The following is a 57,671-nucleotide window of genomic DNA, read 5'->3' on the forward strand; positions in this document are numbered from 1 at the left end:
GTGCCTGTGCCTTGCGGGTATTTTCGTCCGCTTCGGCAATCTTGGCCTTGAGGTTTTCTACCATGGTGCGCAGCGCGTCGGCCAGCTTGCCGATTTCATTCTTCAGACGCAGATCCAGCCGGGCGTTGAGGTCGCCGTCGGCCACCGTGCCGGCGTAGGCCTGCAACTGGCGCAAAGGCCGGATGGCGACCTTCTCCAGAGCCAGCAGAGAAACCAGCAGCAACAAGACAATGGCGACAGCGCCCAACCCCAGCATGACGTTGCGCTGTTGCACCGCCGGGGCCTGAATTTCGGCCGTATCCATAGCCAGGGCTACCTTCCATTGCCAGTGGGGTACCGTAGCCCAGGCCAGCATCCTTTCCTTGCCGTTCCACTGGTAGGCTACGCCCTGCCCTGAGGCCGCACCCAGCATGGCGCGTATGCCGCTGTTGGCGCTTTGGTCCTGCAGCACCAGCCTGCTGTCGGGATGGGCCACCATGACGCCGTTGGACGTGGTGATAAAGGGATAACCGGACTGCCCCATTTTGATGGTTTTGATATACTTTTCTTCCAGTCCGTCAATGGCGTAGGACATGCCCACCCCGCCCAATATCTTGCCGCCGGCGCCCAGTACCGGCGCAGTCACGCTGACGATAACCTTGCCCGTGGCATTGCTTTTGGTTGGCGTACTGCTGAAGCCTGGTTTGCCGGTCAGGGCCGTCTGCACATACTCCCGGCCAGTCAGGTCGCTCAACTGGGTGGCCTTGCCCTGCACCTGAATGGCCCGCATCTGTCCTGTGGCGTCAAATATGTACAAAGAATTGATGGCGGGCGAAGACTGGGACATGGCGGCAATAAAAAATTCGGCGCCCTCCAGCCCGTCGCCGGTTTCAAGAAAATGCTGAATTTTGTATGCCTTGGACATGCCATTGACCAGCATGGACAACTGCTCACCAAAATCGCCCAGAGATTTGGCGACGGTTTCCACCATGAGCCCCATCTCACCGGTGCGGGCCTGCATGGTATCTTTATAGGACAGATTGGCCACCACGCCGATCAGCGCAGACTGGACAATAATGATGACCAGCCCGATGAGCGACAACAATACGATCCTGATACTTCGTGACATGGAGCCCCTCCTTGCAGCAACCTTCTCCCACACCTCCGGCGCAACATCTGCAAGCCGCCGCCCTACCGTGCGACAACAGATTTTACCCATCCAGGCCCGCAATGCCGCCAGAGTACACATCCACACGACACCAATATTTCTTCCGGCAGCTTCCTCTGCCGCACAAAACAAATTTTCAAAAATCTTTCCTTCAAAAGAAGGATGTTATATAGTACTTTTCGGAAAAATTTGTTTTTTATTTATACTTCTGTAAAAATTTTTATAGAGCATATCATTTAGATTCTTTATAGAGCAAAAGAATAGCGCATACCTCCTATAACTATTAAAAATATTGGTCTATCCAATTCAATGCGTCTGAATTGCGATAAATAGATATGCAGTTCATCTTATTCCACTATGCAAACAATTTTTACGACAAAAAACGCCCCGGGGATCCGGGGCGTTGCGGCGCAGGAACGCCGTAAAGGACAAGCGCTCATGGGCGGGGTGGCCCGCCGCAGAGCGATTTTGTCTGTATTTCAGGTGGACGGGCGGCGTCAGGCCGCAGCGGCTTTGGCCAGGGCTTCCGCCAGGCGGGCCTGGATGTAGTCGCGCATACGGGGGTCGTCTTCGTCCAGATTAAAGCAATGGGCGTCTTCGCCCATGAGCCCCCCGGGCACAAAATCTCCTTTGCCTTCGGGGTCTGTGACCATATCGTCATAAAAACAAACGGAAAGCCAGCGGCTCTCCGGCTCATCGTCCACCACGTCCACCAGCACAAAAAGTTTACGGTTTTGCTGCGCCGCATGGGCCGCGCGCACAGAATAGCTGATGCCGGGCCGAGCCTTGAAATCCAGGGTCACGCCCGGCTGCGCAGCCAGAAAATCCCTGTACGCCACAAAGGCCGCCTTGACGTTGCAGGGGTCCGCTTTCCACCCGTCCAGAAATTCCTGCTGGGCGGCGCTGAGACTGCTGTTCATAGACGCTCCGTTGGCAAAAGTATGTTGGCAAAAAAGCCGGGCTCGCAGCAACGGCCGGCCAAACTCAACGCCCCCACTGCCAGGGAGGCGTGCCGATGTTGAGGCCCCAGATGCCGCGCCGGGCCTGCACGGCCTGGTGCTCCTGGATATACCAGCGCCGACAGAAAACCGCTCTGCAGCGTTTGCGGTCCACCCAGGCGAGCCCCTCCACGACCAATTGATAATTGATGGAGGTGCCCCCCACCTGCACAATAGAAACCAGGGGGCCGTCATCGGCTTCGCCCACGGGATCAATGGCTACTCTGGTGCCGCGCGGCAAAAGTTCGGCCAGGCGCACACGCGCTTCGGGCCCCAGGGGCTGCTGCAGGGTGGGGGCCTCTATGCCGTAAAACCGCACCACTGCCTCAGGCTGTCTGCCTTCGGGCGTATGCGCTATGGTAAAGGTATTGCCGTCCTCCACGGTAAGCACATAGCCTTCCAACGGTCCGGCCAGCGCACCCGAAGCCGTCAGCACGGCCAGGACCAGAACGCAACAGATTTTCCCTGCGGACATGTTTCCCCCACAGACACAAGAATGCCCGTGCCGCCAAGCCTTTGTCAAGGCGGCGGCACGGGCGTCAGGATCAGGGGCTGTCAGAAAGAATGCTTACAATACGCTCTTGCCTACCTGGTAGGCGATTACCGCCACGCCGTACGCCAGAGCCGTGGTGAACAGGATGCTGAAGGCCAGCCAGCCCCAGCTGCCGGCCTCCTGCTTGATGACCACCAGGGCCACGAAGCAGGGGGAGTACATGAGCACAAAGAGCATCAGAGCCAGAGCCGAGGCGGGCGACCAGTTGGAGTCGGCCTTAAGGCGTTCGGCCAGCGGGGCGGCGTCTTCGGGGTCTTGTTCGCCCAGAGCGTAGGCCGTGCCCAGAGTGGCCACAATGGATTCCTTGGCGGCCACGCCGGCCAGCAGAGCGATGTCCGTGCGCCAGTCAAAGCCGGCGGGGCGGGTGAAGGGTTCCACGGCCTTACCCAGGCGTCCGGCCACGGAATAGGAGAGCTCTTCTTCCGAAAGGTCGTTCTTTACCTCGCCGAGTTGGTCTTCCAGGGCGGCACGGCCTTCGGCGCCTTCGGGCATGGCGGAGATCTGCTCTTCGATCTGGGCGATCTGCTGTTCAAAGGGGGCAGCCTTGTCTTCGGGCAGGCTGGGGAAAGTCATGCCGGCCCAGATGAGTACGGCCACGGCCACCAGGATGGTGCCCGCCTTCTTGATGTACATCCAGGCGCGCTCCCAGCAATGCAGCAGCAGGCCAAAGGGCGTGGGCATACGGTAGGGGGGCAGTTCCATGACAAAAGGCGTGGCCTCGCCCTTGACGATGGTGGAGCGCAGGAAGCGCGCCACAACCAAGGCGACAACCCAGCCGGAAAGGGTCAGCAAAAACATGACGGTGGCCGCGTTGTCCGGGAAAAAAGCCCCGGCCAGCAGCAAAAATACCGGCAGTTTGGCGCCGCAGGCCATGTACGGCAGGGTAAGCAGGGTGGCCAGCTTTTCCTTGGGGCTGCGCAGGGTGCGGGTGGCCATGGCGCCGGGGATGGCGCAGCCGCCGGCAATGCCGCCGGCAATGATGTAGGGCATGACCGAGGCCCCGTGCAGGCCGAAGAAGCGGAAGATGCGGTCCATCATATAAGCCACGCGGGCCATATAGCCGCTGTCTTCCATAAAGGAAATGAGCACGAACATGATCAGGATGAGCGGCACAAAGCTGAGCACACCGCCCACGCCGGCGATGATGCCGTCCACAATAAGCGACTGGGCCAGCCCTTCAGGCAGGGCTGCTGTAATGGCGTCGCCCAGCCAGGTAAAGCCGTCTTCCACCCAACCCTGGGGGTAGGCCCCCAGCTCAAAGGTGACCTGAAACATGAGGTAGAGCACGCCGATCATGATCAGCGGCCCGAAAAAGGCGTTGGTGAGCACCTTATCCAACTTGTCCGAAAGAGCCAGGCGATCCTTGCCGGCGTCCTGGCGTACTATGCCGTCGCGCAGCAGACTGCGGATATAGCCGTAGCGGTAGTCGGTAATGATGGATTCCAGGTTGGCATTGAGAGTGTCACGCACATGGGCGGCGGTTTTTTTGCAGATATCCTCCAGCTCCGCCGTGATGTGGGCGTCGGACAGACGGGCTTCATGCCAGATCTCGCTGTCGCCTTCCAGCATCTTGAGGGCTACCCAGCTGGGCAAGTGGCGGTTTGTCAAGAGACCGCTTTCAGCGATGCGCTTTTCCATATCCGCAATAACGGGGTCAAGATCGCTGCCGTAGGAAAAACGCAGGGGCTCGCGTTTGCCTTCACGGGCCAGGGCGATGGCCGTCTTCATGGCCGCCTGCAGTCCTTCGCCGCTGCGGGCTACCATGGGCAGCACGGGAATGCCCAGCAGCTTGCCCAGGTGCTCCATATCAATATGGATGCCGGCGGCACGGGCCTCGTCCATCATGTTGCAGCAGAGCACTACGGGGATGCCCATTTCCAGCATCTGAACGGTGAGCAGCAGGTTGCGTTCCAGCGCCGAGGCGTCCACCACGTCGATGACGGCCTGCACATGCCCGGCGCTCAGCTCCCGTCGGGCCACCAGTTCTTCCTGTGAATAGGCCGTAAGAGAATACGTGCCGGGAAGGTCCACCACGGTGACGGGCGTGCCCTCCACAGTAATGTGCCCTTCTTTTCTGTCTACAGTGACGCCGGGATAATTGCCCACATGCTGGCGCGCACCTGTATACCCGTTGAACACCGTGGTCTTGCCGGAGTTGGGATTGCCCGCCAGGGCAATACGCACCACTCCGGCTTTTTTCCCGGGTCCATCTTCATGATTTTCAAACTGACGAACAGCACTCATGCACGCACCTCCCGCGCACGCCGGGACCAGTGGCCTCCGGTCGCCCCAAAATTCAGATTTCGTCCACGCTGTGGCCGGATCTCGCGACGGACGCGCCGTAACGCGTCGCCCATCCCGTGGGGTCGCGACGGCCCCGGGGACTTCCCTAATACTCGCCTTACAAATTGAAATTCAATTCCTTGGCATTGGTGATGTAGACGCCTCAGACTGAAAAGTCAAGCCCGCGCCACAAAATTCCGGGCAGTTTCAGAAAAAAGCATAGAAAATAATAAGGTGTGGAAAGATTTTTTTGTATGGCGCAACGCCGGGTACGCGCAGAGCGGCTTTTGCCCTCAAGAGCCCGCCGGCCTTCCCGCCCGCAGGATAAAACCCACGGCGGCCGTCCCTGCCGACCCGGAACCGCAGGGTTCAGGCCAGCACAGCGCGGGCCTCCGCCACGCGGGCCTCATCTTCCCGGCCCAATGCGCGCAGGGCCCTGGCCAGGGTCTGCCAGGCTTCGGGCCTGTCCTGCAGGCCGGCGCTTTTGCGGGCGAGCATTTCGGCGATGGCCGGGTCTTCCTCTCCGTCCAGATAAATTTTGGCCAGCAGCAGCATGGCGGCGGCGTCCTGGGGGTTGCGCACCAGAGCCTCGTGCAGCAGTTCGCGGGCCTCGCCGCCCCGCCGCTGGCGCACGGCCACCCGTGCCAGATAACGCCGGGCCAGGCTGGGCGCGCCGGGGTGCGCGTCCTCAATGGCCGCGGCCCGCTCGTAACAGCGCCGGGCCTCGGCGCGGCGACCGCCCTGCTCGCAGAGCTGCCCCAGACGGATATGGGCGTAAAGGTGCTCCGGAGCCAGCTTGACGCACTGCCGGTAATACCGCGTAGCGGCCCGGCGTTCGCCCAAACCCTGGCAGACCGTGCCCAGATTGTAATAGATCTGCTCAGCGGCGGCGGGCTCCGGCTTGTGGCGCAGAGCCTCCAGAAAATGCCGCCGCGCTTCGTGCCGTCGGCCCAGAGCGGCCATGCACACGCCCAGAGAATTCCAGGCCATAACGTTGCCCGCGTCTGCCAGCAAGGCCAGCTTGTATTCCTCCACCGCGCCGAAGACATCGCCCAGGCTGTACCGCCGGTCGGCACTGATGTTCAGAGCCAGAGAATTGCAGACCCCCACGCGCGGTTCCGGCAGCAGCAGGGCATATTCCAGGGCCTTGAGCGCGCAGTCGGGCATTTCCGCCTTACGGAACTGAAGAAAAGGATAGCCGGCCAGCCCTGCGGCCACAGCCAGGCCGCGCCGACACAAGGCCGCGCAGAGATCCTGATAGGCAGGCAAAAGATCGGCAGCCGGCTGCGCCGGGTGGAAAAAGATCAGGCTGTTGCTGCCGTAAAGCCCGGCCAGAGGCGCATCCGCAGCTTTGCCGTCTGCAGTCGACGCGCCCACTGTGGCGCGCCAGAGCTCCAGGGCGCTACTCAGAGGCTCCGCCGCCCGCCCCGCCCCGCGGGAGGGCGCAGCGCCCTCGCCTTCGCCGTTGCGCGCCGTTTCCAGGCGCAGCAGGGCCAGAGTAAAGCAGGGGCAGGGCTCCGCCGCCAGAGCGAAGCGCCGCAGAAAATCGCCGTGCCCGCACAACCCGCGCCGCACGGCCCCCGAAGCCGCTGCCGTCGCCGCCTCTGCGGGCGGCGTTGCGGCCGGGCCTGACACCGACTGGCGGAGGACGCGCTTCTGCCCCGCTGTCGCCGGGGCCACGTTTCCCCGGCCGGCATTCTGAACAGCACCCTGGGCAGCATTCTGGTCCGCATCTTCCTGGCCGGGGACGTCGGCACGCGGGCGCGCCACAAGGGCCGTCTCCGCCGATAACGCAAGAACGCCGCCCTCTTCCAGATCCGGGCTCAGGCCCGGCCCCTCGCCCAGCAGACTCAGACCGTCGCCGGGGGCTGGCTGGTCCGTGGCGTCGGCCAGGTGCACAATCTCCCCTACCGCGTCCGTATCCCCCGTGCGCAGCAACACGATTTCGCCCTTGTGGCGCGGTTCGCCCCCGGCATCCCGCCCCCAGAGGGCAAAGCGCATGCCCTCCCTGGCCTTGGCCTGCCGCCCCAGGCTCACCCGCACCCGGCCCAGGGGCAGATTTTCCAGCACCAGGCCGCCTTCCTGCAGGATGCGGGCAAAGGGCATGATGCGGCAGGCCCCGCCCGGCGCGGCGCACACGGCCTGGGCTGCCACATCAGCGGCCAGACGGGCGCGGTCCAGACAACGCCGGGCCTGCTCGCTCATGGGCATCTTCATTTCCTGGCCCTGCATATCCTGCGGATAGAGGGCGTGCCCGGCGCAAAACTCCAGACGCGCCCGCCTGTGGGTCAGGGGCAGGGTCAGACCCGCGTCCTGCATGCGCTGCAGCACGGACGCAGCCAGCTTGTGGCAGACCCCGCGGCCGCTGGCCGCCAGCAAAAAGGCAAATTCATACCGCCCTGCCCTGGCCGCCAGCACATCTGAAGGCAGGTCCGTGCGGCAGGCCGCGGCCAGAGACTGCAGAGCCTTCTGCACAAAACCGTGTCCTTCCCGCTGTACCAGCTCCGGCCCATTGTGCAGACGCACCAGCACAAGGCCCATGCACAGGCGGTGCAAGGGCGCATCGTGCCCGTCGGTTACGGACGGATCCTCCAGATGGGCGCGCACGCGCGCGGCCGCTTCTTCCATGCGTGAAAACAGCGCCTCTTCCGTGGCCAGGCCGGTGAGGGAGTCCGTGCGGGCGGCCCGCACCCAGGCCAGGTTGTCCAGACAAAGGGCGGCCGCGGCCGGCAGCACGGGCAACAGCGCGCGCGCCTCGCGCGCACGCACGCCGTGCAGCATGAGCACGCCCAGCACCTCTCCCTCCCGTCGCAGGGGCAGCAACAGCCGCCGTTCGCGCGTGAGCAGCTGCGGCTCCGCCGGGGCATGCTCCGTGGGGAAATACAAGGCGTGACCGCTGAAGGAAAAAAACGCCTCCAGCTGCCCGCACAGCAGCCCTTCCATTTCAATGATGTCTTCACGTTCCAGCCGGGGAGGAGACAAAAGTTGCTTCATTCTCAAAGTGTAGGACGGCCGGGGCGAATTGTCTAGAAAAATTCGTGACTCCTGCGGCCTCCGCCCTTGCCCGGCGCGGGCTTCCGGGCTAGACTGAATGCAATCATATTTCAGACAAGGCGCATTGCAGCCGAAGGACCATTATGCCCGTTGCAACCTTTCCCCTGGGCCCGCTGGAAACCAACAGTTACCTTTTGCATAACGCGGACCAGGCCGTGGCCGTGGACGTGGGGGGAGACCCCGCGCCCATGCTGGACTATCTGCGGAAACACAAACTTGCCCTGGCGGCCATCTGCATCACCCACCGCCATTTCGACCACCTTTATGGCGTAGCCACGCTGGAGCAGGCCACGGACGCGCCCGTATATGTGCCCAAGGGCGACGACAGCCTGGCCGGGACGGAATCGAGCCAGGGCGGACTGTGGGGCTTCCCGCCGGTGCCGCCTTTCAGCTGTCGGCCCATGCCCGAGGGAGAAGTCAGCTTCGGCGGTATGGACTGTCGGGTTCTGAACACGCCCGGGCACACGCCGGGCGGCGTTTCCCTCTATTTTCCCGGCGAAGGCGTCGTCTTTACGGGTGACGCCCTATTCTACCGCTCCGTGGGCCGCACGGATTTTCCCGGCGGCGACCACGCCACACTGCTGCATTCCGTGCGGGAGGTGCTCTTCAAACTGCCCGACGCCACGCGCGTCTTTCCCGGTCACGGCCCGGCCACCAGCATCGGCGACGAAAAGCTGAACAACCCCTTCTGCGGCGACTTCCCCTCATGAACCGCCCGCTGGTCCTGCTCTGCAGCCCCCACCCCAACGGGGTATCGGACACGGTGGCGGCCCTGTTCGCCCAGGGCATGGCCGACGCCGGACAACAGCCGCGCCTGCTGCCCTTGAGGGATTATGCCTTTGCCCCCTGCACCAACTGCGGGGGCTGCACCGCGCCGCCCCACCGCTGTACTCAGGACAAAGACGGCGACCATGCTGAAGCGATTCTGCAGCATATTCTGGCGGCTCCTCTGGTGCTGCTGGCCTCCCCCATCTACTTCTATTCCCTGCCCGCGCACTTCAAGGCGCTGATCGACCGCTCACAACGCTTCTGGGCCGGGCAAACCCACGGCGCCGGGCACCCCGGACGCCCCCACACCCAAATCAAACCCGTGCTGGCGGCCCTCTGCGCCGGACGCTCCCACGGCGACAAGCTGTTTGCCGGAGCACTGCTCACCCTGAAGTATTTTCTGGCTCCGCTCAATGCCTGCATCCGCGAAAACCGCCTGCTGCGCGGCCTGGAAACCACACAGGATCTGCTGGAACGCCCGGCGGTCTGCGGCGCGCTGCGCTCCTGGGGGCACGACTGGGGCAGCCGCCTGGCCGCACGGCAACAGGCGGGGGCGGCCGCCGACCAGACAGCCCCCAACACATCCCGGCCCGACGCGACGCATCAGGCGCCTCTTCTCCCAGACGCAACCACAGGGCAGACGCGCCCGCCCTTCCGGTGAACCGCCCTCGGCATCCGCCCTTTTTACCGCCCTTGCGCTGCAAGGCTTGCCGGGCCACAACCTGGGGCGCCTTCTGGACCGCACTGCGGTCCGCATGCCGCCAGACATGGCTGGGCCTGCGCCAACAGCGCTGCCTCCACTGCCTGGCCCCCTTTACCCCCACGCCGCACCTCCCCGATTCCATGGCGGAAGCCCTGCTCTGCCCCGCCTGTCTCCCCCTGCTCCGGCCTTACAACGGCCCCCGCTGCCCCGTCTGCGGCTTGCCCCCGGCAGATTATCCCCAACACAGGGAGGCCGCCGGCCTGTGCGGCCGTTGCCTCACGGATCCGCCCCCCTGGAGCGGCCTGGCCTTCCACGGTCTGTACGCCGGAGTGCTGCGGCACTTGCTGCTGCGGCTCAAATTTGACGCCCACCTCTACCTGACCCCTTTGCTGGCGGACCTGCTGTACAGGGCCGCGCAAGGCCTGCCGCAGCCCGACGCCCTGCTGGCCGTGCCGCAGCACCCTGCACACCTGCGGCAACGGGGCTACAACCAGGCCCACGAACTGGCCAAGGCCCTGGCCCGGCGCACGGGCTTGCCCCTGCGACCCCAGTTGCTGCGCCGCGTTCTGCCGGGCCCGGCCCAATCCGGCCTGACCGCAACGCAACGCCGGGCCAATGTCCGGCACAGTTTTATCGCAGCGGCAGAAGCGCAAGGCCTGCGCCTCTGGCTGCTGGACGACGTCATGACCACAGGCAGCACCCTCAGGGCTGCGGCCTGCGCCCTGCGGGCCGCCGGCGCTTGTGCCGTGGACGTGCTGGTGGTGGCCCGCACCCCGCAGCACGGCCCCCTGCCCTGAAAAACTGCATGCCGCCAACAACGACGGCTGCAGACGCAAGCCCCGCGTCGGGCCTTAAAACCTCAGCAGATCACCTTTTCGAATTGTGTTCTCAAAGGTTCCGGCCACTCGTTCCGGGCGCTGCCCCGCAACAACCCGCACGCAGCCAGGGGTGGAGAGAAGACATGACAAGACCAGACGCTTTCGCTATACTGCCAGAAGGAATTCTTTTGAATTTTTATAGAGTTGGCACAGACGCGGCACTCTCTCCACAGCAAGGAGTCCAAAAGCCGCGCCGGGAGCAGATTACCTTTAAAAATATGCATTCTCAAAGGTTACGGCACGTTCGTCCCGGCACTTACCCACGCAAAGACATAGCGGTGCTGTCTTCATCCGTAGCTGGCGCTGCTGTCTTTGTCCGTAACTTCCTTCGTCGTAACGGGCCAAGCTACGCTTGCGCCTCCACGGCGGGCGTCTGCTTACGCAACCTTCAGGGCATTGCAACGTTACCTGCCCTAAAATATGATGCACCTGTTCTGCAGCGCACTCCGCGCCGTTCGTCCCGCCCCCGATGCTGTGGACGGGCCCACATCCGTGAGGGATAGTATGCCGCACACGCTTCTTGTTTTTTCCGCTTTGCGCCGTGCACGCGCCGGTTGTCGCCCCTGGGGCAAGCCCAGGCCGGACGGCGCAGGCCTATTTTGTACGCTGGGCTGCATGGCCTTGGTCAGCCTGCTGCTGGCCGCCCCTTTGCCGGTACGAGCCCAGGTGACCCTGCTGGTGCCCAGCGAACCCAGTGTGGAGGCTCCCCCGCTAAAAGCAGGCAAGGCCGAGGTGGACAAAGGCGAAGCAGGCAAGGTCGAGGCCGCCAAAAATGAGGCCAAGGCCGAGGTCGCACCCCGGGAAGACAAAAAGGGCAAAGAGCAGAAAGGCACGCCGCCGGAAAACATGCCCGCGGGCGTCCCTGCCTCCCCCGCGGCCGCCAACGCCACCAAGCCCGCCGCGGCTGCCGCAACCGAGGCAGCGCCACAGCCGGACATTGGCGCAGAAGTGGACGTGCTTATCACCATGCTGCGCCCTTTCCGCTATGAGGGCCTGGTCATGGACATGCCCCAGCTTTTCGCCGTGCTGCGTTATGACGATGCCACGCCGCTGAAAGAAGGCGTGCTGCAGCCCGAACGTCGCGACCTGCTGGGCGACGTGGAAGAAATCCGCTATCTGGATCAGAAGGCCTGGGGGGCCAACGTGGCCCTGAACAAGCCCGGGCTCTACCAATTCCTTATTGAGGCCCGACCCTGGTGGGACGCGGCCCGCCAACGCTTTGCCCAGCACTATGTCAAAACCATCCTGCCCGTCTACGGCGTTGAACGCGGCTGGGACGCGCCCGCAGGCCTGCGTTTCGAAATCGTACCCCGCACGCGGCCGTTCGGGCTTATGGCCCCGACGTTGTTCAGCGGCCAGGCTCTGCTGGAAGGCAAACCCCTGCCCAAGGCTCTGGTGCGCATGCACCGCATCAATGTGGAAAAAACGCCCGTGCCCACCCCCTGGCATGAAGAACTGGCAACCCGTGCTGACAGCCAGGGCAATTTTGCCTTTGTGCTCGCCCAGCCCGGCTGGTGGTGCTGCCAGGCGGAAGCCGAAGGCGCGCCCCTCAAAGGACCGGACGGCCAGCCCAAGCCCCTGGAGATGGGCGCGCTGCTCTGGCTTTATGTGGACGCCCCGGCCGCGCCGCCGCGCCGCCGCTGAAGACCGGATTTTGGGGGCACAGCTAACTGCAGCGTTTTGCCCGTTTTTTATAAGGAGTGTGCATAAACCGTGCTGGCTTGGCCTTTTGGGGCCGGAGCGTATACCATAACGCATACATTACCGCAGACCCCCGGAGCGGACCTTGCACCCGCCACGGCGGCGGGCAGCCCCGGGCGCGCGGCAAGGCTTATGGAAACAACTGCGGCCGCACCGGCCGCACCAACGCTCCAAGGAGAACAGCATGCACACCAGCGCAAGAAACGTGTTTCACGGCAAAATTACGGCCGTCCATTCCGGCGCGGTCAACGATGAAGTGGAACTGGCCGTAGAGGGCGGCCCCAGTATCGTGGCCTCCATCACCCAGGTGAGCACCAGGAAGCTGGGCCTCAAACCCGGCGTGGAAGCCCTGGCCCTGATCAAAGCCAGCTTTGTGCTGCTGGTGGAAGAGGCGGAAAACTACCTGCTTTCCACCCGCAACCAGTTTCCCGGCGTCATCGGCAAGGTGATTCCCGGCGCGGTCAATGCCGAAGTGCTGGTGGACCTGCCCGGCGGCGCCTCCATCGCCGCCATCGTGACCATGGGCAGCGTGGAAAAAATGGGCCTCAAACCCGGCAAAAAAATCACGGCCATCGCCAAGGCCTCACAAGTCATCCTGGCCGTGCCCCAATAGGGTAAACTCTGTTGGGATGGGGCGCTCAGAGGCGCAGCCGCTTCTGTAGCGGGTAACCGCAACACAGCTTTTGTCCTGATTGACAAAAACCCCCGGCTCCTTGTGGAACCGGGGGTTTTTGCGTCAGGCGAAAAAAATGCTATTTGAAGGCCTTTTCAAAGTTGGGCACCACTTGCTTTTTGCGGCTCATGACGCCGGGCAGCCACACTTTGTCGCCATCGGGCTTGACGCCGAAGGCCTTTTCCACCACGGCCGGGTCGTCGGAAACGATGAGCATCTCCGAACCCTCTTTCATGATGTCGGTCAGCAGCAAGAAGACACTGTGGCGGCCTTCGCCCTTCACCTTGGCGATTTCAGCCTGAAGGCCGGCCTTGACGGGCTCAAGGATGGAGAGGTCCACCACTTCCAACTGGCCAATGCCCACCTTGTTGCCGTTCATGTCAAAATCTTTGTAGTCGCGGAAGACCAAGTCGTGCATGGAGGTGCCTTCAACGGCACTCTTGACCTTGAACATTTCCATGCCCAGCTTGACCACATCGCTCACGCCGGCGATCTTGGCCAGTTCTTCCACGGCTTTCTTGTCGGCGGGGGTACAGGTCGGGGACTTGAAGATGACCGTGTCGGAAAGGATGGCGCAGAGCATGCCGCCCGCGATGTTCTTGGGAATTTCCACGCCGTAAAAATCGTACATGTTCTTGAGCACGGTGTTGGAGCAGCCCACGGGCCAGATCCAGGCTTCCAGCGGGGTGGAAGTGGTCACATCGCCCAGCTTGTGGTGGTCCACAATGCCCAGCACAGTGGCGGAGTCCATGCCCTTGGGGGCCTGGGCCAGGTCGGAATAGTCCACCAGATACACTTCCTTGCCGGCCACGTCGGACACCACCTGGGGCGCCGTGAGGCCGAACTTCTGCAGCACAAAGGCGGTTTCAGGGGTGGGCGCGCCCTGGGCCACGGGGGTAACGTCCAGGCCGCGCTTGTTGTACAGATCGGCGGCGGCAATGGCGGCAATAATGCTGTCGGTATCGGGATTCATGTGACCAAGAACTAATGCGGACATGGCAGTCTCTCCTTCCGTTGGTTCGGGTATGGCGGCACCGTGGCACCGCTTTGTTCTCTTTAGCACAAAGTCAGGTTCATGCCAAGGGCTTTTAACAAAAATTCCCGTACAGGACGCAAAGGCATTCTCCTATTAACCTGTAAATACTTATTTTTATAACAAGGCACCCCCTTCTCGTGATTTTTTTATTTTTTCCCGGCCCGAGGATGGGCCGCATCATAGGTTTCCATCAGCCGCTCCAGGCTGACCTGGGTATAGCGCTGGGTGGTGGTCAGCCGCTTGTGCCCCAAAAGTTCCTGTACGCTGCGCAGGTCCGCTCCCGCCGCCAGCAGATGGGTGGCGAAGGAATGGCGCAGACTGTGCGGCGAAACCGTCACCGCCAGCCCGGCCCGCCGGCAGAGCCGGGCCACAATGCGCGCGGCCTCTCGCCGCTGCAGCCGAGCCCCCCGCGCGCCTACAAACAGGGCCACCTCTTCCGGCGCGGCCAGCAAAGGTCGCTCGCAGAGCCAGGCCCGCAGGCGCTCGCACGAGGTATCGGAAAGGGGGGCAAGGCGCTCCCGCGCACCCTTGCCCATAACCCGCAGCACCTGTGAAGAAAGCTGCACGTCGTCCAGGTCCAGCTGCAGCGCCTCGGAAATGCGCAGGCCGGAACCGTAGAGCAACTCCGCCAGAGCCAGGTCGCGACAGAGCAGGCGTTCCGCCTCGGCCGTGGCCGGGGGCGATGCCGTGGGCGCGTCCAGCAGGGCAAAGGTTTCGTCCACATTGAGGGCCCGGGGCTGGCGTTTGTCCTGTCGGGGATTGCGCACCTGGGCGGCCACGTTTTCCTCCACCCGGCCGTTGCGCATCTGCAGACGAAAAAAAGAACGCGCGGCCGCCAGCTTGCGCGCCATGGAGCTTTTGGCCTCCCCCTGATGAAAAAGCCAGGCCAGAAAAGCCTGCATATGCCGCTTGGTCACGGTTTCCGGACGGCCCAGATCCACGCCCTGACTGCGCAAAAAATCCTGCAATTGGGCCAGATCCACGCCATAAGCCCGCTGGGTGGCCGTGGCCGCGCCGCGCTGCACGGCCATCCAGGCCAGAAAGGCCTCAATAAGCACCCTGCCCTCGTCCGGGACCGCCGTATTGGGGCCCGTCGCATTGAGGGCGGGCCGGCCCGTCCGCCCGGCAAGGGCCGCAGCCTGTGCCGCGGGGCGCTTTATGACCGCCAAATCCCGTTCCGTCCGCTTCATGCCCGCACCTCATACCGCGCGCCGGGCAGTCGGCGCACCTTGCCCTGCATTTCCAGCCCAATCAAAAGAGCGTTCAAGGCTGCCGGGGCCAGGCCCACAGCCAGGCCCAGGGCGTCCACCTGCAGGGGGCCGTGCCCCCGCAAGTGCGCCAGCAGCCGCTCCGCCTGCGTTGCGGGCGTCAGCACCGCCGCTTCCGGGGGCGGCGGGGCAGCAGGCGCGTTGTCCACAGCGCCGCCGGGCACGCTTACGGCCCGCGCTCCCGTATCTGACGCAAGCCCTGCAGACGCAGTTTTATCTTGCGCGGCCCCGTCAGACGGCTTGTCCCGGCCGGAGGCGACAGCGCCAGGGTCCGTGTCCGAAACGACGCCACCCGCGACATCGGCGGCGGCAAAACCGGCAGCCGTAAGCCCCGGCAAGGCTTCCCGTTCCCCGTCGGGCAGAGTTTCCGGCCCGATGCCGTAAGGCCGCAGCCGATCCGCCAGGTCGCGCAGCACGTCCTCGGCGTTGAACACGGGCCGCGCGCCTTGCCGCACCAGATCCTGACTGCCCAGGCAGTGGGCGTCCAACGCCGGGCCGGGCACGGCGTAGACTTCACGGTTCTGCTCCAGGGCCAGCCGGGCCGTGACCAGGCTACCGGAACGACTGGCGGCCTCCGCCACCAGAACACCCAGCGCCAACCCGCTGATAATGCGGTTGCRCACGGGGAAATTGGTCGGCAGGGGCGGCGCGCCGGGCGGAAATTCCGAAACCAGCAGCCCTTCGCGCTCCATAGCCGCAAACACGCCCGCATTGCACGCAGGATAGCGCACGTCAATGCCCGTGCCCAGCACGCCTATGCTGCGTCCCACCCGACCGAGGGCCGCCTCGTGGGCCACGCAGTCAATGCCCTGCGCCATGCCCGAAACGATGGTCACCCCGCAGGCGGAAAGGCAACGCGCCATATAGGCCGCCACAGCCTTGCCCTGGGCCGTGGCCCGACGCGACCCCACCACGGCAAAGGCGGGCGCGCGCAGCAGGCTGCCGTCGCCCCGGCAGTAGAGCAGCGCGGGCGCGTCCGGAAGCTGCCGCAACAGAGACGGATAGGCGGGATCCGCCCAGAGCAGGATGCGCGCCGCCAGGTTACGGGCGCTGTCCCATTCTTTCCTGGCTTCCGTCCGCCACGCGCCGGCGGCAAAGTCCCGGCCTGCGGGCCCCAGCCCCGCTGCACCCCAGCGCGACCGGGCCTCCACCGCGCCGTAGGCGCTGCCAAAGGTCCGCAACAGTTTAACCAGCGACCGCGCGCCCAGCCCTTTGCTGTGGCGCAGGGCCAGGGTAGCCCAGTATTCCTTGCGGGCGGCCTCGTCCATATCCCGCCAGGAACAGCCCGCGTGCGTCGTCACGGCCATGCGTCACTGCCCTCAGCGGGCCAGCCCCCGCGCGCGCACCAAGCCCGCCGCCTCGGAATGCGGAAACCGCCGCAGCACCTCCCCGTAAACTTTGGCCGCGCCCTGACGGTCGCCCATACGGCTCAAGCTCATGCCGGTTTTGAGCAGGGCGTCGGCATTTTTGTGGTGTCGGGGCCAACCAGCCTCCACCTTACGAAACTGTTCCAGGGCTTCGGCGTAGCGGCCCTGGGCGTACAGCCCCTCCCCGATCCAGTAGACGGCGTTGGGGGCATAACGGCCCTGCGGGTAGGACTGCAAAAAAGCCTGAAAGCGTGCAATGCTCTCGGCGCTTTTGCCGGACATGGCCAGGCGCAGCGCGGCCTTGTAGGCGGCGTCTTCCCCCTGGGGCGCGGCCTGTCCGGCCGCGGCGGCAGGGGACGGTGCGGCAGGCGAAGGCGGCACGGCGGATGTCGCCGGAGCCCGCCCGGCGCGCTGGTCGTGGGCGGCCAACCGAGGACTGCCCGCCGTGGATGCGGTTTCGGCCGCGCCTTCCAGAGGCGGCAGCCCCAGACCGGCGGGTTCCGGCGGCAAGGAAAGTTCCGTGCGCGGCAGAGCGGGCACGGGTACGGCAGGGTTGCCCCCCGCACCAGCGGCCGCCCGGCTTACAGCGCCCGCGCCGACGGCGGTCGCGCCGCCCTGGACCGGGTTGCCGGCAACAGACGCCTGCGGCAGAGGTTGTGACGGCAGGCTTTCGGGCGGCAGACCAAGAACGCCCGGCGTTGTTCCGGAGTTTGCCGGGAGCGCGTCCGTCGCAGGTGCGGCGGGCCTGACGGGTGCGCGGGAAGCGGCGGCAGACGCCCCCGCGGGGGGCTGCGGCGCCGTCGTGTCCGCCTTTTGCGCGGGGAAAGGACGGGGCGGGGCGGCAGGATCAATGCGCACCCCTTGCGGCCCGGAGGCTGGCGGCGTTTTGCCGGCTGAAGCAGACGCGGACGCCGCCCCCCCGGCAGACCTGACCACAGGGACCGCTGCGGACGGCGCGGCAGGCGCGGCCGTTACCGCCGGGGAGGCCTGGGGCGTCACGGCCTGGGCAGACTGCGGGGCTGGCGGCGTTGCGGCGGCGGACAGCGACTGCGCCGACTGGGGGGGCAGGATGGGCACCACACGGTAGCCGGTTTTGCGGCCGCCCGCCGTGCGGACTTCATACACCCTGTTGTTGAGCCGGGCCGTCTGACTGTTCAGCGCGCCCACGCTCTGCTCCAGGGCTGTCAGCCGCCTGTCCATGGTCTGGAGGCGTTTTTCCTGCTCGTCCTGCGCCGCTGTACGCGCCTTTCCGGCGCAGCCGACCAAGGCAAGCAAGCCGACCAGGACCGCGGCCAAAGAAAAATATTTCATACCCGAAAGTCTCCGCAAAAAGTTGCGCCGCCCGCGTGACCACGCCAGTACGCCCGCCAGGCGGCCCCGTATGGCGCTTCCGCGCGCCCGGCCCTTGCGGCCAGGGCAATTTTCAGGCAAAAACAGGCGTGTCCCTTTTTTTGAACATAGCGCACCAGCACTGACCAACGCAAGACCGTAAGGAGGAGGCATGAGCATTTCCATCCCGGCGCGGGAACCTTCGGGCGGTGCCCGATGAACGTCTTTCAGGACATTCTGGCGGCGGGCGAAGTCTGGATGCAGGCCCTGCGCCAATTGCTGGCGGGGCATCCCCTGGTGCAGTCCGGCCTGGATGCCGTTGCCCTGGCGGCGGCCCTGACGGCCCTGGCGGCCTTTGCGGGCCTGGGTGTGATTTCCGGCACGGCGCGCCTGCTGGCGGTTACGCGGCGGCGCGCGTCCTATGAAAAATGCGCCCGGCAGCTGGCCCTGCTGGCCCTGGCGCTGGGCTGGCCCCTGCTGGTGGGCGGCCGCATCTGGCTTTTTTTTGCCCACGATTCCTACACGCCCGACTCCCTGCCCGCCTTTATGGCGGAAATGGCCTGGATTCTGCTGGGGCTGTCCGTACTGGTAAGCAGCCTCTACTTCTCGCTCTGGAAGTTTCTGCCCAAGCTGCCCGTGCTCCACGCGGCCCTGGGCATTATCAGCGGTCTGCAGGGTTGGTTCGCCCTGGCAGCCACCCTGGCGGCCGCACGCCTGCAGGCGGCTTTTGTGCGGCCCGACGCGGCCAGCCTTACCCTGGGCGATATTTTTCTGCCGGGCTGGTTCTCCCCCTTCTGGTGCGCCTTGTATGCCAGCCTGCCCCTGATCCTGGGCCTGGCCGGCGGGGCGGGCGCGCTTTGGCTCGCCCTGCGCCGCCGGCGCGATGACTTTGGCCGGGACCACTACAATGTCATGATCCCCTGGTGCGCCGTGTGGGCCCGCCACGCCTGGGCGCTGTTCTGGCTTTTCCTGCTTTTTGCCGCCGGACTGACCATACAGGCGCACCGGCAGACCGGGGCCTTCACCACCCTGGACGCCCTGTGGGAAAGCGGCCGTCTGCTGCTCTGGCTCGCGCCCGCGGCGCTCTGGACCGTGGTCAGCCGCAGCGCCGCGCCCCTGCGCCACAAGCCCACGCTGATCCTGGCCCTGCTGCTGGCCATGACCTGCCTGCCCTTCTACTTTTTTACGGGCATCACCGCCATCACTCTGGTCCGGCCCTGATCCGGAAACGTCGGGCCCCCGGCCGAAGGGATAGGGAAGCGCCGCGCCCACGGCATTGACAGCCCCCTGCCCCGCGCCTACAGTGACCACGGTTACGGTAGCCGGGTTTTGCCCGGCTTGAAAAGGGAATCCCGTGCAAAACGGGAGCGGACCCGCCGCCGTAAGGCCCGTATACCGCGCTTCTTCATGTGCCACTGGCAACGGGAAGGCCGAAGCGCGGGGGCCAAGCCGGAAGACCTGCCGTAGCCCGGACCGTGCCGTACGTCACGGCCCGGTGGGCGGCGCAGGCCGCCGCGGCAACGGGTTTTTGCCGGCAGGAAAGAGGAAATACGGGCCTCTTCCCTCTGCGTGCGCGCGGACGGAAGAGGCTTTTTTTATGACCGCACGGGCGGCCTTCAGAGCAGCGCCATGACCGCACGGCACACATCCTCCGTACCTTCCGCCAAACACCGCCTCCGCTGGACGGCCTTTGCCCTCCTGACGGGCCTCTGGCTTTGTTCCCTGCCCTTGGCCTGCCTGCCGGGGCCCGCCCCCTATGCGGCGCGGGAAGTGCTGTCCGCCTTGGCGGGCGCGCTGGGGCTCGGCCCCTTGCCCCCCGACAGCGCCCTCAACCTGGTGGTGGGCGACATCCGCCTGGCGCGGGTGGTGCTGGCAGCCCTCTGCGGCGGGGCTCTGGCTGTGGCCGGCGTGGCCCTGCAGGGAGTGTTGCGCAATCCCCTGGCCGACCCCTTTACCCTGGGGGTTTCCGCCGGGGCGGCCTTCGGGGCCAGCCTGGCCATCGCCCTGGGCGGCCGACTGACGGATTTTTTCCCCGCCCTGGGGCCACACCCGGCGGCCCTGGTGGCTCCGGCGGCCTTGGCCGGCGCGCTTCTGGCCCTGGCCGGAGCGCTCTGGCTGGGACGTGGACGCGGGGGCTGGCGCAAAGAAAGCGTAGTGCTGGCGGGCATTGCCGTGGCCGCCTTTCTGGGCGCGCTGGTGGCCCTGGTCAAGGCCCTTAATGAGGAATCCGTCACCAGCATCGTCTTCTGGATTATGGGTTCCCTGCAAGGTCGGGGCTGGGACAGCCTGCCCTTGCTGCTCGCCACCCTGCTGCCGGGCCTGCTGGCCGTCGGCCTGGGCTGGAGGGCGCTGGACGTGCTGGCGCTCGGCGACGAGCAGGCCGCGCAGCTGGGTCTGGCCGTGGCCCGCGCGCGCTTCTGGCTTTTGGCCGGAGCCAGCTGCATGACGGCGGGCTGCGTGGCCGTGGCCGGAGTTATCGGTTTTGTGGGCCTGGTGGTGCCGCATGTGCTGCGGCTTTTGCTGGGCGGCGGGCACGGCCCGCTGCTGGTCGGAGCCTTTCTGGGCGGCGGCGTGCTGCTGGTCTGGGCCGACGTGCTGGCCCGCTGCGTGCTGGACGGCGGGCAGGAACTGCCCGTGGGCGTGGTCACGGCCCTGCTGGGCGGGCCCTTTTTCGCCCTGCTGGTGCGGGGGCGCTGATGTACGGCCCCACTGCCCCCGCGCGGGACGCCGCCGGAGACGCCCTGCGCCGTGACGCCCAGGACGCCCCCCTGCTGGCCGTGACGGATCTTGTGGCGGGCTACGGCCGCCGTCCTGTGCTGCAGGGCCTGACCTTTTGCCTGCGGGCCGGAGAATGCGCGGCCCTGCTGGGTCCCAACGGCAGCGGCAAGACCACGCTGCTGCGCGCGCTTTCAGGCGTGCTGGCCCCCTGGAGCGGGGAGGTGCGTCTGGCCGACCGGCCCCTGGCAAGCCTGCGGCCCCGGGAACGGGCCCGGCGGGTGGCCGTGGTGCCGCAGCGCGGCCCTTGCCCGGAGGATCTGACGGCACGGGAAATGGTCCTCCTGGGGCGCTACGCCCATCTTTCCCCCTGGGGCTGGTATGGCCCCGGGGACCACAGGGCTGCGGACTGCGCCCTGGCCGCCACGGACACGACAGGGCTGGCCCACCGCCGGCTGCATGAGCTTTCTGGCGGCGAACTGCAAAGGGTGCTGTTGGCCAGAGCCCTGGCGCAGGAAAGCCCTCTGCTGCTGCTGGACGAGCTGGCCGCCGGTCTGGACCTGGCCCGCATGACCGGACTGTTTGACTTGCTGGAACGCCGCCGCGCCGCCGGAGCCTGCGTGCTCATGGCCGTGCACGACTGCAACCTGGCCGCCCTGTACGCCACGCGGCTGCTGGGCCTGCGGGAAGGCCGCCTAGCCTTTGACGGCCCCGTGCGGCAGGTTTTTACCGAGGAGAACCTCAGTGCGCTGTACCAAACGCCCGTTACCGTGCTGCCCCACCCCCTGTGGGGCCTGCCCCAGGCCCTGTCCGCCCGCGCACGCGGGCCGTGGGCCGCGCCCCACGCCGCCGCCCCTGCTGCGGCCGCATCTGTTGACACTGCTCCTGCCGGCAGCGCTGCTGACGCTTCTGCTCTGCGCTCCCACCGGCCCGGCCCTGGCGGCGGACGCGACCCCCACGCCACAAACGTCCCCGGCAACAACACCCGCTTCGCCAAAAACTGAAGTCGGCACAACGGCCGCCGCGCCCATTGAGATTACGGACCACACGGGCCATGTGCTGCGCCTGGAGCATCCGGCCCGGCGCATCATCGCCCTGTACGGGGCGTACAACGAACTGCTGCTGGCCCTGGGCGCGGGCGACCGCATTGTGGCCCGCACCGCGGCCGACGCCGCCCTGCCGGAGCTGGCGGCCCTGCCGGCCATCGGCACACACATGCGCCCCAATGCCGAACTTGTTCTGACGCAGAAGCCGGATCTGGTGCTGCAGATGTCCGGGCGGGAAGAGGCGCAGGTCTTTACGGAAAACCTCCGCAGCCTGGGCCTGCCCGTGCTTACCTTTCAGATGGATTCCTTTGCAGACATGCTTGCGGTGACGCAGGCCCTGGGCCGCCTTACGGGCCTGGAAGACCGGGCCGCCGCCCTGGTGCGCGGCTGGCGGGCGCGGCTGGAGGCCTTGCGCCGGTCCACGGCCGGGCGTGCGCCGCTGCGGGTGTTCTACGAGGTGCGCTATCCCAACCTGCTGGGCGCGGGGCAAAAGGGCATTACCAACGAAATCATCGCCTGCGCGGGAGGCGAAAACGTCCTGCACGAGGCCAAAAAACTGGTCCGCTGCAATGAAGAAACCCTCATCGCGGCAGATCCGGACGTCTATCTTGTACAGCGCGGCCCCATGAATCCGGACCCGGAACCTCCGGCTCGTCGACCGCACTTCGCGGGCCTGCGCGCCGTGCGTGAAGGCCGGGTGCTGCTGGTGGACGAAGCCCGCTACGCCAGGCCCGGCCCCCGCGCCGTGGACGCGGCGGAAGAACTGGCGCACTGGCTGCACGCCGCCCCCCGGCCCTGAAGGCCGCAACATTTCTACCATACATGACGGAATATTACATGACCGGAACCCTTTACGGCCTGGGCGTGGGCCCCGGCGCACCGGATTTGCTAACCCTGCGGGCCGTTAACGTGCTGCGCAACGTGGACGTTATTCTGGCCGCGGCCTCGCCGCGCAACGACTATTCCGCCGCGCTGGAAACCGCCCGCCCCCATCTGCGGCCCGACGTGCGCCTGCTGCGGCTGGAATTTCCCATGACCCGCGACGCGGCCGCGTTGCGCACAGCCTGGGAAACCGCCGCCCGCACCACCAGAGACGTGCTGGAAAGCGGCGCGGACGCGGCCTTTCTGACCATCGGCGACCCCCTGGTTTACAGCACTTTCGGCTATCTGCTGCGCACCCTGCGGACGCTGGCCCCGCACCTGCCCGTGGAGATTGTGCCCGGCGTCACCTCCATCCAGGCCGCCGCCGCCCGCGCGCAAGTGGTGCTCTGCGAAAATGGCGAAACCCTGCGCCTCATCCCCGGCATCAACCGCCAGGACGACCTGACGGCGGCCCTCAAGGACGCGGACACGGCGGTGATCCTCAAGGCCTACCGCAACCTGCCAGCCATCCGCGAGGCCCTGCGCCGCACAGGCCGCCTGAAGGACTGTGTGCTGGCCAGCCTGGTGGAACGGCCGGGCGAACACATCCGCACCGGCCTGCCGGAAAATGACGCCACCCCGCCCTACATGTCCCTGATCCTGAGCCGCAAACCCACGGATGCAGAGGGCTGATGGCCCGGAGCAGCGCCCCGACTTTAGAGCAGTTAGCGAATGAAATGAGCTAACTGCTCTGCAAGGATTTTCTTGAAAATCCTTGCCACGAAATGCGAGAAGGCAGGTTTTTGCCTGCCGTAAGCGAGCATTTCAAGTGTTAAATGCTCTAAAGCGCTGCGGAACAGCGTCGGCAAGGGCGCAGCCTGAGGCATTACGGCCAGGGCATGCAACTTTGCAATGCCCTGGCCGTTGTGCAAACAGCCGCCCGCCGTGGAGGCCAAGCGCAGGTTATTTGCACGGGTAAGCGCCGGAACAGGCAGGTCGTAAACGTTGAAGATGCAGAGCCGCAAAAGTACGTTGCTCAGGGGGTAGGGACGCGATCTGCGCGCAGCCCTGCCCCCTGCGCGGGCGACGCAAGGCGCTGCCTTACGTCAACCTGCCAACACCCTTAAACTTTTCAACAAAATCGACGATTTTTTGAAAAACTCCCTGCTTTTTTTTCAGGTACTGCGGGTTTAGCGGGCTCATCCGTGGCAGAACGTCATTGAGTTCCGTACCGTTTTCACTGGCGAATTCCCGCTTCAGTGAGGCGCTGAGATAGCGCCTGGCTTCCTCCGCATTCAGATTTTCGCTACGGATAAGTTCTTGCGCCTCACGTTGCTGTTCCGCCCTGGCAAAGGTGAAGAAAGCCTCTATCACGCCGGCCTTGTCGCCAAGCTGGTCCAGGTCTGTCTGATTAATAAAATCGACCAGCAAGCTCTCCTTGGCGCGGTTGCCGAGGCTGGCGCGGATCAGGCGGCGCACGTCTTCCACCAGTGCGGTTTTGTCCTTAGTTTTTTTGTTGTTCTCAAAGATCAATTCAAGAATGTAGTCCAGATTGATTTCCTGCGATTTCAGCAAGTCCACTTCAAAGACCACGTCATCCCAGTCAATGGCCGATTTTTCTTTAGCAGCATCCGTTTGTTGCCGACGCTGCCATTCTCTGATGTCATTGTACGCCGAACGATAGTCCTGCAATTTACGTTCAGGCACCACTTTGACGGCCCGTAAGGCGTGCAACTGCGCATCACTTAAATAGTACTTTGCTTTAAATGCCTCCACAGCCGCCGCATTGTTCATATCAACGTATTGCAGGGCCTGCAGAACGGCAAATTCATCGTAGTTTTGCAGGATGTTTTCAACCCGCAGATACTCGCCGAACAGTTTGACAAAAGCCTTTTTGTCTGCCTCTTTTTCAATGGCGTCGGGGTGGGGAAAGTGCTGCTCCAATTCCCGCACCACAGCCACAAAACCACGTCGCGCCTCACCAGTGAGCGCATCGGTAAAGCCCTCCATATATTCCTTGTAGCTTTTTTCCAGCACCACATTTCTGGTGTTGCTGTCGCCGAACAGGGTGATGGCGTCAATGGTGGCCTGCTCCAGATTGCGGAAGGTGACGATATTGCCAAAGGTTTTGGTGGCGTCAAAAATGCGGTTGGTGCGCGAATAGGCTTGCAGCAGGCCGTGGTATCGCAGATTTTTGTCGACAAACAAAGTATTCAGCGTGGGGGCGTCAAAGCCGGTCAGAAACATGCCCACAACAATCAGCAAATCTACTTCCTGATTCTTCACCCGCAAGGCAAGGTCGCGGTAGTAGTTTTGGAAGGCATTGCTCTCCACACTGAAACTCGTTTTGAACAGCGCGTTATAGTCCGCAATGGCCGCACTCAAAAATTCTTTGGCGCTACTGTTCATGGCTGTAACGTCAAAACTTTCATCCGCAATATCACCAATGGCGTCCTGCGCTCCATTGGCTGCGAACGAAAAGATAGTGACCACCTTGAGCGGCTTGTCGCTGTCTTTTTGCAAAACTTTGAAGGAGTTATAATACAGCTTGGCGGCGTCCACGCTGCTTACGGCAAACAGGGCGTTAAAGCCCTTGGCGCCCGGCTGCAGCCGCCGGGTCTTTTGCCGGAAATTGTTCAGAATGTACTGGGTAATTTCACAAATGCGCTCGGGGTGCAGCAGGGCCTGCGCGGTTTCCGCCGCGCCAAGTTTTTTTTCATCCTGTTCGCATTCAATATTCTTGAAGCGCGGGCGCACATCGTTGTAGTCCACCTTGAACTTCAACACCTTTTCATCACGAATAGCGTCGGTGATGACATAAGAATGCAGCTCATGGCCAAAGACGCTGGCGGTGGTTGCCGCGCCCAAAGCATTTTGCGGGAAAATCGGCGTACCCGTAAAGCCAAACTGCATATAAAGTTTAAATTTCTTTTTCAGGTTCTTTTGCGCTTCACCAAACTGACTGCGGTGGCATTCGTCAAAAATGAACACCACCCGCTTGTTATAGACCGGCAGGTCCGCTTCGCATTTCATCAGTTTGTTCAGCTTTTGGATGGTGGTGACGATAATTTTATTGTCGTCTTTATCCAAATTGCGCTTGAGTCCGGCGGTGCTTTCCGAACCATTGACGCTGTCTGGCGAAAAGCGCTGGTATTCCCGCATGGTCTGATAATCAAGGTCCTTGCGGTCCACCACAAAAAAAACCTTGTCGATGAAGTCCAGCTCGGTCGCCAGGCGGGCCGCCTTGAAGCTGGTCAGGGTTTTGCCCGAGCCCGTGGTGTGCCAAATATAGCCGCCCCCCTCGGGTTTACGCCACTGCTTCATCTGGCAGGTGCTGTTGATTTTCCACAAAATGCGTTCTGTGGCCGCGATTTGGTAGGGGCGCATAACCAGCAGGGTGTTGTTCACGTCAAACACGGAATAGCGCAGCAGCACGCTGAGCAAGGTATTTTTTTGGAAAAAAGTGGCGGTAAAGTCCTTCAGGTCTTTGATCAGACTGTTGTCGGCCTTTGCCCAGTTCATGGTAAAGTCAAAGCTGTTTTTGTCGCGCCTGGTGGTATTGGCGAAGTAGCGGGTATCCGTGCCGTTGGAGATGACAAAGATCTGCAGATATTTGAACAGGGAATGCTCGCTGTTGAAGCTCTCCTTGCTGTAACGATGCACCTGATTGAAGGCCTCGCGGATGGCCACGCCGCGTTTTTTGAGCTCTACCTGCACCAGGGGCAGGCCGTTGACCAGGATGGTCACGTCATAACGGTTGGCGTGCGACCCGGTTTGTTCAAACTGGTTGATGACCTGTACCGAGTTGCGGGCAACGTTCTTTTTGTCAAAGAGGCAGATATTCTGGATGTGGCCGTCGTCAAAAACAAAGTCATAGATGTAATCGTCATGAACCTTGCGGGCTTTGTCCACAAGACCGTCGCCGGGCTTGTCCAGCCAGGTTTCCACAAAGCGTTCCCACTCGCCATCCGAAAATTGCACGGTGTTCAAGATTTGCAGCTGCGTGCGCACGTTGGCCAGCAGTTTTTCCGGCGAGTTGAAGCCCGCAGCGTACTCGTAGCCCTGATTTTGCAGATCCTGAACAAGCTCCCGCTCCAGGTCGCTTTCAGTCTGGTAGCTTTCAACAGCCTGCCAGTCGCTTACGTACGTATCGAGAACGATGAAGTTGTTGGATTCGGCTATGGCCTTGAAGTCGTGCATTGCAACCTCGTGGAGATTTGGCCTTTCGAGATGTGTTATCCTGCTGCCTTTTTTGACTTGGGAAAATTGAACAGCATGTCACGATAATATGCGTACTGCTTTTGGCGCAGCTCGATTTCGCGCGGCAGCCCTTCGCTGATGGAGTTGGTGAGGGCGTCGAATTTGTCCAGAATGGCGACGATACGGGCTTGATCGGGGAGTGATGGGAATGGCAAACGCATATTTTCAAAGGTTCCCATGTTGATATTGTCTTGCGCACTGCCAGTACTTTGTGATTGCAACTTATGTTTGAAAGAAGACAAAATATATTCAACATAACTCGAACTGGTTTGCTTCGTATCAGCAATAAATCCTATAACGCTGTCTGGAAAACACGCATCAAAACCAAGAATAGCAGTTTCTGCAATGTTTGCGGCTATTGTTATGCAAAGCGTACCTGTTGGCCATAATTTGCTTTGCTCCAATCCAAAATTGCTATATGTTTGTGTATACTTTGTAATAATATGCGGAGCATTTTTGATATCACCTGTTTGAATAAAAGGGATATTTCCACCATATAGTTTAGGATCGTTTCGTGGACGATGTCTTGATTTCCCACGCCCAAACTCAAGAGCCACCTCCCCCAACGTCTTCCACTCCACTTCTCCTTTTTCAAAACGCAGCAACCGGTCGCGGTAGTAGTTGTACTGCTTTTGGCGGGCGGCCAGCTCGGCGGTCAACTTGGCGGTCAACTCGGCAAAGGTGTCCAGAATACGAACTAGTTCAGACTGGATCGCAAGTGATTTTTGGGGGTTGTCTGGGCAGGGGATGGGAATTTTTTTATTGGAAAAACTGCCTATCCATTGCCGTTTGTGGTCTTTGTCAAGTAATTCGCAGGGGATTGTATTGAGCCAATAGTAGACATATTTAAGCAAAACTTTGCTGTCATCCTTTGATGTAATCATCTTCATGGCAGAAGATTTTGCTTTGAAGTCAAAGTCAACCCATTTGTTCGCAGTCGTAAAATCATCAAATATTATTACTGGTCTTTCAGATGCTTTATAGATGCCACTTTTTTCATCAGTGTAGCCGAGAATAAACGTCTTCCCTGCGGTAAGCACTGGAGTTTTAAAATTATCATGATAAATTTTTGAATTTACTAGGTACTTAGTCGGTTGCTCATATTGCGTAACTTCCCCCAGCGGCTTCCACTCCACCTCTGCTCCATCCAGCAGATTTTCTAAAAAATTCGCACCAACCATACTACAGTTCCTCGATCTTGAAGGTGCTATAGCCTTCATAGTGATAGCTCACGTCAATCCCCTTCATGAACAAGGCGCGGTCATCAATCTGGTCGGTGAGGGCATGTTTCAATAGGTGCTTAATTTCAATGTCTTTCACCACGCTGCGCTGCATGGCGGACAGGTATTCTTCTTTATCGACCCGATTCCAATCCACCACCTGTTTGATTTCTTTTTTAAGCATCAGGTCAAGCCAGATCCGGGTGGCGCGGCCATTACCTTCGCGAAATGGATGGGCAATATTCATCTCAACATATTTTTCGATAATTTCGTCAAAATTACTGTGCGGCATGTTGTCGATATGCTGTAGCGCGGCATCCAGATATATCAGCGGCGCAAAACGGAAATTACCTTTGGCGATATTCACCTTACGAACTTTGCCCGCGAACGCATAGATATCCTTAAACAGCCGGACATGAATAAAGGCAAGTCCTGCAAACGTACCAACTTCAATGGCATCAATCTCGCCAGAGTCGAACAGTTTTCTGGCGTTCTGCTTGCTTATTCTTTCTTCAGCTTTTGCCAGTTCAACCTGATTGGTAATGCCGAGCCTGTTTTCCAGAATCATGCCTCATCCCCTTCCGGTCTGCGTTCCCTCAATTTCCGCCACAATGGCGTCAATCTCCGCCCGCAGTTGGTCAATCCGGACGACGGTAGTTTTCAGTTCGGCGTTGAGCTTTGCAATATCCACCACTTCGCGATTGTCCTTGGCTTGCACATAGCTGCTGACAGACAGGTTATAGTCGTGATCCTTGTCTGCAACAACTTCATACGGCACGGATTGGGCAAAGTGCTCCACATCCTCTTTGCTGTCAAAAACCTGCATGATCTGCGCAATATGCGCATCCAGCAGCACGTTGTGGTTCGTTTCTTTTTTGAACAGGCCGCCGGCGTCAATGAACTGGATTTTGGTGTTCCTCTTGTGCTTGGAAAGCACCAGAATATTTACGGCAATGGTGGTGCCGTAAAACAAATTGGGGGCCAGGGCGATGACGGTTTCCACATAGTTGTTGTCTACCAGATACTTGCGGATTTTCCGCTCGGCCCCGCCGCGGTAAAAAATGCCGGGAAAGCAGACAATGGCGGCCCGGCCCTTGCCGGAAAGGTAGCTGAGGGCGTGCAGCACAAAGGCAAAGTCGGCCTTGGACTTGGGGGCCAGCACCCCGGCCGGGGCAAAGCGTTCGTCGTTGATAAGGGTGGGGTCGTCCGCGCTTATCCACTTCACTGAATAGGGCGGGTTGGAAACAATGGCGTCAAAGGGCTTTGCATCACCAAAATGCGGCGTGGTCAGGGTGTCGCCCAGCTGAATGTTGAATTTGTCATAGTTGATGTTGTGCAGAAACATGTTCATCCGCGCCAGGTTGTAAGTGGTGTGGTTGATCTCCTGGCCGAAAAAACCGTCTTCAATAATGTGTTCGTCAAACTGCTTTTTGGCCTGCAACAACAAAGAACCGGAACCGCAGGCCGGGTCATAGATCTTATTGATGGCGGTTTGTTTGTGCATGGCGAGCTGCGCGATGAGCCTTGACACATGCTGCGGAGTAAAAAATTCGCCGCCGGATTTACCGGCGTTGGCGGCGTAGTTGGAGATCAGAAATTCATAGGCGTCGCCGAACAGGTCAATGCGGTTGTCTGCAAAATCGCCAAAATCCAAACCGGCTACGCCGCCCAACACGGCGGCCAGGCGCGCGTTCTTTTCCTTGACCGTGGAGCCAAGGCGGTTGCTGGTGGTGTCAAAATCAGCAAACAGCCCCTTGATATCCTGCTCCGAAGGATAGCCGAGGGCGGAGCCTTCAATGGCGGCAAAGATGGCGGCCAGATCGGTGTTCAGGCTCTCATTGGTCTTGGCGTCGGCGACCACATTGGCAAACAACTGGCTGGGATAGATGAAGTAGCCCTTGGATTTGACGGCATCGTCCTTGATTTCCGGAGTGATGATAGCGTCGTCCAGCGTGGCGTAGTTGACGCTTGCGTCGCCAGCTTCCATGTAGCCGATAAAATGCTCGCTGATAAAGCGGTAAAACAAAGCCCCAAGCACATATTGCTTGAAGTCCCAGCCGTCCACAGCGCCACGGACATCATTGGCTATTTTCCAGATTTGGCGTTGCAGGGCATCGCGTTGTTGGGAGCTGGTCATATGCTGCAGTCCATCCTGCTGTATCCGTTTTGCGGCGTTTTTTGTCATCCGCAATCGTGACGTAATGAAGTTGAAGGCGCTAAGGCCCAAGAGCCTGTCAGCCCCGCAAGCCTGAGGCAACCTGGCACTGGCGCGCAGCAGCCCCGAAAGTGCAGCCCCGGCGACTGCGGGCCTGCAGCTGCTGACCGCGCGACCGCCGCCAAGGAACCGGGCCGCACGAGTATAGCGACTAACCCGCGGCAACTCAACGCCGTATGCAGTGCAGCCCTGCCCCATGTGCGGGCGGCGCGCTGCCACAAAAAACCTGCCCGGTTTTGGACGGGCCTATTTTTTTGGAAAAGCGTGCCAAATGTTACAGACGTCCCCTTGCCCCTGCGTATAGCCTGCAAGAAAAGTTATACGGAGGTGGTGATTATGGAACTCTCCAAGGACACAAAAATCTTTGCCCTGACGGAAAAATATCCCTTTCTGGTCGATGCCCTGGCGGACCACAACAGCGCTTTTGCCAAGCTGAAAAATCCCCTGCTGCGCCAGACCCTGGGGCGCGTCGCCTCAGTGGAAAAAGCCGCGGGCCTGGGCAATGAAAGCGTGCTTGCGCTCCTGCTTTTTATCGCGGGCGCCATCATGGCCGCCACCGGCCAGGCCGTGACTCTTGTCCCCCCCGCCGGAGCAGCGGACACAGCGCCCACCACCGGCCTCTCGCGGGAAGAACGCCTGGAAAAACTCAAAGAAATCATCGGGGATCTGCACAACGGCGTCGCCTTTGCCGACGTGCAGGCAAAATTCAACGCCACGGTGGGCGACATTGCCCCGGAGGAAATCGCCACCCTGGAGCAGACCTTGGTCCGGGAAGGCCTGCCGGAATCGGAAATCAAGCGCATGTGCCATCTGCACGCCGCCCTGTTCCACGGGGCGCTGGAAAAGCGGCCGCCCCTTCCCGTGCGGCCGGGGCACCCCCTGCATACCTATATGGAAGAAAATCTGCGGGCCAAAAAGCTGCTGGTCGAAATCCGCGAGGCGGCCGCCCAGGCCGAAGGCACATCGGGCGACGCCGCCTGGCCCTTTGTGCATGGCCGTCTGGTCTTTTTGCTGCAGCAGCTGGAGGACATCAAAACGCACTATATCCGCAAGGAAAATCAGCTCTTTCCCCTGCTGGAACAGCACGGCCTGAGCGCGCCGGGCAAGGTAATGTGGGCAGTGCACGACGATATCCGCAGCGCCTTCCGCACCACCATGGCCCTGCTGGCCCAAAAGGAACGCGCCTCAAGTCTTGCCGCCCTGGCCGGCCTGCTCGCTGAAATTGAAGAAATGTTCCGCAAGGAAGAAAACATCCTCTTCCCCATGACCCTCGAACTGCTCACCGCCGAAGACTGGAACCGCTGCCGCCTGGGCGACGACGAAGTGGGCTACGCCTTTGGCGTAACCCCCGGCACGGAGTGGACCGCCGGCCCTGTCCGCAGCCCTGCGCCCGCCGGGGCAACGGCTTTGCTGTCGCTTTCCACCGGGCAGCTCGCCCCGGAGGTGGTCAACGCCATACTCCGCAATCTGCCCGTGGACATCAGTTTTGTGGGCCCGGACGACAGGGTGGCCTACTATTCCGACGGCGAAAGCCGCATCTTCCCCCGCAGCGCCGCCGTCATCGGCCGGGAGGTCAAAAACTGCCACCCGCCCAAATCCGTACACATGGTCACGGAAATTCTGGAAGCCTTTAAAAGCGGAAAGCGGGACAAGGCCGAATTCTGGCTGGAACTGGGCGGCAGGTTTATCCACATCCAGTACCTGGCCCTCCGGGACGCCCACGGCAAGTACCTGGGCTGCCTTGAAGTGGGCCAGGACGCAACCCGCCTGCGCGCCCTCACCGGCCAGCGCCGCCTGCTTGAATGGGAATGACCTGCACGGCCCGCCCCGCCGGACAAACTCTGCCCCCTGTTGCCGCCGGCAGCAGGGGGCTTTGTGCAAGGGGCCGCGCGCCGTAATTGCGCGTTGCCCGCGCCCGACGCGGTAACCTGGCCCACTGTGCCCCCCTGACTGGCGGTAGGGTCCGCCCGAACCAGGGCTGCGGCGGGCACATTTTTTGTAAAAAATAAAAACATATAATTCCGCTCTGTTGCAGGCCCCCTCAAGCCCCGCAAGCCGGGATTCGGCTTGCTTTTTGGATGCAGCGGGTATAAAATTATAGATATCAAACTATTATCCATAGCTTGCCGGCAACCCCGCCAAGCGGGCTGGGTCTTTGCCGCCCTCGCGGGCCGGCGGCATGGCACGCACCTGATGCTGGAGTGTTCTATGAAAGAAATACGCCAAAAGGCCAAGGAACTGATGCGGGGGGCCTGTCGACTGTGCCCCGTTTGCGACGGGCGAGCCTGTGCGGGCGAGGTGCCCGGTATGGGCGGGCTGGGCAGCGCCGCCGCCTTCAAGGACAACGTCAAGGCCCTGGCGGAAACAGCCCTGAACATGCGCCTCATCCATGAAGCCGACGCGCCGGACACCTCCTGTACCGGCCTGGGGCTGCACCTGGCCATGCCGGTGGTGGCCGCGCCCATAGGCGGCATGTTCAACTTCAATGACGCCGTTACGGAAGAAGACTACGTGACGGCCGTGGTGCAAGGCTGCAAAGAGGCCGGCGTCATCGGCTGTACCGGCGACGGCGTCCCCCCGGTCATTACCCAGTCCGCCTTTGCCGCCATCAGCGCGGCCAATGGCCACGGCATTCCCTTCATCAAACCCTGGGAAAGCGCGGAACTCGACGCAAAACTTGAGCGCTGCTACGCCACCGGCTGTAAAATCGTGGGCATGGATATCGACGCCGCCGGGCTGATTACCCTGCGCAAGATGGGGCACCCCGTGGGGCCCAAATCCCTCAAGGAACTGACCGCCATTGTTGCCAAAATCCATCAGGCCGGATGCAAATTCATCCTTAAGGGCATCATGACCGTGGCCGACGCCAGGGCGGCTGTGGCGGCCGGGGCGGACTGCATTGTGGTTTCCAACCACGGCGGCCGGGTCATGGAATACGCGCCGGGTACGGCACGGGTGCTGCCCGCCATTGCCGCGGCCGTCAAGGGGCAGATAACCGTCATGGTGGACGGCGGCGTGCGCAGCGGGGCCGACGTGTTCAAGATGCTGGCCCTGGGGGCCGACCTGGTCGGCATCGGCCGCCCCATTGTCTGGGCCGCCATCGGCGGCGGCGCGGCCGGCGTGAGCAAATACCTGACCCAGCTCAAAGGCGAACTGGTGCAGACTATGGTCCTCACGGGCTGCCAGGACATTGCCGCCATCACTGGGGACGCCCTGTTCGCGCAACATTGACGGACTGCACGAAAAAACTGACGCATCCCGGAAAAGCGGAACCGTGCAACGCTTCCTGCTTCCCTGCGTAAGAGCCCGCCCGGCGGTACGGTTTGGCCCTGCCAAGCCCCCCCGGGACGGGCTCTTGCTGTTGTGCCGCCGCAAAAATCTTCGCCAGTCTCGCCCGCCTGATAAAAACCGTTGCCCTCTCCCCATCTAGAGTATTTAACACTTGAAATGCTCGCTTACGGCAGGCAAAAGCCTGCCTTCTCGCATTTCGTGGCAAGGATTTTCAAGAAAATCCTTGCAGAGCAATTAACGCATTTCATTCGTAAACTGCTCTATCCGCAGATACGCCACCTGTTCGTCCCCCAAGGGCAAAGGCAGACGGTTTTTTTCTGTCTGCACGGCTTCCTGAAAACCGCGCGGCCACGCTACTTTTTGATTTTATCGCATAATATATATTGACATATAAAAAAATTTATATAAAAATCTTAATCACAAATTTATATAAATAATACCACTGCATTGGAGAAATATCCATGAACCCAGCGGAGCGCAAGCCAACCACCGGGAACCTCTTTACACATGTGTATGAGCAGCCTCGCCCGCAACGGGTGGGGGTATTCAGGGCAAGTCTTCTTTTGTGGGCTTGTTTTTTTTGTACCTGTAGTCTGTTCCTCCCCACACAAGCCCTGGCCGACAACGAGCGCTACAAGGCCATTCCCCTGGCTGCCGGTGGCTATGTCTTTATTCTGGATACGCAGGAAGGACACGCCTGGACCTGGAGCAACGCCGGTCCGGGGCAGGCTTCGCCTTCCGGCAGCAATCCGCGCATCGTCTATCAAGGCAATGTACGTCGCAATATGACGCCCCCCAAGGGCGCTCCCAATGTGCCGGCCCCCACGCCGACACAGCAGCAGGAACGTTTCTGAGGCCACGGTGGGGCTGCGGCGCCGCGCCTCCCCAACGCGCCGCACCCCGCCAACCTTATACAACCGCACACGACAAAGGCCTGTGTCTGTGACAACCGGAGGTTCTTTATGAAGCGCATACTTGTTCTGTTTGTGGCGGCCATACTCTACACCACCCCTGCCTTTGCCGCCGGCGCCGCGCACAACGCCACTCAAGGAGGCGGCAGCAAGGGGGGCGAACAAAGCAAAGTTGTCAATGTGACCACGGTTAAAAATGCCGCCGTTATTGCCAGCGGCAAAAACTCCGAGGCCAATATCGGCAACGTCACCAACGAAGGTGGCAAACAAAGCGACGTGGTCAATGTGACCACCCTCAAAAATGCCGCCGTCATTGCCAACGACGGCGGCAAAACAAACATTGGCAACGTTACGAACAAGTAGCTGCAACGGATTCCATCAGCTGCACATATTGCGCTGATGGAATCCATTACAGGAGGCCGCGATGCGCACTACGAATAACGTATTATTTACAATAATATTTATTTACATATTTTCAACAGCCTGTGCAACAGAATCGTTGTCTTCTGAAATAGTTGTATCTGGAAAAGATGTAAAAATAAAAACAGACGATGGTGAAGTAATAGACACATCAAAATTGCCTGAATCCTCTGATATAGAAATAGATAATAATACTGTTTCCATTGGCGATGTAAAAAATAATGGCAAAGATAATAAAAATATAAATAAAAAAACAAGTATTGAAAATGTAATTATAGTCAAAGATGGAAAAACCACCTCCATAAAAAAGCTCGAAACTGGAAACATGCGTCACGGCACGGAGAAAAAATGAAATATATCACTATATTATTATTTGTCGTGGTGCAAACGGTCTTTCCCCTTGCCGCCAACGCGGAAGAAGACATCTTCGCGGACTACAATAAAGATATGAGCAAGCCTGCGGATGCCAATGTGGTTGGCGTGTACGACGCCTGGGGGAACAACATGGCCCACCGCATCAAGAACGGCTACAGCGAAGGCGTGGTCATTGACGGCGCAGGCGATTACGCCGATGGCAAGGTCCATGTCGACGGGATGGGAAATGTAGTCATTGACAAGAATGCCAACGTAGGCCCTGTTATAAACCAGACCGATCTGAATAATTCAACAGTAATAATACAACAAAAAAAGCGGTTCTGAAATGCCTGTGAAACATGTTCTGCATCGACTTTTTTTGGCAGTGCTCTGCACTGCGGCCGCCTGCGTTTTGCCAGGCTGCAAAGCCGCCGTCCCCAACCTGCCCCCCATGCAGGCCAACGCTCCGGTGCATACCAGCTATTCGGGCGCGCTGGCCGACCTCAATACAGTGCTGGAAGTCTACCTTCCGCCGGACTACCCGGATACCTTTTTCTTTGTGAAGCCCATCGTAGACGCCACAGGCCTTTCACAGACCGGAGAAATCCCGCTGGACATTACGGCGCTGGTTCGCGACGCCGTGGCCCAAGTTTATTACAAGGTGCGCTATGTGGAGCAATACGATCAGACAGATATTGTGCAGATTCAGGCAGAGCTGCTCAAGTTGCAGACCAGCAAGCTGCAGGGCCTGGCCGTCAAGCCGGCCCAGCGCCCGGCCGTGGATTTTACCATTGCCGGCCGTATTTCTCAGTTTGACCGCAACCTGGAGTCGCAGTCCGACAAGGCCCGGGCCATGGCCAATTTTGGCGAAGGCCTTTCCCGTACGGATATAAACGCTTCGGCCGAAGCCTCCTCCCGCCTTTCCCGCCTGAGCGTTTCCTTCAGCGTTTTCAACCCCAACGGTATTGCCCTGCCGGGAAAGTTCGGCGCCAGTATGGAAGTCCGGTACGCCAAAAACGGCATGGACTTCGGCTTTGCCATCTTCGGCAACGGGCTGGGCTTCGGCTCCGAAGCCACGGCCATGCACGGCCGTCACCTCGCCCTGCAGATGATGACGGAATTCAGCGTGGTGCAGATTATCGGCAGAGCCCTGAACGTCCCTTACTGGCGCGTGGGCGCGACGCAAAACATCTTTACGCCAGACAGACTTGTAACCTCTGAATGGCAACGACAGTACGCCAGCATGGGGCCTTTGCTCATCCCCTTCATGCAGTCGCAGTGCATTGCCTGCGGGGACAGCTCCGTCATGGTAACCGGACAGATGGACGCCCAGACCCAGGCCGCTCTGGACCGCTTTGCCGACAAATTCGGCGTTAAAAACCGCAGTTATCCCAACTATGAAATGTTTAAGGCCTTGGAAATGCACCGGCTTCTTGACCGCGGCGCGGCCTCTGCCGCCTGGGCGGCCTACGGCGCGTACAAGGGCGGCTCCCGCCCTGTGGCCATGCCGCAAGCGGCCAGGCCCGCTGCTCCGCCCGCTGCTCCGCGTCCGGAACCCCGCAGCGCGCCGTCCTCCCCCGCAAATGGCGGCCCAGCCGCCACGCCCACCGCACAGCCAGACGTCGCCAAGCCGCTGGAAGGCTTGCTGTAAGGCAGGGAGGATAAGATATGTCCATACTTCCATGCATGTTGCCGTTGCGCCCTATCCTGGTCATGCTCCTGACCATATGCTGCAGCATGGGCGTGGGGAGCCTGTGCCGCGCCGCCGATGCCAACGACGCGGCCGACATCCGCACGCCACTGCTGCAAGAGGGCAAGCGCACCCTCTACCAACGGGTGATCAGCCATCCGGGGGCCAGGCTGGCCGACGCGCCCGCCGGAGCTGGGGCCGAGCCCCTGCGCGGCTTTACGCCCCTGTACGTTTACGGACGCCAGAATGTCCAGGGCGCGGACTGGCTGGAAGTTTCGCCGAGCGTAAAGGCCACGCGGACCCGCTGGATCAGATCCGACGCCTGCTCGCCCTGGGACAAGGCTCTGACGCTGCTGTTCGCGGACCGCATGAGCCGGGATCCCGTTCTGTTTTTCCGCAATTTTGACGCCCTGAACGCCCTGGTGCGCGCCACGGACATGCGCGCCGCGCTGGACGGCCTGCTCCGCGCGCCGACTTCACCGCAAAGCCCCTTGCTGGCCGTTGAGCCCAGGGAGGCCTCCGTCCCGCGCAAGCAGTTCTACCTGATACCCATCTTTGACTATTCCGACGAATATGAACAGCACAACCTGCGCCTGCTCAAAATCGGCGTGGTGGACCCCGGCGTTCTGCCCACCGCCGCACCCCACCCCGCCCCCGCGCCCGTCACCGCTTTAGCGCCTGTACCCGCACCCGCGCCTGTACCCGCACCCGCGCCTGTACCCGCACCCCAGGCCGCCGCCCCGGAACCGCACTTTTCCGCCGGCATAGCCTTTATTGTGGATACGACCATCTCCATGGGGCCCTATATCGAACAGACCAAAAATTTCATTCACAGCACCTACAACGCCCTGGAAAAAAGCTCCATCGCCGAAGATGTGGCGCTTGCCGTGGTGGCCTACCGTAACAGCACCAAGCATAACGCCAAACTGGAATACGTGTCTTCCGTGGTTGCCCCTTTTACCCGTGCAGGCTCCCGCGCGCAGGCCGAACCGCGCGTGCAGGGCATGGACGAGGCCGCGGTTTCCACCCACGCCTTCAATGAAGACGCCTTTGCGGGCATCAAGGCGGCCATAGACGGGCTGGACTGGTCGCCCTACGCCGTGAAACTGGCGGTAATGGTCACGGATGCGGGCGCTATCCGCAATGACGACCCCCTCTCCAGCACGGGCCTTACCGAAAAGGAAATGGGCGACCTGCTGGCGCAAAAGGGTATCCGCCTGGTGGTCGTCCACCTGCATACCAAGGCGGGCCAGCGGCACAACCTGGCGGGCACGGTGCAGCAGTACCGGCAACTGACCGCCGTGCGGGACGGCAACGTCAAAAGCGCCTATGTGGCCCTTCCCGTCAGCGACCCCCAGACCGCCAGTCGACAGTTCAGCCGCATCGCCGCCAAACTCGTCGACGTGCTGCAGCAACTGGTGGTCAAGGCCGCTCAGGGTGCGCCCATTGCCAAGCCTTCTTCGCCGCCCCCCGCCGCCCTGCCCGCTGCTGCGGCGGCGTCCCCAGCCGCCGTACCGGCCGCCGCAGTTGCGCCCGCCGCTCCCCAGGCTGTGGCCGCCGCGCCCGATCCGGAAGCCCTGGCCGCCTATATCGGCCAGGCCCTGGGCTACGCCGCCTATCTGGAGTTCGCCGGCGAGCGACAAAAAGCCACCGCCCCGCGCCTGATGGAGGCCTGGGTAGCGGACAAAGACCTGGGCAGTCTGGTGGAAGGCAAATCTACCGACGCGCTCATGGCCGCCGTCCTGCTCAACAAAAACCAGCTCAATACCCTGGCCCGGCAGATCGGGTTGCTTATCGATGCCGCCCGCGCCTCGCGCATGACAGACAGCAGAGACCTTTTCCAGCGCGTCATTTCGCTTTCGTCGCAGACCCTGCGCGACCCGGAACGCCTGCAGCGCGCCGCAGACGACAACCTCTGCGCCCAGGGGTTGCTGCCGGAATTTCTGACCGGACTGCCGTACAAAAGCCAGGTAATGAATCTGACTGAAGAACGCTGGCTGGCCATGAGCGCGCGTGAGCAGGACGAACTGATCTACTCGCTGGAGGCCAAGCTGCGCCTCTATGCGGAATACCACAACGACGCCGACAACTGGGTAACCTTTGGGTCCGCCGACCCCGCCGAGGCCCTGTACCGCGTGCCGCTGACCTCGTTACCCTAAAAATTGGGCTTTCGCATGACGCCGCCGCTGCTGGAAATCCGCAATCTCTACAAGTGCCATACGGCCCGGCGGCCGGCCTTTTGCGCCGGCATCACACGCCTGGACATGGCCCCCGGCGAGGCTGCGGGCATAACCGGGCCCAGCGGCTGTGGCAAAAGCACCCTGCTGGAAATGCTGGCCCTGCTGACGCGCCCCTCCACCACCGAGCGCTTTGTGCTGCGCGCCGAAGACCGCGCCTGCGATCTGGCCGCCCTCTGGGCGCACAGCCCGCAACAGCTCTACGCCCTCCGCCGCGCTTATCTGGGTTTTGTGCACCAGGCCGGCGGCCTGTACCCCTTTTTGACCGTGCAGGACAATATCGGCCTGCCGCTGCGCCTCACAGGGCAGACCTCTCAGGCGGAAACAGCCCGCCGCGTGGACGCCCTGCTGGAATTCCTCGGCCTGCGTCATGTGGCCCGAAGCCTGCCCGAAACCCTTTCGTACGGAGAACGCCAGCGCACCGCCGTGGCCAGGGCCCTGGCCCACCGGCCACGGCTGATCCTGGCCGACGAACCCACCTCGGCTCTGGACCCAGAAGCCGCGCGGACAACCATGTCCCTGCTGCGGCAAGGCGCGCGCATGTCCGGGGCGGCCTTGCTGGTAGTCAGCCACGACCACGCCCTGCTCGCCGCCACGGGCATCCCCGCGTGCGCCATGCGGCAACAGCCCGCTGCCGCGCCCAAGGCTGTATCCGCCGCCGAATCCGAAAAAATCCACTACAGCCTTGACCTGCCGCCGCGGAAGGAAAATGCCGCAGCCCCGCAGGGCGCAGGCCCGCCCGCCGCAGCGGCGCAATCCGCCCCCCCGCCGCAGCGGCGCGTACCCCCACGCAAAGGGGCCGCCCTGCTCTGCGCCCTGGCCTGGCGAGACTTTCGCCACGAGCGTTCGCTCTCCATCTGCGCGGTACTGGCCTTTGCCGCCGCGCTCACGCCGCTGATCATCCTGAGCGGCCTGCGTACGGGAATCGTGGGCACCCTCTCGCAACGCTTGCTGGACAACCCCGCGGCCCTGGCCGTCAACCCCTACAGCAGCCAACGTTATATGGAAGAAGACCTGGCCGCCTTGGCCGCCTTGCCCTCCGTGGCCTTTGTTGTGCCCCTCACCCGCACCCTGGCAAGCAGCGTGTTGATCGATCGCCCAGGGCACTCTCCGCTGGCGGCGGACGTCCTCCCCACCGCCAGGGGAGACCCCTTGCTGGAACGCTACGCCTCAACGCCGCCGGCGGACGGCGCGGTCATAACCACAGAGCTGGCGCGCTCTTTGCCGGGCGTGACGCCGGGCCGCCGTCTGAACCTCCGCATCACCCGCCGCCAGGAAGGCCGCCTGCAGAGCGTGACGCTCCCGGTGCGCGTCCACGCCGTCCTGCCCGATGCCGCGGACTGGAAAAACCGCGTCTACCTGCCCTTGCCCCTGCTGCTGGATATGGAGCGCTACAGGGACGGCTTTGCCGTGCCCGCGCACGGCTGGCCGGGAAAAGCGCCCACGTCCGCCGCCCGCAGCTTTGCCGGTTTTCGCATGTACGTGGACAGCCTTGAGGCCGTCATTCCCATACGCGACGCCCTCAAACGCCGGGGTATAGACGCCTATACCTGCGCCCGCGAAGTGGAGGCCATTCTGGATCTCAAGCAGGCGCTGACCCTCACCGCCCTGCTTGTAGGCGGCGTTACGCTGGCAGGCATGGCCTTTTCTCTGGCCAGTCTCGCTGTGGCCAATGTGCGCCGCAAGGCCCTTTTTTTTGCCCAGGGCGCGCTTATGGGGCTCAGCCGCCGTGAGCTGCTGGCCCTGCCCTTGCTGCAGATGACCTTTACCGCGCTGCTGGCGGCTTCCTGCTCTCTGCTTTTCTACGCGGCCGCCGCCGCGCTTCTGGATCTGGCCGCCGCCCCCTGGCTGGAATCCGGAGAAAGCGCCTGTGCCCTGCCTGGGGCGCAGGTGTTGCCGCTCTACGCCGGTTCCCTTCTCCTGGCCTGCCTCTGCGGCGGAGTTGCCTGCCGCCAATTGCTCACGCTGCAGCCTGCGGAGGTCTTGCGCCGTGACGCCTGATGCCGCCCGTTCCGCCCCCCTGGCCGTTCTGCTGGCTGCCCTGGGCCTGCTTCTTGCCCTGCCCCGGACGGGCCTGACCCTGCAGCTGACCGGTAAAAGCGATTTGCCCAGCCTGGAACGGATTTCCAACCCCAGGCCGGCGCCCGGCGACATCGCGTTGCCCATGCCCGGTGGGCTGACCATGACGCTGCGCCCTGTATGCGTGCCCGCAGCTGGTTATCTGGATGACGTGCAACAGCCTTTTGGCATCACGGCGCAGACCGACGCGCCCGCAACGCCCGACGCGGCCTGGGCAGAACGGCGCTACACGGCCTCCGTCAACGCGCCCTTTGAGCTGGCCGACATCCCCGCCAGCTGGGGTAATACGCTGTCGGAATGGCTCCAGGCGGACCCGGCCAGCGCCGCTTCGGCCCAAAACGGCCTGCGGGCCTTCCTGTATTTTATTGGCAAATATGAGGTCACCAGGGGGCAGTGGCGGGCCGTTATGGAACAGGACGCGCCCTTTGCCGTCCAGGCGGGCGACGACAGGCCCGTAACGGATATTTCCTGGTTTGAGGCCCAGGATTTTTCCCGGCGCTACTCCGAATGGCTTATGAAAAACCATCCGGAATTTCTGCCTTTTTTTGCGCAGGAAAAGCGCTCTTCCTACGTGCGCCTCCCCACGGAGGCGGAATGGGAATACGCCGCCCGGGGCGGGCACCGGGTCAGCCCGGCGGAGCGGGAACGCACCCGGCTGTACCCCGTGCCCCAAGGCACCGCCATGGGCGAATACATTATTGCCGCCCAGTACGACCCTACCCTTACGGGCCTTGCCCCCATTGGCTCACGCAAGCCCAACCCTCTGGTACTTTACGATATGCTGGGGAACAGCGCAGAAATGGTCCAAACCCCCTTTCATCTGGTGGCGGCAGGCCGCCTGATGGGCAACCAGGGAGGCTTTGTGATCAAGGGGGGCAGTTGGCGGGCCTTTTCTGAAAACAGCCTGCACCCGGGCCGGCGGATTGAAGCCAGCTATTACATAGACGGCCGGGCCCAGCGCCGGGACGACCTGGGCTTTCGCATCAGTCTGGGCACCATACTTACCCCCAGGGACAGGCTGGCGGCTCTGCGCGCGGAATGGGAAAAACGCCGCGCCCCGCACGCCGCGCAGGCCACCCAGCGCCAGGACGTCCGGGTAATCATCCGCGAAGTCTATCGCGAGGTAGAAAACCCGGCACTGCGACGCCGCCTGGCGGAAGCGGAACAAGTCGCCGCGCTGTACCACGAGCAAGTTAATGCCAATGAAGAACGCATGATGCACGAAATGTTGCTGGGCGCAACCTTTTCTCTGGAAACCATCGCCAATTACGCCGCGCGCTGCTACCAGCTCATCAAGCTGATGGACGCCTATGAATCCTTGTCGCCGCACAAAAAACAGGCCCAGGCAGCGGAGATGAACAATATGCGCCAACAGGTTACAGGCTTTGTCTTCGGCATCCAGGGGGCGCTTTTTTACTACAAAAACATGCTTGCCGCATCTGGGGGCATGAACCTGCCGCGCCTGCTGCAACAGCTTGAAGCCCTGCGCATCCAATTCGCCCATGAGGACGGCTTCAGCAAAAACATGGGACGACGGCTCACCGTCTTGCAAAAACATATCCATGCCGGTCAGGACGACAGCCTGCAACGTTCCGACCGGCAAACCCTGCAGGACATCCTTCCCGCCTGGCTGCTGGACCGCTTGCTGCCCTATCTCAACACTTAGGAGATTGTTATGTCTGCCCTGCGCCTCCCTCTGACCCTTGCGCTGCTGTGCCTTTTCATCCCAATCGTCGGCTGCGCGCCGCACACCGCCATGCCGAAGATAAACGCCGAGTACTACCCGCAGTGCTATGCGCCTTTCAAACAGCTGCACGACGCCGAAGTCTCGCTGCGCAACCGCACCGTGGGCTATACCGCGGGCGGCGCCATAGCCGGCGCGGCCGGGGGCGCGCTTCTGGGCTTTCTACTCTCCGGCGGCAAGTGGGAATACGCCCTGGCCGGCGGGGTGGCCGGCGGGCTTTCGGGCGCGGCCACCGGGTACACCATGGCGAAACTTCAGGGCATCAAGGACGACCAGAAGCGCTTGCTGGCCTATAAACGCAGCATGGATATAGATATGGCCAACGCCACGGAAGTGGAACTGGCCGCTCTGCAAAGCCTTAAATGCTATATCCAGGAATTTGAACAACTGCAGAAAGGTTTGGCGGAACAGACCGTAACCCGCGAGGAATACGCCAAACGCTATGCGGAAATCCGCACCGGCATTACAGAGCTGGGCAAAATTACCGGCGATTCGCAACTGCTGCTTGCCCAGCGCGACGCCGAATTCCGCACGGCGCTCCAAGCTGAAGCCACCCAGCAAAACACGTCCTTAAAACCGCTCCCCACGGTGGATGAACGCCGCGCCCAACACCTGAAGCAACAAAAAAAGACCGCCGCAAAGGTGCGCAAACACCCCAAACAAAAACGCGGCAAGTCTGCCGCCCAGCCCGAAGCCAGCGCCTCGCTAGCCATCGCCGACCTCAAAAACGAAATCCAGGCGCTGGAAGAACAGGCCCAAAACGACCGGCAACGGTACCAGCCGCAAAAAGAAACGCCGACCCAGCCCGCCGCCACGGCCGTTGAGCCGACGCCCGCAACGCCCAAGGCCACACCGGCAGTGCTGCCGGTGTCCGTGGACCAGGTTGCGGAAACGTACGATGCATATCCCACCAAGGTTCTGCAGATGGAAGCCGTGGAGCGCCAACGCCAGCGCACGCTGGAAATCATGAGCGACGCCGCCGCAAAAACCGGCATAGATATGGTTTAGCCCTCAAACGGACGGCGCGCGCCCAGGCTGGCCTGCGCGCCGTCCCCAACCCCTATCTTGCTGTGGAGACAAACCATGCGTTTCACACAACTCCTGCTTGGCATCATGACTGCACTGCTTGTGGCTGGCTGCATGGCAAAAACAACAGTACTGCTGGACAAAAATGCAAAAGAAAAAGTAGTGGCCCCTGCGTCATTTTATCTTTCTGTGGTGGGCAAAACGCTTTACGAGGACGCGGATTCCAAAGAAAAAATTGCAGTGGGGGAAATCTTTCAGGAAGAAGCGTCAAAAAAGCTAAAAGAGATAGGCGCCTTGGCGGAAGACGGCGATGGAAAGAACCACTATGTGATCTTGGTAAACATCCTTGGGTATGAGCCGGGGAATGCCGCCGGCAGATATTTTCTCGGACAGCTTACAAACTCGTTCGATGCGGCAATAGTAATAAACGCGCAATTATGCGCGGCCGTGAAAGAGGATGGCGGCGTAAAAGCCGGAGAAATTATTGCGCTGATTCCCACAGGTAAAGCGCTACATAAGGGGCTGTTTGGCGGAATCGGCGGATGGAAAACAATTATCGTCGACGCTGCAAGAGACCTCATCACCACAGTAGAAAAAACTTTTTTGGATTAATTGAGGAGAAGACATGAAAACAGCCATAGCCGCATTTATTATACTTATTGTTTCAGGATGTACTATTGGACCTTCAAAAATAGCTAAAACAATAGAACATGAATCTCGGGAAAGTATCAGCCAGTTTGCACAACCAGGAAAAACCTCGAATATAGCCATACTAGAAAAATTCAAAAAACCCACAGCGAAATTAGTGCGTGACGATTCAAAATATACATATATGTATGCATATTGGGACAGAAAAACAAAAAGTTATGGATTTTTTTCCGGGGTTGCAGAGGTGCAAGTCGAGCAAAAAACAGCGAGCTTTGTTTTTAACAGCGATGGAATTTTAGAAAAATTCGAATTCAACGATGATTTTCCTTTTAAAACACAGATGAATAGAACTGGGAGCAATACACTAACATCAGAAAAAATAGTATATGAGTACTCAAAATTAAAATACGGCGAATCGCTGGATGAAGTATTAAAAAAACTTGGCGCTGCTACCGTTCATACAACACAAGGGGATAAACAAAATATTTCATATACAAGTTTTCCATTTCTCAGCGGTATTTGCCTTGAGTTTCAGGACAAAAAACTTTCCAGCAAATACTATTACACCACCGTGGAATTGAATGCAGAAGAAAAATCCATTTTGAAAAACGCCCCATAACGCGGATTGCCTTTGAGAATATGCATTTTCAAAATTTAGGGCACCTTGCTTCCGGCGCTTACCCGCGCAAATAAATTTTGCTTGCGCCTCCACGGTGGACGTCTGCTTACACAACCGCCAGGGCATGGCAACGTTGAAAAGCCTTAATCGCGGCAAGGGCTGCCGTTGGGCCACGCCAATCCCGGAGGCGGGGTCGTCCCCGTCATGCGCTGCCCTTTGCGCCCAGGCCGGTTATGTCGGCCTGGGCGCAAAGGGCAGCGCAGCAGCCGACACCTGGCGACCGTCCTCAGCCTTACGACGCGGGCTGCACCTTTTGGCGGCACCCGCGGCACAGCCTATGGCCCATCATTTTTCGACGCGGGCTGCACAGCGGTTTGCGGCGGCACGCCCCGCCCCACAAAAAATATTTGCAAAAAAGACTTGCCAAGCGTAAATTTTCCGATTATGTATTCCCTTTCAATGACGATGCGGGAGGCTTCGTTTCTGATTTTTTACAACACACTGCATCGGATTACACTTTAAGGCGAACGCCCCAACCCAAGCCCTGTTGCGCAGACAGGGATGGGTTTTTTTCGCCCTGCCGGTGCAAACTTTACTTCCACACCGTGCCCTTACGCTTTCAGGGTGTCGTAACCGCACGTTTTTTTTGCCCACCGGCGCGCCATGAGCGCAGATGCGCAGCCGGGGCGAACCGCCTACCTACTTGAGGTACCCATGGGCCAGCTCACCAAACAGTTCGGCAAAATCAAGATTTCCCTCCCTATCCCCCATCTGCTCAACCTGCAGATAGATTCCTACCAAAAATTCCTTCAGGAAGGCCTGCCGGTAGAGGACCGCAAGCCCGACGAGGGCCTGGAAGGCGTGTTCCGTACCGTTTTCCCCATTGAAGACTTTAATAAAACTGCCAGTCTGGAGTTCGTCAACTACGAAGTGGGCGAGCCCAAGTACGACCAGGCCGAGTGCATTTCCAAAGGCCTGACCTACGAGGCCCCCATGCGCATCAAGGTGCGCCTAGTGGTCTATGACACGGACGAGGCCTCGGGCAACCGCACCATCCGCGACATCAAGGAGCAGGATATCTATTTCGGCACCCTGCCCCTGATGACCGAAAAAGGCACTTTTATCATCAACGGCACAGAGCGGGTCATCGTCAACCAGCTCCAGCGTTCGCCCGGCATCATTTTTGAGCACGACGGCGGCAAAACGCACACCAGCCGCAAGGTGCTCTACTCCTGCCGGGTTATCCCCATGCGCGGCTCCTGGCTGGATTTTGACTTTGACCACAAGGACATCCTCTACGTCCGCATTGACCGCCGCCGCAAAATGCCCGCCACCATTCTGTTCAAGGCCATGGGCATGAGCAAGCGGGATATCCTTGAGTACTTCTACACCACCGAGCACTACCGGCTGGAGCAGAACAACACCCTGTTCTGGGAAGTGCGCAAGGATCTCTATCGCAAGGACAACGCCTACGCCGACATCACCGCGCCCGACGGCAACGTCATTGTGCGCGCCGGCAAGCCCATTACCAAACGCGGCTGGCGGCTCATCTGCGAGGCGGGCATCGAGGCCATTGAAGTGCGCCCCGACGCCCTGGACGGCATGTTCCTTTCCGAAGACGCGGTAAACCCCGAAACCGGCGAAGTGCTGGCCGAAGCCGCGGACGAAATCACCCCCGGCCTGCTGGACCGCCTGCGCGAGGCGGGCATCACGCGGCTTGCCGTGCTGCACACCAAGGGCACGGACACCTCCTCCTCCATCCGCGATACCCTGGCCCTGGACCGCATCCCCGACCAGCAGCGCGCACAGGAAGAGATCTACCGCCGTCTGCGGCCCTCTTCGCCGCCCACGGCCGAAATCGCCGCCAGCTTCTTTGACAACCTGTTCCGCAACGCGGATTACTACGACCTCTCGCCCGTGGGCCGCTACAAGCTCAACCAGCGCCTGGGCCTGGACGAGCCCGCCGACACCCGCATCCTGACGGACAAAGATATCCTCACCGCCATCAAGGTGCTGGTGCAGCTGAAGGACAGCCACGGCCCGGCCGACGACATCGACCACCTGGGCAACCGCCGCGTGCGCCTGGTGGGCGAGCTGGTGGAAAACCAGTACCGCATCGGCCTGGTGCGCATGGAGCGCGCCATTAAGGAACGCATGAGCCTGCAGGAAATTTCCACGCTCATGCCCCACGACCTGATCAATCCCAAGCCCGTAGCCGCAGTGCTCAAAGAATTTTTCGGCACTTCGCAGCTTTCGCAGTTTATGGACCAGACCAACTCCCTTTCCGAAGTGACGCACAAAAGGCGTCTTTCGGCCCTGGGCCCCGGCGGTCTGACCCGTGAACGCGCGGGCTTTGAAGTGCGCGACGTGCACACCTCGCACTACGGCCGCATCTGCCCCATTGAAACGCCGGAAGGCCCCAACATCGGCCTTATCGTCTCGCTGACCACCTTTGCCAAGGTCAACGACTACGGCTTTATCGAAACCCCCTACCGGGTAGTGCGCGAGGGCCGCGTGACCACTGATGTGGTGCATCTGGACGCCAGCCGCGAAGGCGACCAGGTGGTGGCCCAGGCCAACGCCAGACTGGACGCTCAGGGGAATCTGCTGGACGAATTCGTCACCGTGCGCGTCAAGGGCGAAGTGGAAATGCGCCCGCGCGAAGAAGTGACCCTCATGGATATTTCGCCCAGCCAAATGGTCTCCATCTCGGCGGCGCTCATTCCCTTTCTGGAGCACGACGACGCCAACCGCGCGCTCATGGGCTCCAACATGCAGCGTCAGGCCGTCCCTCTGCTGCGCTCGGAAAAACCCTTGGTGGGCACGGGCATGGAAGTGGACGTTGCCCGCGACTCCGGCGCCTGCATTGTGGCTCCGGCCGACGGGCTGGTGCAGTATGCGGACGCCGACCGCATCGTGGTTTCCTACGAGGGAGATCTCTACCCCAAGCAGGGCGGCGTGCGCGCCTACGACCTGCTCAAGTTCCACAAGTCCAACCAGAACTCCTGCTTCGGGCAAAAGCCCACCTGCTACCCCGGCCAAAAGGTCAAAAAAGGGCAGATTCTGGCGGACGGCCCCGGCATTGACGAAGGCCAGCTGGCCCTGGGCAAAAACCTGGTGGTGGCCTTCATGCCCTGGTGCGGCTACAACTACGAAGACTCCATCCTCATTTCCGAACGCACGGTGAAGGAAGACGTCTTCACCTCCATCCATATCGAAGAATTCGAGGTGGTGGCCCGCGACACCAAGCTGGGACCGGAAGAAATCACCCGAGATATTCCCAACGTCAGCGAAGACATGCTGCGCAACCTGGACGAAAGCGGCATCATCCGCATCGGCGCGGCCGTCAAGCCCGACGACATTCTGGTGGGCAAAATCACCCCCAAGGGCGAAACCCAGCTCACCCCGGAAGAAAAACTCCTGCGGGCCATCTTCGGCGAAAAGGCCAGGGACGTGAAAAACACCTCCCTCAAGGTTCCGCCGGGGGTGGAAGGCACCATTATCGACGTAAAGGTCTTCAACCGCCGCTCCGGCGAGAAGGACGACCGCACCCTGGCCATTGAGTCCCACGACACTGCCGTGCTGGACCAGAAGGAAGCCGACCACATGCGCGCCCTTACGGACCGCACCCGCGAGCTGCTGACCCCGCACGTGCTGGGCAAGCAGATTGCCGCTTCCGTGCCCGGCAAAAAGAAGGGCGACGTGCTGCTGGAAGCGGGCGCCGCGCTGAGCGAAGACGTACTGGCGCAGATTCCCGTCAAAAAGCTGGCCGGGCTCTTCAAAAGCAAGGAAGTCAACGACCAGGTGGCGGAGCAGCTCAAGGGCTATGACCGCCAGGTGGAATACCTTAAGGCCGTCTACGACTCCAAACGCGAAAAGGTTACCGAAGGCGACGACCTGCCCCCCGGCGTCATCAAAATGGTCAAGGTGCACATCGCCATCAAGCGCAAGCTCTCGGTGGGCGACAAAATGGCCGGCCGCCACGGCAACAAGGGCGTGGTTTCCTGCATCTTGCCGGAAGAAGACATGCCCTTCTTTGCCGACGGCCGTCCCGTGGACATCGTGCTCAACCCCCTGGGTGTGCCTTCGCGTATGAACATCGGGCAGATCATGGAAACGCATCTGGGCTGGGGCGCCAAGGAACTGGGCCGACAGCTGGCCGAACTGGTGGATTCCGGCGCGGCCATGCAGGTGGTGCGCAATGAGGTCAAAGACGTCTTTGCCTCTGAAGACATCAACGCCCTGGTGGACGACATGGACGACGAGGAATTTGCCGCCTCGGTGCGCAAGCTGCGCAACGGCATCGTTACCAAGACCCCCGTGTTTGACGGCGCCACTGAAGAAGAAATCTGGGGCTGGATGGACAAGGCGGGTCTGGCCAACGACGGCAAGACCACCCTTTACGACGGCCGCACGGGCGTGGCCTTCAAAAACCGGGTGACCACGGGCGTCATGTACATGCTCAAGCTGCACCACCTGGTGGACGAAAAAATCCACGCACGCTCCACGGGCCCCTACTCTCTGGTCACCCAGCAACCCCTGGGCGGCAAGGCGCAGTTTGGCGGCCAGCGGCTGGGCGAAATGGAAGTCTGGGCCCTGGAGGCCTACGGCGCGGCCTATCTGCTGCAGGAGTTCCTCACCGTCAAGTCCGACGACGTGACCGGTCGCGTGAAAATGTACGAAAAGATCGTCAAGGGCGACAACTTCCTGGAAGCCGGCCTGCCCGAATCCTTCAACGTGCTGGTCAAGGAGCTTATGAGCCTCGGCCTCAACGTGACCCTGCACCAGGAAGAAGGCAAAAAAAAGCCCCGACGCCAGGAGTTCTTCCAGGAGCGTGAAACCGAGAACTAGGTTTTCGGCGCGGCGCGTTTTTCACGCGCCGCGCCCCTCCGGTTCCGGCCGATCCGGCAAGGCGTAAACGATTCCAACGAGCTTTTATCAAAGCAAGGTACTATAATGAGCCTGGACGATCTTTTCACCGCCCGCGGCACGTCGAGCAACGTGACAAACATCCGCAACCTGAAAGCCATCCAGATTTCCATCGCCTCGCCCGAGGCCATCCGCGAATGGTCTTACGGCGAGGTGAAAAAACCGGAAACCATCAACTACCGCACCTTCAAGCCGGAACGGGACGGCCTTTTCTGCGCCAAAATCTTCGGCCCGGTGAAGGACTACGAGTGCAATTGCGGCAAATACAAACGCATGAAGCACCGCGGCATTGTCTGCGAAAAGTGCGGCGTGGAGGTCATTGCCTCCAAGGTGCGGCGCGAGCGCATGGGCCACATTGAACTGGCCGCGCCCGTAGCGCACATCTGGTTTCTCAAGACCCTGCCTTCCAAGATCGGCACACTGCTGGACATGACCATGGCCGATCTGGAAAAGGTGCTCTACTTCGACTCCTACATTGTGCTGGACCCCGGCCAGACCAACCTGCAGAAGCGTCAGGTCATTTCCGAAGACCAGTACCTCCAGATCCTCGACCACTACGGCAGCGACGAAGTCATGACCGTGGGCATGGGCGCCGAGGCCGTGCGCTCCCTGCTGGAAGAACTGGACCTGGAAAAGCTGCGCCAGGAACTGCGCGACGAAGGCGAGGCCACCAAAAGCCAGACCAAGAAGAAAAAAATCATCAAGCGCCTTAAAATTGTAGAGGCTTTTCTGGAATCGGGCAACAAGCCCGAATGGATGATCATGGAAGTCATCCCCGTAATTCCGCCGGAGCTGCGCCCCCTGGTGCCCCTGGACGGCGGGCGCTTTGCCACCTCCGACCTCAACGATCTCTACCGCCGGGTCATCAACCGCAATAACCGCCTGAAGCGGCTTATGGAGCTGGGCGCGCCGGAAATCATCATCCGCAACGAAAAGCGCATGCTGCAGGAAGCCGTGGACGCTTTGTTCGACAACGGCCGCCGCGGCCGCGCCATTGCGGGCACCAACGGTCGGCCCCTCAAGTCCCTTTCGGACATGATCAAGGGCAAGCAGGGCCGCTTCCGCCAGAACCTGCTGGGCAAGCGCGTGGACTACTCCGGCCGCTCGGTCATCACCGTGGGCCCCTACCTCAAGCTGCACCAGTGCGGTCTGCCCAAGAAGATGGCTCTGGAGCTGTTCAAGCCCTTCATCTATTCCGAGCTGGAAAAACGCGGCCACGCCTCCACCATCAAAAGTGCCAAAAAGATGGTGGAGCGGGAAGAGCTGGTGGTCTGGGACATCCTCTCCGAAGTGGTGCGGGAATACCCCATTCTGCTCAACCGCGCGCCCACCCTGCACCGTCTGGGCATCCAGGCCTTTGAACCCCTGCTGGTGGAAGGCAAGGCCATTCGTCTGCACCCGCTGGTCTGCTCCGCCTACAACGCGGACTTTGACGGCGACCAGATGGCCGTGCACATTCCCCTTTCCGTGGAAGCGCAGATTGAATGCCGCGTGCTCATGATGAGCACCAACAACATTCTCTCGCCCGCCAACGGCGGCCCGGTCATCGTGCCCTCGCAGGATATTGTCCTGGGGCTCTATTATATGACTGTGGAGCGCAGCTTTGAACAGGGCGAAGGCATGACCTTCTGCGCGCCGTGGGAGGTGGAATCCGCCTACGACTCCGGCCAGGTTTCACTGCACGCCCGCATCCATGTGCGCATGCCCGACGGCAAGATCTACAAGACCACCCCCGGGCGCGTGCTGGTCAGCGATATCCTTTCGCCCGGCCTTTCGTTCGATCTGGTCAACTGCGTGCTGACCAAGAAGGCCATTGCCAAGCTGGTGGGCGAAGCCTACCGGCAGTGCGGCATCAAGGCCACGGTCATCCTCTGCGACAAAGTCAAAAACCTGGGCTACGAATTCGCCACCCGCGCGGGCGTGACCATCGGCGTTAAGGATCTGACCATCCCGGTGAAGAAAAAAGATATCCTGGCCGCCTCCCAGGCCGAAGTGGACGACATTGAGCACCAGTACCGCGACGGCATCATCACCCGTACAGAAAAGTACAACAAGGTGGTGGACGTGTGGACCAAGGCGACCCAGGACGTTTCCACTGAAATGATCCGGGAGATTTCCTACGACACGCTCACCGACCCCAAGACGGGCAAGCAGGAGCAGAACTCCAGCTTCAACCCCATCTTCATGATGTCCAACTCCGGCGCGCGCGGCAACCAGGACCAGATGCGCCAGCTGGCCGGCATGCGCGGCCTGATGGCCAAGCCTTCGGGCGAAATTATTGAAACGCCCATCACCTCCTCCTTCCGCGAGGGGCTCTCGGTGCTGCAGTACTTCACCTCCACCCACGGCGCACGCAAAGGCCTGGCGGATACAGCCCTTAAAACGGCCAACTCCGGCTACCTTACCCGCCGCCTGGTGGACGTGGTGCAGGACGTTATCGTTTCTGAACACGACTGCGGCACGGTGGACGGCATTGAGCTTACCCACATCAAGGACGGCGGCGACATCAAGACCCCGGTGTGGGAACGGGCCGTGGGCCGCGTGCTGCTCTACCCCGTGTACGACCCGGAGCAGCCGGATACCGTGCTGCTGCCCGAAAACACGCTGCTCAACGAGCAGGAAGCGGCCGTCCTCAAGGACAAGGGCATTGCCTCCATCACGGTGCGCTCGCCCCTTACCTGCCAGGCCGAACGCGGCATCTGCGCCCTGTGCTACGGGCGCGATCTGGCCCGCGGGCACCTGGTCAACACGGGCGAAACCGTGGGCATCATCGCGGCCCAGTCCATCGGTGAGCCGGGTACCCAGCTCACCATGCGCACCTTCCACATCGGCGGTACGGCTTCAAGCACCATTGAAAAAAACAAGTTCGAAGCCCTCAATCCCGGCCGCGTCATTCTCAGCCGCGTGCGTTCCGTCACCAACCGCGATGGCGTGGAGCTGGTGCTGGGCAAGAGCGGCCAGCTGACCATTGTGGACGCCCAGGGCCGCGAACGCGAAAAATACATTCTGCCCAACGGCGCGCGTCTGCTGGTGCATGACGGACAGGAAGTGGCCCAGGGCACCACCCTGGCTGAATGGGATCCCTTCAACGAGCCCTTTGTGTGCGAAGAAGAAGGCGTCATCCGCTTTACGGACATTGTGGACGGCAAAACCGTGCAGGAAAAGGTGGACGACATCACCCGTCAGGCCAGCCTGACCATCATGGAATACCGCACCACCAACTTCCGCCCGTCCATCTCCATCTGCGACGAGAACGGCAACGTCAAAAAGCGCAGCCACGGCGCGGCCGCGGCGGTCTACAGCCTGCCCGTGGGCTCCATCATTATGATCAAGGACGGCGAGGTCATCCAGCCCGGCGACATCATCGCCCGCAAGCCGCGCGAAACCTCCAAGACCAAGGATATCGTGGGCGGCCTGCCGCGCGTGGCCGAGCTCTTTGAAGTGCGCAAGCCCAAGGACATGGCCGTGGTTTCGGAAATCTCCGGTACCGTCACCTACGAGGGCGAATCCAAGGGCAAACGCAAGCTGATGGTTACGCCGGAAATCGGCGAGGCCAAAGAATACCTGGTGCCCAAGGGCAAGCACATCACTGCGGCGGACGGCGACTTTGTGGAGGCCGGCGACCCCCTCACCGAGGGCTACCCCGAACTGCACGACATCCTGCGTACCCGCGGCGAAAAATACCTGGCCCGCTATCTGGTGGACGAAATTCAGGAAGTCTACCGCTTCCAGGGCGTGGGCATTGACGATAAGCACATTGAAGTCATCGTGCGACAGATGCTCAAAAAGGTCACCATCCTGGATTCCGGCGGCACCAGCTTCCTGGTGGGCGAACAGGTGGACAAAGCCGAATTCAGGCAAGAAAACCTCAAGGCCGTAGCCGAAGGCCGCACTCCGGCCACGGCAGAACCCCTGGTGCTGGGCATTACCCAGGCCTCACTGACCACTTCTTCCTTCATCTCGGCAGCCTCCTTCCAAGAGACCACCAAGGTGCTCACCGAAGCCGCCCTGCGCGGCAAGGAAGACCATTTGCGTGGCCTGAAGGAAAACGTCATCGTGGGTCGGCTCATTCCGGCCGGTACCGGCTACCGTCAGTACGTTAACGGCGACATTGTGGTGCCCGATCAAAAGGAACGTCCCGACAAGTTCCTTGAAGAACTTGAAGAAAATCCCATCTTGGTGGACCTGCACAACGATTAGCCCCCAACGAGGGCTACACGGTTTCTCAAGCGCGAGGTCCGTAGCGAAAGCTCCGGACCTCGCGCGCATTTTTTCTCGGGGCAATTTCACAGTGAATCTGCTTTGCCGCCGCGCCCGGCAAAACAGGGCCTGTGGCCGGGCAAAAAGGCCGTATAAAAATTGTTTTCTCCCCTTGACATCCGTACAGGCTTGGCCTTGCGGGCTTTACAGCTCTGTCACAGAAAAATGGAGATTTAATGAGCTTTTTTGAGAAAAAACAATTTGCTACTGTGCATATCTTTGGCACTTATCTGTGCATATAATGGTCATATACGGCAAAAGCCTTGTCGCTTAAGGCTTTGCAGCCCATGCCCGCAAGCTGGCTGAACAAAAAATAATAAATTATTTTTGCTTGTTATATGTTTAAGCCTTTGGGGAAAGCGTTTTCCGTCTCTGCCGCAAACCCCAGCTAATCCTGCGTTGCCCTCGTCCTATCCTTTGGGCTACAAGGCGGCATGCAAGAACAATGGGCAAAAATTTCCGAAAATCTCAAGAAAATGCTTGATTCCGGCGTTTTCAAGGTTTGGATTGCCCCTCTCCACGCCACCGTGGGGGTGGACAGTCTGCAGCTTACAGCGCCCAGCGCCTTTGTAGCCCACTGGCTGGAACACAAGATGCTCCCCGCCTTGCAGCAGGCGGCGGCCCCCGTACTGGGGCTGGACCCCGCAGCCATTGCCGTGAAGGTAGGGGTGGCGACGGACCGCCGCGCCCGCGAAGCCGACCCGGCGCCCTCCCGCCCGGCAATTGTAACCGACGCCGGCGCTGCGCCGCGCCTCAAGGAAAGCGCTGCACCGACGGCGCGCGTGTCGCGCCGGGCAGAGCAGGCCCCCCTGCCCCTGCCCCTGCCCGCCTACCGCCCGGCTCCGGCGCTCTGGCGCTATTCTTTTGCAGATCTGGTGGTGGGCCCGCCCAACCACATGGCCGTGGCCGCTGCTCAGGACATGAGCCAGCGCGGCGGCTGTGTGCAGACCCTTTTTGTCAGCTCTGCTTCCGGCCTGGGCAAAACCCATCTGGCCCAGGCCGTGGGAAGGGCCATTGCAGACCAGGGCGAGGCCGCCAGGGTGGGGTATTTTACGGCCGAAGAATTTGCCACCCGTTTTGTTTGTTCGCTCAAATCCCACGATGTGGAAGGCTTCAAATCCCGCTTTCGCAATCTGGATATGCTCCTGCTGGAGGACGTGCACTTTTTTCAGGGCAAGGAAAAAATGCAGGACATGGCCCTGGCCGTGGTCAAAAACCTGCAGGCCAGGGGCGGCCGCGTCATTTTCACCTCATCTTTTTCACCGCGCGAGCTGCAGCATGTGGACAGCCAGCTGGTCTCGCACTTCTGTTCCGGCATCCTTACTGACATGGGTCGCCCCACCGAGGAAATGCGTCGCCACATTCTGGAACGCAAGGCCCGCAGCTTTCAGGTGCTCTTGCCCGACCCGGTCTGCCAGCTTCTGGCCAGCCGTCTCAACGGCGACGTGCGTCAGCTGGAATCCTGCCTCAACAGCCTGGTTTTCAAGGCCCGTCTGCTCAATTGCGGCCTCAATGTAGACCTGGCTATGGAGGTGCTCAGCCAGTACGCCAGCGTGTGCTGTGAGCCGGATTTTCCCACCATTCTCCGTCTGGTCTGCCAGAGCTACGGCCTCAACGAACGCCAGCTGGCCTCGCGCTCCCGCCGCAAGGAATGCGTCCAGGGCCGCAACCTGGTCTATTATCTGGCCCGCAAGCACACCAGCCTGACCCTGGAACAGATCGGCGAAAAATTTAATCGCCGCCACTCCACGGTCATCAAGGGCATTACCTCAGTGGAGCGTGAACTTTCCAAAGAAAGCTCCCTCGGCCGCCAGATGGCCCGCGCCGTGCAGCTTATTGAGCGCAACGCCGGTCTGTCCGCCGTGCAGTAGCGCCCTGTCGGCCTGCCAGAGGGTTTTATGACAAGCGACAAGCCCCGCACGGCTCTTCTTCGACCCGGCAGGGGGCGTCTGCTTACGCCACTGCTAGATCATTGCAACGGTGAAGTGGCTCAAGCAGCACGTTGCGTTGTGCTCGGCCTGCATTCCTCACAGTTCTTTGCAGACGCCACCCTGAAAAAAGTTTTTTGAAGGATGGGCTTGCGGGGGGAAGGGAACTTTTGTGGACAAAAGTTCCCTTCCCCCCGCAAGCCTTCTTCATCCCCCCCACAATCTTTCCCCTTCCCCCTGCCCTGCAATCTCCCTGCTCTGCACGCTTTCAGACAAAAGCGTGTGCGCCTTGTGCGGTCACTAACCTCTGGATAATGTTATATAGCTTTGTAAATTCACGTACTGACATCCGGGGGGAACGCCCATGCTGGAGGTGGATATCGCCAAAGCGCGGGAGGATTTTGCCCTGCGTCTGCGCTTCCGTGTGCCGCGCGGAGGGGTCTGCGTGGTCTTCGGCCCGTCCGGTTCGGGCAAGAGCACCCTCATCAACTGCATAGCCGGGCTGGAAACGCCAGATGCCGGGCGCATAGCCTGTGACAACAAAATTTTGTTTGACGCTGCGGCCGGGGTCAACCTGCCGCCCGAAGCCCGTGGCCTGGGCTATGTGTTTCAGGACGCCCGCCTTTTTCCGCATCTGAACGTGCGGGAGAACCTCTGTTTCGGCCTGCGCTACCACCGCAATGTTGATGCAGGTCAAAGGCGACACGCGCCGGACCTGGAAAACGTGGCGCGCCTGCTGGACATCCTCCCCCTGCTGGAGCGCGCCCCGGCCACGCTTTCGGGCGGCGAACGGCAGCGCGTGGCCGTGGGCCGGGCCTTGCTCTGCCGCCCGCGGCTGCTGCTTATGGACGAACCTTTGGCGGCCCTGGACATGACTCTGAAACGCGATCTGCTCGCCTATCTGGCCCGGATTCCAGAGCACTGGGATCTGCCCGTGCTCTATGTGACCCACGCGCCGGGGGAGGCTCTGGCTCTGGGCTCCGCCATGCTGTTGTTGCAGGCGGGGCGGCTGGCGGCGCAGGGGCCGGTGGCCCCCACCCTGGCTGAAGCGCGGCGGCTGGGGCTCTTGCCCATGGACACTTTTTATCCCACAGGAGAGATTTTCCATGAAACATCGCATGTGGCCTGATTTTCGCTTTGGGGCAGCCCTGGCCCCGGCCCTGATGCTGCTGGCGCTGACGCTCGTTTCCGGCCCGACAGGACCGACCCCCTGCAGCGCTGCGGCAGGTGCGCCGGCCGTGACCACAGGCCTGGGCTATAAGGCCATGGTGCAGGATCTCTGCGCCCTCTACGCCCGGAAGACCGGGCAGCAGCCCGCGCAAATGTACAGCGGCAACATCGGCCAGATGCTGGAGCAGGTCAAAGCCGGCAGCGGCGCCACCATCGTCATTTCGGACAAGGTCAGCCTCAAGGCTTCGGATGTGCGCTTTGCGCGCTTTCAGCCCTTGGGCGAGGCCGTG

Annotated in this window: 42 protein-coding genes and 1 riboswitch (1 of these 43 running past the window's edge); of the genes, 28 read left to right on the forward strand and 14 right to left on the reverse strand. The window is 61.4% G+C overall.

All coding sequences use genetic code 11. From position 1 onward, the window contains the following. From EB812_RS08180 to EB812_RS08200, 5 genes are all read right to left on the reverse strand, one after another. On the reverse strand, window positions 1-1,108 hold a 1,108-nt coding region (locus EB812_RS08180; protein ID WP_165450923.1), incomplete at its 3' end, for a cache domain-containing protein. 536 nt (window positions 1,109-1,644) lie between these two features. Next, window positions 1,645-2,067 (reverse strand): hypothetical protein, encoded by a 423-nt coding sequence (locus EB812_RS08185; RefSeq protein WP_118230104.1) that lies wholly within the window; start codon window positions 2,065-2,067, stop codon window positions 1,645-1,647. A gap of 64 nt (window positions 2,068-2,131) precedes the next feature. Continuing rightward, on the reverse strand, window positions 2,132-2,620 hold the full coding sequence (locus EB812_RS08190; RefSeq protein ID WP_242621243.1) for a thermonuclease family protein: 489 nt from the start codon (window positions 2,618-2,620) through the stop codon (window positions 2,132-2,134). Between the two features lie 93 nt (window positions 2,621-2,713). Next, entirely contained in the window at window positions 2,714-4,942 is a 2,229-nt protein-coding gene (gene feoB / locus EB812_RS08195) for a ferrous iron transport protein B (protein ID WP_130958059.1), read from the reverse strand. Between the two features lie 408 nt (window positions 4,943-5,350). After that, entirely contained in the window at window positions 5,351-7,963 is a 2,613-nt protein-coding gene (locus EB812_RS08200) for a tetratricopeptide repeat protein (protein ID WP_242621244.1), read from the reverse strand. Window positions 7,964-8,118: 155 nt separating this feature from the next. Between EB812_RS08200 and EB812_RS08205 the strand changes: the two genes are divergently transcribed. From EB812_RS08205 to EB812_RS08225, 5 genes are all read left to right on the forward strand, one after another. After that, window positions 8,119-8,745, forward strand: a complete 627-nt coding sequence (locus EB812_RS08205; protein WP_118230101.1) for an MBL fold metallo-hydrolase — start codon at window positions 8,119-8,121, stop codon at window positions 8,743-8,745. Next, window positions 8,742-9,464: a flavodoxin family protein gene (locus EB812_RS08210; RefSeq protein ID WP_118230100.1), complete on the forward strand. Its 723-nt coding sequence runs from the start codon at window positions 8,742-8,744 to the stop codon at window positions 9,462-9,464. The genes EB812_RS08205 and EB812_RS08210 overlap by 4 nt, the downstream gene beginning before the upstream one ends. A 182-nt stretch (window positions 9,465-9,646) precedes the next feature. After that, window positions 9,647-10,303: a ComF family protein gene (locus EB812_RS08215; RefSeq protein ID WP_242621245.1), complete on the forward strand. Its 657-nt coding sequence runs from the start codon at window positions 9,647-9,649 to the stop codon at window positions 10,301-10,303. Between the two features lie 696 nt (window positions 10,304-10,999). Continuing rightward, window positions 11,000-12,028, forward strand: a complete 1,029-nt coding sequence (locus tag EB812_RS08220; RefSeq protein WP_118230110.1) for a DUF4198 domain-containing protein — start codon at window positions 11,000-11,002, stop codon at window positions 12,026-12,028. A gap of 241 nt (window positions 12,029-12,269) precedes the next feature. After that, on the forward strand, window positions 12,270-12,698 hold the full coding sequence (locus tag EB812_RS08225) for a TOBE domain-containing protein (RefSeq protein ID WP_118230098.1): 429 nt from the start codon (window positions 12,270-12,272) through the stop codon (window positions 12,696-12,698). A 139-nt stretch (window positions 12,699-12,837) separates the two neighbouring features. Here EB812_RS08225 and EB812_RS08230 read toward each other — a convergent pair whose 3' ends face one another. The 4 genes from EB812_RS08230 to ybgF all read right to left on the reverse strand — a co-directional run bounded on the left by EB812_RS08230 (window position 12,838) and on the right by ybgF (window position 17,740). Further along, window positions 12,838-13,755: a manganese-dependent inorganic pyrophosphatase gene (locus EB812_RS08230; RefSeq protein ID WP_118230097.1), complete on the reverse strand. Its 918-nt coding sequence runs from the start codon at window positions 13,753-13,755 to the stop codon at window positions 12,838-12,840. Window positions 13,756-13,940: 185 nt separating this feature from the next. After that, complete coding sequence (locus EB812_RS08235) at window positions 13,941-14,984, reverse strand: tyrosine recombinase XerC (protein WP_118230096.1); 1,044 nt, start codon at window positions 14,982-14,984, stop codon at window positions 13,941-13,943. Then, entirely contained in the window at window positions 14,981-16,369 is a 1,389-nt protein-coding gene (gene dprA / locus EB812_RS08240) for a DNA-processing protein DprA (RefSeq protein ID WP_130958060.1), read from the reverse strand. The genes EB812_RS08235 and dprA overlap by 4 nt, the downstream gene beginning before the upstream one ends. 12 nt (window positions 16,370-16,381) lie before the next feature. Continuing rightward, complete coding sequence (gene ybgF / locus EB812_RS08245; RefSeq protein WP_130958061.1) at window positions 16,382-17,740, reverse strand: tol-pal system protein YbgF; 1,359 nt, start codon at window positions 17,738-17,740, stop codon at window positions 16,382-16,384. A 234-nt stretch (window positions 17,741-17,974) separates the two neighbouring features. Here ybgF and EB812_RS08250 point away from each other — a divergent pair, with 234 nt between their 5' ends. From EB812_RS08250 to cobI, 5 genes are all read left to right on the forward strand, one after another. Further along, on the forward strand, window positions 17,975-18,979 hold the full coding sequence (locus tag EB812_RS08250) for a hypothetical protein (RefSeq protein WP_242621253.1): 1,005 nt from the start codon (window positions 17,975-17,977) through the stop codon (window positions 18,977-18,979). Window positions 18,980-19,057: 78 nt separating this feature from the next. Beyond that, window positions 19,058-19,238: riboswitch (cobalamin riboswitch) on the forward strand. A gap of 149 nt (window positions 19,239-19,387) precedes the next feature. Beyond that, on the forward strand, window positions 19,388-20,455 hold the full coding sequence (locus tag EB812_RS08255) for a FecCD family ABC transporter permease (protein WP_118230108.1): 1,068 nt from the start codon (window positions 19,388-19,390) through the stop codon (window positions 20,453-20,455). After that, on the forward strand, window positions 20,455-21,477 hold the full coding sequence (locus tag EB812_RS08260) for an ABC transporter ATP-binding protein (protein WP_130958062.1): 1,023 nt from the start codon (window positions 20,455-20,457) through the stop codon (window positions 21,475-21,477). The genes EB812_RS08255 and EB812_RS08260 overlap by 1 nt, the downstream gene beginning before the upstream one ends. A 52-nt stretch (window positions 21,478-21,529) precedes the next feature. After that, complete coding sequence (locus EB812_RS08265; RefSeq protein ID WP_242621246.1) at window positions 21,530-22,318, forward strand: ABC transporter substrate-binding protein; 789 nt, start codon at window positions 21,530-21,532, stop codon at window positions 22,316-22,318. Between the two features lie 38 nt (window positions 22,319-22,356). Next, complete coding sequence (cobI, locus tag EB812_RS08270) at window positions 22,357-23,073, forward strand: precorrin-2 C(20)-methyltransferase (protein WP_118230092.1); 717 nt, start codon at window positions 22,357-22,359, stop codon at window positions 23,071-23,073. Window positions 23,074-23,105: 32 nt separating this feature from the next. On the opposite strand, the gene EB812_RS08275 is transcribed toward cobI, so the two are convergent. The 5 genes from EB812_RS08275 to EB812_RS08295 all read right to left on the reverse strand — a co-directional run bounded on the left by EB812_RS08275 (window position 23,106) and on the right by EB812_RS08295 (window position 29,997). After that, complete coding sequence (locus tag EB812_RS08275; protein WP_130958063.1) at window positions 23,106-23,405, reverse strand: hypothetical protein; 300 nt, start codon at window positions 23,403-23,405, stop codon at window positions 23,106-23,108. Window positions 23,406-23,481: 76 nt separating this feature from the next. Then, window positions 23,482-26,580: a type I restriction endonuclease subunit R gene (locus EB812_RS08280; RefSeq protein WP_130958064.1), complete on the reverse strand. Its 3,099-nt coding sequence runs from the start codon at window positions 26,578-26,580 to the stop codon at window positions 23,482-23,484. 35 nt (window positions 26,581-26,615) lie between these two features. Beyond that, complete coding sequence (locus EB812_RS08285; protein WP_130958065.1) at window positions 26,616-27,821, reverse strand: restriction endonuclease subunit S; 1,206 nt, start codon at window positions 27,819-27,821, stop codon at window positions 26,616-26,618. Between the two features lies 1 nt (window position 27,822). Then, the gene (fic, locus tag EB812_RS08290) at window positions 27,823-28,428 is read right to left on the reverse strand and encodes a protein adenylyltransferase Fic (RefSeq protein WP_130958066.1); all 606 of its coding nucleotides are present in this window, start codon (window positions 28,426-28,428) and stop codon (window positions 27,823-27,825) included. Between the two features lie 3 nt (window positions 28,429-28,431). After that, window positions 28,432-29,997 carry a type I restriction-modification system subunit M gene (locus EB812_RS08295; protein WP_130958067.1) on the reverse strand — a complete coding sequence of 522 codons (1,566 nt, stop codon included), beginning with the start codon at window positions 29,995-29,997 and terminating at the stop codon, window positions 28,432-28,434. Window positions 29,998-30,411: 414 nt separating this feature from the next. On the opposite strand from EB812_RS08295, the gene EB812_RS08300 reads away from it, so the two are divergent. The 18 genes from EB812_RS08300 to modA all read left to right on the forward strand — a co-directional run. Beyond that, the gene (locus tag EB812_RS08300; protein ID WP_130958068.1) at window positions 30,412-31,887 is read left to right on the forward strand and encodes a DUF438 domain-containing protein; all 1,476 of its coding nucleotides are present in this window, start codon (window positions 30,412-30,414) and stop codon (window positions 31,885-31,887) included. 396 nt (window positions 31,888-32,283) lie between these two features. Beyond that, window positions 32,284-33,306 (forward strand): alpha-hydroxy-acid oxidizing protein, encoded by a 1,023-nt coding sequence (locus EB812_RS08305; RefSeq protein ID WP_130958069.1) that lies wholly within the window; start codon window positions 32,284-32,286, stop codon window positions 33,304-33,306. A 623-nt stretch (window positions 33,307-33,929) separates the two neighbouring features. Continuing rightward, window positions 33,930-34,220 carry a hypothetical protein gene (locus EB812_RS08310; RefSeq protein WP_118230084.1) on the forward strand — a complete coding sequence of 97 codons (291 nt, stop codon included), beginning with the start codon at window positions 33,930-33,932 and terminating at the stop codon, window positions 34,218-34,220. A gap of 108 nt (window positions 34,221-34,328) precedes the next feature. Continuing rightward, window positions 34,329-34,640 carry a hypothetical protein gene (locus EB812_RS08315; protein WP_130958070.1) on the forward strand — a complete coding sequence of 104 codons (312 nt, stop codon included), beginning with the start codon at window positions 34,329-34,331 and terminating at the stop codon, window positions 34,638-34,640. A gap of 61 nt (window positions 34,641-34,701) precedes the next feature. After that, on the forward strand, window positions 34,702-35,049 hold the full coding sequence (locus tag EB812_RS08320; RefSeq protein ID WP_130958071.1) for a hypothetical protein: 348 nt from the start codon (window positions 34,702-34,704) through the stop codon (window positions 35,047-35,049). Next, window positions 35,046-35,396: a hypothetical protein gene (locus EB812_RS08325; RefSeq protein WP_118230081.1), complete on the forward strand. Its 351-nt coding sequence runs from the start codon at window positions 35,046-35,048 to the stop codon at window positions 35,394-35,396. The genes EB812_RS08320 and EB812_RS08325 overlap by 4 nt, the downstream gene beginning before the upstream one ends. A gap of 7 nt (window positions 35,397-35,403) precedes the next feature. Then, window positions 35,404-36,702 carry a hypothetical protein gene (locus EB812_RS08330; protein WP_130958072.1) on the forward strand — a complete coding sequence of 433 codons (1,299 nt, stop codon included), beginning with the start codon at window positions 35,404-35,406 and terminating at the stop codon, window positions 36,700-36,702. A 17-nt stretch (window positions 36,703-36,719) separates the two neighbouring features. Continuing rightward, entirely contained in the window at window positions 36,720-38,900 is a 2,181-nt protein-coding gene (locus EB812_RS11685; protein WP_165450924.1) for a vWA domain-containing protein, read from the forward strand. Window positions 38,901-38,915: 15 nt separating this feature from the next. Next, entirely contained in the window at window positions 38,916-40,979 is a 2,064-nt protein-coding gene (locus EB812_RS08340; protein ID WP_130958073.1) for an ABC transporter ATP-binding protein/permease, read from the forward strand. Continuing rightward, window positions 40,969-42,723 (forward strand): formylglycine-generating enzyme family protein, encoded by a 1,755-nt coding sequence (locus tag EB812_RS08345; protein ID WP_118230075.1) that lies wholly within the window; start codon window positions 40,969-40,971, stop codon window positions 42,721-42,723. Before EB812_RS08340 ends, EB812_RS08345 begins: the two co-directional genes overlap by 11 nt. 90 nt (window positions 42,724-42,813) lie before the next feature. Next, entirely contained in the window at window positions 42,814-43,809 is a 996-nt protein-coding gene (locus tag EB812_RS08350) for a hypothetical protein (RefSeq protein ID WP_130958074.1), read from the forward strand. Window positions 43,810-43,884: 75 nt separating this feature from the next. Further along, window positions 43,885-44,439: a hypothetical protein gene (locus EB812_RS08355; RefSeq protein ID WP_130958075.1), complete on the forward strand. Its 555-nt coding sequence runs from the start codon at window positions 43,885-43,887 to the stop codon at window positions 44,437-44,439. Window positions 44,440-44,452: 13 nt separating this feature from the next. After that, window positions 44,453-45,094, forward strand: coding sequence for a hypothetical protein (locus EB812_RS08360; protein WP_130958076.1), 642 nt, complete (start codon window positions 44,453-44,455; stop codon window positions 45,092-45,094). A gap of 714 nt (window positions 45,095-45,808) precedes the next feature. Continuing rightward, window positions 45,809-49,945: a DNA-directed RNA polymerase subunit beta gene (gene rpoB / locus EB812_RS08365; protein WP_118230071.1), complete on the forward strand. Its 4,137-nt coding sequence runs from the start codon at window positions 45,809-45,811 to the stop codon at window positions 49,943-49,945. 105 nt (window positions 49,946-50,050) lie between these two features. After that, window positions 50,051-54,223 (forward strand): DNA-directed RNA polymerase subunit beta', encoded by a 4,173-nt coding sequence (gene rpoC / locus EB812_RS08370; RefSeq protein ID WP_118230070.1) that lies wholly within the window; start codon window positions 50,051-50,053, stop codon window positions 54,221-54,223. 494 nt (window positions 54,224-54,717) lie between these two features. Further along, the gene (locus tag EB812_RS08375; RefSeq protein ID WP_118230069.1) at window positions 54,718-56,154 is read left to right on the forward strand and encodes a DnaA ATPase domain-containing protein; all 1,437 of its coding nucleotides are present in this window, start codon (window positions 54,718-54,720) and stop codon (window positions 56,152-56,154) included. Between the two features lie 421 nt (window positions 56,155-56,575). Then, window positions 56,576-57,340, forward strand: coding sequence for a molybdenum ABC transporter ATP-binding protein (locus EB812_RS08380; protein WP_118230068.1), 765 nt, complete (start codon window positions 56,576-56,578; stop codon window positions 57,338-57,340). After that, window positions 57,318-57,671 carry the beginning of a molybdate ABC transporter substrate-binding protein gene (gene modA, locus EB812_RS08385; RefSeq protein WP_118230067.1) on the forward strand. Its footprint extends 444 nt past the window's final position, so the window shows 354 of its 798 coding nt (coding positions 1-354); the start codon lies at window positions 57,318-57,320; its stop codon lies off the right edge, out of view. The genes EB812_RS08380 and modA overlap by 23 nt, the downstream gene beginning before the upstream one ends.

The sequence above is a fragment of the Desulfovibrio legallii genome (genome assembly GCF_004309735.1).
Taxonomy (GTDB): Bacteria; Desulfobacterota; Desulfovibrionia; order Desulfovibrionales; family Desulfovibrionaceae; genus Desulfovibrio; species Desulfovibrio legallii.

Excerpts from the sequence above, each read along its gene's own strand:
- EB812_RS08350 (WP_130958074.1), top strand. The coding sequence starts at position 42,814 with ATGCCGAAGATAAACGCCGAGTACTACCCGCAGTGCTATGCGCCTTTC.
- rpoC (WP_118230070.1), top strand. The coding sequence starts at position 50,051 with ATGAGCCTGGACGATCTTTTCACCGCCCGCGGCACGTCGAGCAACGTG.
- EB812_RS08225 (WP_118230098.1), top strand. The coding sequence starts at position 12,270 with ATGCACACCAGCGCAAGAAACGTGTTTCACGGCAAAATTACGGCCGTC.
- EB812_RS08355 (WP_130958075.1), top strand. The coding sequence starts at position 43,885 with ATGCGTTTCACACAACTCCTGCTTGGCATCATGACTGCACTGCTTGTG.
- EB812_RS08375 (WP_118230069.1), top strand. The coding sequence starts at position 54,718 with ATGCAAGAACAATGGGCAAAAATTTCCGAAAATCTCAAGAAAATGCTT.
- EB812_RS08315 (WP_130958070.1), top strand. The coding sequence starts at position 34,329 with ATGAAGCGCATACTTGTTCTGTTTGTGGCGGCCATACTCTACACCACC.
- EB812_RS08230 (WP_118230097.1), bottom strand. The coding sequence starts at position 13,755 with ATGTCCGCATTAGTTCTTGGTCACATGAATCCCGATACCGACAGCATT.
- EB812_RS08185 (WP_118230104.1), bottom strand. The coding sequence starts at position 2,067 with ATGAACAGCAGTCTCAGCGCCGCCCAGCAGGAATTTCTGGACGGGTGG.
- EB812_RS08285 (WP_130958065.1), bottom strand. The coding sequence starts at position 27,821 with ATGGTTGGTGCGAATTTTTTAGAAAATCTGCTGGATGGAGCAGAGGTG.
- EB812_RS08260 (WP_130958062.1), top strand. The coding sequence starts at position 20,455 with ATGTACGGCCCCACTGCCCCCGCGCGGGACGCCGCCGGAGACGCCCTG.
- EB812_RS08190 (WP_242621243.1), bottom strand. The coding sequence starts at position 2,620 with ATGTCCGCAGGGAAAATCTGTTGCGTTCTGGTCCTGGCCGTGCTGACG.
- EB812_RS08205 (WP_118230101.1), top strand. The coding sequence starts at position 8,119 with ATGCCCGTTGCAACCTTTCCCCTGGGCCCGCTGGAAACCAACAGTTAC.
- EB812_RS08320 (WP_130958071.1), top strand. The coding sequence starts at position 34,702 with ATGCGCACTACGAATAACGTATTATTTACAATAATATTTATTTACATA.
- cobI (WP_118230092.1), top strand. The coding sequence starts at position 22,357 with ATGACCGGAACCCTTTACGGCCTGGGCGTGGGCCCCGGCGCACCGGAT.
- EB812_RS08295 (WP_130958067.1), bottom strand. The coding sequence starts at position 29,997 with ATGACCAGCTCCCAACAACGCGATGCCCTGCAACGCCAAATCTGGAAA.
- EB812_RS11685 (WP_165450924.1), top strand. The coding sequence starts at position 36,720 with ATGTCCATACTTCCATGCATGTTGCCGTTGCGCCCTATCCTGGTCATG.
- EB812_RS08255 (WP_118230108.1), top strand. The coding sequence starts at position 19,388 with ATGACCGCACGGCACACATCCTCCGTACCTTCCGCCAAACACCGCCTC.
- EB812_RS08215 (WP_242621245.1), top strand. The coding sequence starts at position 9,647 with ATGGCGGAAGCCCTGCTCTGCCCCGCCTGTCTCCCCCTGCTCCGGCCT.
- EB812_RS08380 (WP_118230068.1), top strand. The coding sequence starts at position 56,576 with ATGCTGGAGGTGGATATCGCCAAAGCGCGGGAGGATTTTGCCCTGCGT.
- feoB (WP_130958059.1), bottom strand. The coding sequence starts at position 4,942 with ATGAGTGCTGTTCGTCAGTTTGAAAATCATGAAGATGGACCCGGGAAA.
- EB812_RS08360 (WP_130958076.1), top strand. The coding sequence starts at position 44,453 with ATGAAAACAGCCATAGCCGCATTTATTATACTTATTGTTTCAGGATGT.
- ybgF (WP_130958061.1), bottom strand. The coding sequence starts at position 17,740 with ATGAAATATTTTTCTTTGGCCGCGGTCCTGGTCGGCTTGCTTGCCTTG.
- EB812_RS08340 (WP_130958073.1), top strand. The coding sequence starts at position 38,916 with ATGACGCCGCCGCTGCTGGAAATCCGCAATCTCTACAAGTGCCATACG.
- EB812_RS08210 (WP_118230100.1), top strand. The coding sequence starts at position 8,742 with ATGAACCGCCCGCTGGTCCTGCTCTGCAGCCCCCACCCCAACGGGGTA.
- EB812_RS08300 (WP_130958068.1), top strand. The coding sequence starts at position 30,412 with ATGGAACTCTCCAAGGACACAAAAATCTTTGCCCTGACGGAAAAATAT.
- EB812_RS08305 (WP_130958069.1), top strand. The coding sequence starts at position 32,284 with ATGAAAGAAATACGCCAAAAGGCCAAGGAACTGATGCGGGGGGCCTGT.
- rpoB (WP_118230071.1), top strand. The coding sequence starts at position 45,809 with ATGGGCCAGCTCACCAAACAGTTCGGCAAAATCAAGATTTCCCTCCCT.
- EB812_RS08280 (WP_130958064.1), bottom strand. The coding sequence starts at position 26,580 with ATGCACGACTTCAAGGCCATAGCCGAATCCAACAACTTCATCGTTCTC.
- EB812_RS08325 (WP_118230081.1), top strand. The coding sequence starts at position 35,046 with ATGAAATATATCACTATATTATTATTTGTCGTGGTGCAAACGGTCTTT.
- EB812_RS08220 (WP_118230110.1), top strand. The coding sequence starts at position 11,000 with ATGGCCTTGGTCAGCCTGCTGCTGGCCGCCCCTTTGCCGGTACGAGCC.
- fic (WP_130958066.1), bottom strand. The coding sequence starts at position 28,428 with ATGATTCTGGAAAACAGGCTCGGCATTACCAATCAGGTTGAACTGGCA.
- EB812_RS08235 (WP_118230096.1), bottom strand. The coding sequence starts at position 14,984 with ATGAAGCGGACGGAACGGGATTTGGCGGTCATAAAGCGCCCCGCGGCA.
- EB812_RS08250 (WP_242621253.1), top strand. The coding sequence starts at position 17,975 with ATGAACGTCTTTCAGGACATTCTGGCGGCGGGCGAAGTCTGGATGCAG.